This is a genomic window from Candidatus Acidianus copahuensis (assembly GCF_000632495.1).
Classification (GTDB): domain Archaea; phylum Thermoproteota; class Thermoprotei_A; order Sulfolobales; family Sulfolobaceae; genus Acidianus; species Acidianus copahuensis.
The window spans coordinates 1-47500 of record NZ_JFZT01000039.1 but is presented as its reverse complement, the minus strand read 5'-3'; the positions used below and the strand labels follow the sequence as shown (position 1 = coordinate 47500).

The window sequence follows — 47500 nt, the reverse complement described above, 5'->3', positions numbered from 1 at the left end:
TCGCGAGACAGGTCGGACTCTAAGGGTAGGAGGTGTAGGGTGCTTGAGGGAAAGGTACCCCAAGTACGAGAGGAACGGGGTATCGGGGCCTCTAGTCTACCGGTTGTCCGGTCGGGCACTGCCGGGCAGCCACGCCCTAAGGGATAATCGCTGAAAGCATCTAAGCGAGAATCCTCTCCCGAAACGAGGCACCCTTGCGGGGAAACCCGCGAGAGCCCTCCTCTATAACAGGGGGTTGATGGGGTGGGGATGTGCTCTCCGAGGGCGAAAGTCCGAGGAGTTTAGTCCGCCACTCCCAATAGGGCGAGCCTTAGCATGTAGTCCTTAGGTGGTTGGGTTAAATTAGCCACGATTAGCCTCATTTCTCTTCACTTTTGTTCTTTTTCATTTTGTATTTTTCATTCTTTTGAAGTGAGGGTTATGTGTCCTGTGTTGCAATTTACTTTATGGTCTAATTATGAGATGAGTCACATAAGGGAAGAAGTTAATAGTATTGGTTATTGCCTTTATTCTTAATTGGTTACGTATATCTGATATTTTCTTTTGGCATTTTTATTGAGAACTTTACAAAATCTCCATTTAACGGAACAAGTTCAGAGTTCCTTTATAGTACTTATATCTTCAATATCTAAACTCCATCCATATGCGCCAACTATCTCGTCTATATGTTCTCTTTTTGTCGCTTTAGGTATAGGAATAGAGTTTCTCATCAAATAATTTAAAGCTACTTGAACAGATGTCTTCCCGTACTTTCTACCTATCTCGGCTAAAACCTTATTTTGAATTGACCCTGAAAGAGGCTTATAGGCAATTATCGCTATATCGTTATCTCTATAAAAGTCTATATCCTTCTCTACATTCTTATTCATGACGTTATATTCGATCTCATTAGCTATGATTCTATGTCTAGAATAGGAAATTGCCTCCTCCGTTAACTTCCTTGAAAAGTTGCTTACTCCAATACACTTAACAATTCCCTGATCTACTAGGTAATCCATTGCCTCTATAGTCTCCTTAAGAGGTACTACGTTATTTGGCCAATGAATAAGGTAAAGATCAATATACGTTCCTAACCTAGCATAGCTGTTCTTGGCAGCCTCGATTACCTGTTCATATTTTAGGTGATTTGGCCATACCTTAGTGATAATTACGATCTTCTCTCTATCCTTAATTACCTTTCCAACAAGTTCCTCTGCATGGCCTGCACCATACATCTCTGCAGTATCTATAACGTTAATCCCTTTAGTAATTGCGTAAGTAAGTGAAGAAAGGTCATTCAAATCATTTGTATCATTTCTTTCCCAATAGCCTCCACCAATGCCCCAAGTTCCGAGACCAATAGGAAATATTTTCTTTCCACAAAGCGTTTCCATGTTTAACATTATAAATAGAGTATCCTTTTAACCTTTTACCTTAACTGCTTTATTTAACAAATTACATTCATTGTTTTTCCTTTTCTCTCTTGCAACCTCTAATGCATCGTCTTTCGTAATTGGCAAATATGTATGTTAAGAGAATTTTAGTAATTTCCCCAAACGTTCTTAAACTTCCTCTAGGAAATATTTGCATCAAGCTATTAAACGAAGAGAAGAAAGTCAACAGTTCACTTTTCCCTTTCGATCCTCAAGATCTTCCAAGTGATCCTTAACCACTTTCCTCCTGGAAGACTTCATAAAAAGGGCAGAGGAATTCCTCTTAACTCTTTAATACATGCTTAATAAGGAGTTCCCTTGGGTCGTGATGTGTGATGTTTGCAATGAAATGATACTCTAGAAATACTGTTAAGGAAAAAATGAGAACTGCGCCATATAAAAGAAGACCTTGGGATAGCCAAAAAGGAAAGTATAATTGAAACTCTCCAATTGAAAATTGAGGTGAATTCCAAGCGAGTATAGCAACTATAACAGCAGAGATTGGTTGTAAAGCGTAAAAGTTACCAACAATTGGATCTGTAACTTCTTTCTTGACAATTCCAGGATGAACTATGATCTTTCCTACAATAAATTAGTGAAAAAATAAAAAACAATAGGATTTCTATCCAAACTACTAGCTGTGTAATTTGAGGGAAAAAATTACCTAGAACTAAGGCATAACCTCCTAACCCAAGGGTTATCCCAAAACTCATTATTGAGAATTTTTCTAATGTCATACTGGCTTGTTTGTCTATATATTTAAAAAATTTACCAACTGGTCAAGCAATATGGTCAAATCGGATAGTCAGTAAAATTAATTACGCCTCAATGCGATCTTAACCTATGGAGAAAAGAATTGAAAAGAAAAAGCAAGTACATCAAAAAATAGTTAACGCTGCAAAGGAAATATTCTCTAAAAGAGGATTCAATGAAACTTCAATGCAAGAAATAGCTAGCGCGGCAGGAGTTTCTAAGGGACTACTATTTTGGTACTTTCATAACAAAGACGAACTAATCCTAGAGGTTGCTAGGTCTTCTCTACCTGATAAACTAATAAGGTCATGTCTTGATCAAAAGACAGAAGGAATAGAACTACTAAGGAATATAGGGATGAAGTTCTTGGAGAAATATTCTAATGACGCTGAAAGAAGTCTATTCTTAAACGTCCTATCGCTCCGCGGACAATACCCTGAAATAGCGTCTACAGTATTCAAAGTATGCTCTTCCTTAGTAGAGCAAGTAGCTGAAAGAGTTTTTGGCAATTCTACAATAGAGAACGTGATAAAGGTAAGGGCATTTATGGGAGGATTAATGTGTTATGTGATAAATCCATTAGAATTGAGTGAGGAAGAGTATGTTAATAACTTAATAAGAGGAATAAACGAACAGAAAATAGTAGATTAATTCTGTTAAAAATATGCTTATGATTGATAGAGATTCTCTATTAAAGATAAATAAAATATAATATTCTATTGAGATCTCTGCCTCATCTTATTTTTAGCATTACAGGGAAAGTGATCGTAATTGACTACGATAAGTGATATTGTAACTATAAAATAGAGAACTTAACTCTATAGACTCTAAGATACTCATAACCTTGACCGCATAGAATTTAAAACGGTCTCAAAAAGGTTTCCTTGTAATGATAGGGAGATCATCTAAAATGATTAACATTCAGCAGAAAGGTCTGGGAATTCCTTTTTAGTTACGCATAATCATCTAGATTAGGGCTTTAAAAAATCTAGTCAGTAATTTCTTATTCTCTCTTTCTTTAATAGCTATACAAAAAGACTTTATTCCTTATTAATGAATGTCAAGAGACAAAAACCTATAGACTTCTACATTTTGATTTTAAACAAAGCTTTACAAGAATAGGATTTAAACTACTGAGGAGAAACCGTTGATATTATTTTAGTAATTAAGAATGTTATAGCCAAGTAAGCTAATAGAATGATCTCATAAAATATCCAATTATACACGTTTTCGTTCATTATAGATCTTATAGCTCCTGCCGCATCTACTGTAAATATCGCTTTAGTTACACTACCATAAATTCCTAGTAGGGAAGGCGAATAAAACACAGGAGGAAATATAGAAACCAAATTAGAGAATATTTGAGAACTTACAGTTATGATGGAATACTGTTTGATAAGTAAAGTTATAATAGTTGCAATATTTCCAGAAATTATAGGTAAAGGTAGAACTGTTAGAATTAAAATTGGTAATTTATTTAGGCTAGTGTATAGAAGGAAAATTACTATACTACCAGGTAAGGCTAATAATAGTTGAGATAACGATATGGCTATTGCATAGTCCAAGATGGAAGGGCCTAGCATTTTGATCAATAGTAAGTAATCCCATGATTTGTCGAATGCTAGCCAACCTGCCGTTCCGTTTAGAGCAGAGGTGGTAAAAAAAGAGTTATAAGACCTGCGATGTAATATACTAACTGATCTCTAGGTATCAAGTGACCAATTCCAAAGTATAATCCAAGTGGATAAATTATGCTTGAGAAAAGAATCGAAGCTATGTTTCTTATTCTAGTTTGTCTCTTGAAGTATAATTCCATTAAATACGCTATTTCAGTTAACCTTTTTCTCATCTCCGAATACCTCGTAGTAGATCTCCTCAAGGTTCGGCATTCTTATTTCCACGTCTTCGTCCTTATACTTTCTGATTACTTCCTCTATCTTCTCTTTGGGTACTATTTCCTTCTTTCCCCCAATAGTAACTATGTAAATCTTCCTACCGAAAATTTCTCTATATACCTCTTCTTTATTTCCATAGAGCAAAACCTTTCTCTTCATAAGAAGGAAGTTATCAGCTAATTTTTCTGCCTCTTCCAAGTAGTGGGTAGTTAATATTATTCCTCTTTCTGCCTTCATTGACTTCAAGACGTTATGAATGTGGTTCCTAGACTCTAGATCTAGACCAACTGTCGGTTCGTCTAAAATAAGGTATTTAGACCTTAACGCTAAAACCGAGGCTAAAAGCACTTTTCTCCTTTCACCTCCAGACATTTCATTAGTTGATTTGTTTGGGTCGATTTCAAGAACTTTCAAGATTTCATTAATATCACGTTTGTTCAATTTTATACCTCTTAATTTAGCAAACATATTAACGTGATCTTTTGCGCTTAAGTTGCTTATTGGTATTGAGTTTTGAGGGATAACTCCTAATAGTTCCTTCGCCTTTCTTTCACCCGGTTTATAGTTGTCAATTAGGATCTCCCCTCTATCAGGAGTTAAGTTTCCTATGATTTGCATTATTAATGTGGTCTTTCCAGCTCCATTAGGGCCTATAATCGCAAGTAAACCTTTCTCTAGGTTGAAGGATATATCTTCGTTAGCTAACACTTTTCCATAACTCTTGTAAACATGGCTTACTTCTATCATTTCTGTTTCCTCAAGAACTTCCTTATTTCTGCGTAAGTCGATTCGTCATTTAAAATATCGTTACACATCTCGCATATGCTTACGTAGTCCTTTAACTTTATGCCTAGCTTTTTGTAAAAGAAACCAGGTCCTAGTAAAGTTAACGCCCTTAACGTAGACGTTCTAGACGTAGATAAGACATTTTCGACTCCATCCTTTACGTTTCCTAGTCTTCCGAGCGCTGTAGTTTCAGATCCATTACAGCATGGATACAAATCTCCATTTGGGGTCACAGTTAAGTTGAGAAAGTTAAAACAACTTCCCGTAGGAAAATCCTTAAAACCATTGATATTTCTACCTCTTCCTATTCTAAGGACAGGAGACGATATAACCTTTATTCCCCTTATTATCTCATGGAAATCATTAAACAACTCATCTAGAGAATGATCCATATCACTTAACCATCTTATGTAAAAGCTAAGTCCGGATTTCTTCATATTAGTTATAGCCTTAACTAATTTCTCTTTTTTCCAGAACTTAATGTGGTATGGCGTTATGCTAAACTCTATGTCATTAAAGCCAATGCGCTTAATCTCATCTATCTTGTTTTCATTTAATGCCCATACTCCATTAGTTGCGAAGCTTATTGAATATCCTAAATTTTTTGCGTACTTAGCAATTTCCAAAAAACTTTCCCAAATTAGACTAACCTCTCCACCTGTAAAATGAACTCTTTTCTCAATATATGGAAGATAAAGACATTGCTCCAGGACAGACTTAGCTATCTCCAATTTCATTACCTCTTTCCTTTTAGGTGAAGAATTAACGTAGCAATGTTCACACGTAAAATTGCACTTATAAGTAAGCTCTAGCACTATTCCTTCAAATTGCCAGATCAAAAAAGCCTTTAAAGGGTCATGTCTGACGTAGGTCCTTGATATGTTTAAGAACATGTGGGGTTTTAAAACGTCCTCAAGTTGGACTATTTTTTCAACTTTAAACGGATTCAGATAAACCTTATATTTATCGCCTATTTTTTCAACTAGTTTTAGATCGTTATAAAACCAAACGTCTTCGTCATCTAATAAATATACTTCAATCAAAGTTTTATTCACGATCTCGGAATCTAATAAATTCCTTGAAATCTCTTTATAAAATAAAAGGAAAAAATAAGTTGAGAAGCCTCTTAAATACGTAATTATTTTGATAATACTTTTGTCATCATTATTAGGGTATAAGAGAACTAGACCTAAGTCCTTGTTGCTTATGTGATTTAACAAACTGAGGAGTTTGTCTTTAAGCTCAGGAAGTTTAGATACGTCAAAACTATCAAATATAATGTAAAGCTTAAGGACGTGATTTGATTGAATTATATTACTTACTTCAGAGTATTTATCTAAAAATAAATTAGCATTTATTGCAAGTAACCTAAAATCTTTTGGCACGTCACAAATTTCGTTAAGTAAAAAAATCAAAATTCTATCCCCATGGGGATTTAGTATCAGTCGGATCAGTTGCAGTAGTGGGAGTTACAGGTAATAGACTCAAATTGACTATCTCCTCCACACTTTTAATTCCTGAAACTTTTAATATTTTCTTTATAAATGTTATATCCTTCTTAGAAAGGTCTACTTTGGCTAAAAAAATGGAAAATAAATCGTTATTATTCACGTTACGACACCATATTTAATTTTAGAAATATATTATATAAGGTTTGTGGCTATATGTAGAATAAACAATATTTTTTGACGAATGTATTAATCTTGGTCATTTATATTTTTAAAAAGGGGTTTTACGGGCATTTATTGTCTATGAAATACTTGGGATACACCACTTTGCGAACAAAGTCCATTATTACGTTCCATTAGCGAGCTAACCCTATCTACACCATCGAGGCAGGCGTAGGGAAATCCGCACATCCTTAGTTCCTCCCTATCCTTTTTCAGTCCCTTCTTCAGGTCTGCATTACTTAAGCGTGGGACAGATAATTGCTGTGTTTTTAAATATAGGTATCTTGGAAAGGGAAATATCGTAAAATGTGTAAAATCCCACAATTTAAGCGAGACTGCTTTAAACGGGAGTTTTCCTTCCTCTTAATCAAAAAATAATAGTGAATTAAAAACTTTTAATTTTCTCTTAATTTTTAACATAGTTTAATCCATTATCCGCAGGGTCTTCTGATTTCTTTCAGTAGGATATAGAGAGGGCTTACTCTTTAGTTACTATTATCTTAACTGTTCCCTCTTTATCGTTATAAACTACTTTAACTAAGTCCCCTTCCTTAATCTGAAATTTTTGTCTTATTTTTGCTGGTATTGTTACCTGATAGTTTCTACTCACTTTTACTATATCTTCTGCAACCATTTTTCTTTCCTAATATAATTAGAACACCAGATTATTAAATTTTAATATATAAAATGAATAGCTGAGTATTGTTTATGAGAACTTACACGATTTTGGTATTTTTAAAAGTAGTCTTGTAACCATTTGTAGACATTCCTCTTCATTATCTTTACACTCAAAAAGCTTAAACTTCCCTAACTGGGCAATTTTTAATGTTTCCTCTGTTATATTTCTCACTACTAGAATATTTTGATCGATTTCTTTAACGGTGATCTCTTTATTGTTCCACATAAACTTTACTATTCCCATAGTAGAAGCACTAAATTATTTGTTCTTTTCATATTTATCTTAAACTCTTTGGTAATAGTCGACCTCGTAACTGCTTTATTCAAGAGATGTGGCTATTATGTACCTTAAAACCAGTATCTAATACAAAGGAATTTCAATACGATGAGTTAGTGAGGAATTCTCGGCATTAAAGTGGAAAACATAGACGCATGATTCTAATGATCTAGAAGCAGCTTTTGCTCTCCTCTGAAAATTCCGTTGATATCTTTGTTGACAAACAACAATTAAGGTAAAGTATTCCCCTAATTCAGTTTTAATTCTATAAGAAATGGACTTATAGTCAAGATTCTAACCCAGTACCTCTACCTTAGCTAGACCGGTGATTCGGTTGATCTCAAAAATGGTAGATAGTGCTTATCCGTATGTTAGTGATAGGCTCTCTTTTAAAAATAAATGTAACGCTTTTCCCATAAGTGCTTATTTGATGCTGTTAATACATGTTAATCAATCATGAATAAGTAATTTTGAATACTAGTAATCACGCATAAAATTACAAAATTTTCTATCCCAAGTAATTTGAAATATCTTTCAGCTTAGGGAAGAGTGGTAAAGGTTTATGTTGGATAAACACCCAGATTAGAATTGGAAGGAAAATTATAGATAAACAATACTTCAAGGTATATGTAGACATATTACTTTCAGCTTCAGCAGGCCCTGGCGTAATACGTTCCACTAAGCTTACAAAGATTATCTAACGGCTTATCTGATTTTCTTTTCCTAAAAGATGTAGTCAGTCGTTTTAGGTTCTTTCAAAATAACAAGAAATAAGCCGCGGCCGGGATTTGAACCCGGGACCTCTGCCTTACCAGGGCAGCGCTCTACTAGGCTGAGCTACTGCGGCACATATTTTAGGTTTAATTCAAGGTTTAAAAGATTTAGCATGGCGAAAACCCTTAACTCTGAGTCCTAGCAGGGGCGTGGCGTCCTCGTCCTACTGAACCTTAGACTTAAAATCATAATAGTAAAAATATCTAAATATTAAGATTTAGTATTTACAAAGTTTATTTTCTAACTAAAAAGTTAAGAAAACTCAAAGGGTACGCTTAACATCTCATCTACTGGTGGTTAGGAACCAGTTAGATCCTCTAGAGTTTTATACTCATATACCTCAGCAAGGCAAGGGTTAATTAAGAAGCAGTAAGATCGACCAAAAGGTCAAATTAGTTCCCCTAATAGGCGAACTAATAATTTTGTATGTCTTAAGGTAAACCATGAATAAGTTTTACGCTATTCTAGTGATAGGTGGTATCTCCTTTGGTTTTGCTGCAATATTTATAAAGATCTCCGGAATGTCACCAGGTTCTATTACGTTCTTTAGATTTGCAATTGCTGGTCTAATTCTCTCTTTAGGTAAAATCAATCCTAGGAAAATATTGCAATACGCTCCTCTTGGTTTTCTCCTTTCCATTCATATGATTCTTTTTATCTTAGGAGTTTATAATACAACAATAATAGACGCAACAGTTCTGGTTTCCACTTCGCCTTTTTTCTCGATACTTTTTGCATCTCTAGGTAAGTTCAAAAGTGAGAAGTTAGACTATGAAATGGCTTCTCTTGGTTTTTTAGGTGTATTGATCATGAATTATCCGTTAAATAATGGAGATCTTTTAGGAAATATACTTTCCATTTTATCAGCACTAAGTATATCGATTTATACTCTACTGTTAAGTAAGAGGAGTGGGAACGTACTTGAGATAACTTCAAGTATTTACTTATCATCGGCGTTCTTTTCTTTCCCTTTATTTGCAATTGAAGGTTTAGGCAAAGTTAACTTAACTTCAATTTTAGCTTTAATCGGGCTAATATTAATACCAACATTAATTGGACACACATCAGTAATTTATACGTCAGGAAAGGTTAAACCACAACATATAGAGACAATAGGTCTTTTAGAACCCGTTGTAGCCACAATTATTTCAATACCGCTCTTTAATCAGATTCCGTCAGTTACTGAGGTAGTTGGTGGTTTCCTTGTTCTGCTTAGCGTATTAGTGATTATACGTTAATCACTCTGACTTTCCTAATTTGGATATATGGATTACTGTGTTGGAGGAGGCTATACATGAATAACTTGGTCAGTCTAGGTTTGGCTTTACGGACATTCATTGTCCATGAAATCCTTGGGCTACACCAAGTTCATTACTACGGCTCTCTCATTAGCACTGAGAAATTGTGTGAAATAAGCTTTGTATTTCTCAGAATAGTTTACACATCCTTTGGTGGGATCTCCACCTAACTCCAAGATAGATAAAGATGGAAACTGAATCATTTCCTTTAAGGTTAAACCGTAACATTTAAGTCGAATTTAGACTATTCTCTTTATTATATGAGTGAAAGAAAAGGAAAGCTATCCACGATAAAAATAAAGATTATAACTTTTCTTTGTGTGGGTGAAGCGTCTTTCAAGGAGATAAAGGATAATGTAAATCTTTCTACTGACTCTTTAAAGTTCCATTTAGCAGATCTTCAGGCCGACGGGATAGTAGAAATAACAAAGAAGCGTTATCATCTAACTAAAGAAGGTCTTCTTTTATGTAATGAATATAGTCGAACAAATGTTCGATAGACTTAAAAACATTTTAGATAAATTAAATCTATGTCAAAGTTTCTTAGAGAATCATCAGGATTAATGAAGGACGTTAGTTTGAGAGATTTGGTTATGTTGAACGTGGCTAATATGGGAGCGGGATTAGCGGTATTTCAAGGTATATCTCCCTATATAGTAAAGGGAGGAGTTCTATGGATTTCTTCGTTATTGACTTTTCTTCTTTCTCTTCCATTGGTTTTTGTTTATACTTGGCTTATGATGAGGATACCTAGAACTGGCGGGGATTACATATGGCTTTCAAGAAAGTTACATAGCGGTCTAGGTAGCATTATGGGGGTAGCTATAGCTTTCAATATGCCACCATATTTTGCACTTTCAGCCTTCTTCTCAGCTGTAGCTATAAATGCTGTACTCTCTGAAATAGGTGCATTAAATCACCTTGGTTTCCTTACTTATCTAGCTAATAATGTCTTTGTAAATCCTTATAATAATGTTGGTTTAATTCACGACATGATAATTTACGTCGTTGCTGCCGTAGCTTTCGCAATTATCATAGGCGTAAACATAGCCAAGCCTAGATGGGGTTATAGTTTAACTACAGTGCTAGGTCTAATCTCCTCAGCAGGTTTGATAATAGCTATGATTATACTTGCAATAAATATTCCAGACTTTCATGAAAGTATATCTAGATTTCTCTCAGTCTGTAATTTATCTTCAAAACCCTATACTGGACCTACGTTTAGTTTACCTGCAACTCTTTACATGATACCTTATTTTGCATCTTACGCTTATATTTGGCTTTACGCTGGTCCTGCAGTTGCCTCTGAGGCTAAGGAAGGATCATTGAAGTATAACCTTATCCTTGGGAGTATAATGACAGCTATAATGATAACTCTTCCATTCTTTCTTATGGACATTGCTGGAGGATATGCTTTTAATGCCTCGCTTTATCCTACCTTTACCTATAATTTTTGGCAAGTTTCTATCGCTTTATCTCCTCTACCTCTTCAAGTTCTTCTTGGGATAACTCTAATAGCGTGGAACTTCTTTATCATGGCTTTTGGAATAATAGTCTTTTCTAGGTATATATTTGCCTTCTCTTTTGATAGGCTTTTTCCATCAATATTTGCTAAGCTTAATAAGGCATCTTCTCCAATTTATGCTCATCTTCTTGATTTGCTGGTAACGCTCGGATTCTTAGCCATCCCTATAATTTCCGTAAGTGGGGCTGAGTCGCTTTACGCATATACTCCGTTGGCTGTAGCGTACCTTTTCCTAGTCTCTTTGACAGGTATTAAAGTAGGAAAGCATGATAAGGACACCAAGATTATAATTTCAGGGGTAATTTCCGCTATTTTTATGTTATTCCTAGGCTACGAATCCTTCACAAACCCTTACTTCGGAGTTATCTCTTCAACAGGTATTAATATGATAGGAACGGGTTACATAATTAGTTTAGTTGGACTAGGTGTAATAACTTACATTCTAGCTAAAATAGTTAGGAGAAAGCAAGGAATAGACATAGACGTTGTATATAAGGAAATTCCTCCGGATTAGATTTCTAAATCTCTTCATGATATTATAATATCTCAGTAACTTTTATGTTAGCATCATCTATATGTTGTGTGAACTTAGTTAAATGACTAGCAATTTGAGACGTTAGAATTGAAAGTCATGGCCTTTTGAAAGGTAGAAGTCAGTTTAGTAGGAAAAAGGCATGTATTACCTGAGCCTTCTTAAAATCAAGTCTTGAACTTTTAGAAATGTTTTACTTTGTAAAATGCCTCTAAGCGGAGAGTAATAAACTCTGAGCTTAATTAGGGAAAGGAACATTAAAATAATTACCTTAATCAACGACCTCGATATCTTACTATTACTCTCATCATGTACATATCCTACTTCTATTTCACGTACCTTATACTTTCTCCTCTTGAATGCATAAATCAAATTAATATCTATTAGGAGATCATTTATAATGATCTCATCTAGAACATTTTTAGCTTTATTTCCATTTAGTACTTTAGCTCCTCCCTGAAAATCAGATATATTTGCAAGTGATGGAAAAAAGAGTTTTACTAGAAAGATAAATGACCCATGTAAAAATCTTCTTTTCCAAGGCATTCCAATGATCTTCCTCTTAGGTATGACTAGATCAGCGTCAGTAGAGATCATCCTTAAAGCGTCATCTTTAGAGAGAGGTATATCGGCATCAATAACGAATATTCTTTCTCCTGTTGATCTTCTTATTCCCTCTTTTATTGCTCCGCCTTTTCCTAACCTTTCCTTACTTTCGTATATCTTTGCTTGAAATAATCTAGCTACTTCTGGTGTTTTATCTTTTCCATCAAATATAACTATAATTTCTGATGATGGTAACCATTTTTCTAGAGTGTTAATCGCGTTACCTATTCTTTTTTCCTCATTGTAAGCAGGTATAACTATTGATAACATTTTTTATATGAGAAGAAATTAAAAGTTATTAAAGATTTCTCTTATGTTCTAGGAAAAAATGAAGAGTTAAACCTTATATCCAGGTTCTAGAACACTACCATGTTTTATTTCTTTCCAAGGAGAAATTAGGGCTCCTAATTTATTTACCTTTCCTCTACTTGTCTTTGCTGGATAATTAGCAGTTATTACTGATGAACCAATATTTGCTTCCCTGCCTATGACCGAGTAAGTCAGATAACTCTTTGATCCTATTATGGCCTTAGGCTGAATTAGCGAATGCGATACTTCGCAGTAAGCTCCTACTTGAGCTCCTGTTTCTATAGAGGAGTAATCCCTTATTAGGGAGAACGAACCAATGTAAGCGTTTTTGCCAATATATGCAGGGCCCTTAATATCTGCAAAGTCATCGATTATAGCTCCATCCTCAATTATAGCTTTACCTATTACTGCTGTTCTTGATATTAACGAATCTCCTATAATTGTCTTCCTATTTCTGAGCATCATCTCTACTGCATTTATTAGGTCTTCAGGATAGCCTATATCTGCCCACTCTCCTGACCATATAAAGTACTTCGCTTTTTCTGATATCCTTGAAAGGTATTCGAGCAAATCATCGAAGTCCCCCCTTGGTAAAACGTAAGCTCCTCCTAAAGCTAGAGTTGATTCTCCATCTTTAACTATCTCTAACTTTTCATTTCTTATTCTAGCTAACCCATATGTTTGGATTCCCTCATTTACTGGAACTAAGGAAAACACTGCTTCGCCATTTACCGCATAAGCATTCATTAGATTTATGTAAAATTCTGGAGGAGAGACTATGTCCCCAAAAGTTAGGACAAAGTAATCGTCATCTATTTTCTCCATTCCATCTCTGACAGCCCCAGTGATTCCAGGAGTTTTTTGTCTAACTAGTTCTATGGGTAAATCTACATCAATCTGCACTCCTCTATCGTTAATTATTACAACTGCTTCTTTAATCCCTGCCTTCTTTAATCCCTCTAAAGAATAAGATATTATCGACTTTCCTAGAAGGCTAATTGATTCCTTTTGCTCTCCTTCAGTAAATGGGAGTAGACCCTCACCTCTTCCGGCAGCCAAAACTATTGCCTTCAACGCACTGTCACCGTCTTAGCCAAGTTTCTTGGTTTATCCGGATCCGTTCCCTTAATTACTGCAGATCTATACGCCAAGATTTGTATAAGCGGGGCTATAGCCAAAGGAAATAGCCTCTTATCATTAACCTTTATGAGTATTTCTCTATCAGTATTTAAACTTTTATTGATCGAAATTGAATAAGTTTTAGAACCCCTAGCCTTCATTTCTTGTACGTTATCTTGTAGACCAAGATCCTCTTCACCATTGATAAAAATCACTGGGAACCCTTGAGTTACTAGAGCTATTGGTCCATGCTTACTTTCCCCAGCTGGATAAGCCTCAGAGTGAATGTAAGCTATTTCCTTGACCTTAAGAGCTGCCTCCATCGCAAGTGGAAGAGAAAGCCCTCTGCCTAAAAAGTAAGCATTACTTTGTTTGGCTAGTTCCTCGCCAAAAGCTGAGGCTTTTCCGCTCAAACTTAATGAGTCTTCTACAACGATATGGGCATTCCTCAAGTATGAGAAGTCTTCGTCCTTAATCGCAGACCATAGTAAAAGCAAAGAGGCAACTTGTGAAGTAAAAGTCTTAGTAGCAGCTACTCCAATTTCTGGACCTGCACTAGTATATAAACTAACGTCACTTTGCCTAGAGATTTCACTGTAAATTACGTTTGTCAGTGAAATGATTTTCGAACCTTCTGCCTTAAACTTACCAATGGCCAATCTAACATCAAGCGTCTCACCACTTTGGCTTATTGCAAGGATTGAGTCATCTGTAGAAGTTCTATAGTTATAGTACTCTGAGGCAATTACAGGTATTGCGTTAATACCTTCTCTTTGAAGGAGGATTGAGAATAGTAGCCCTGCATGATAGCTTGTTCCAGCACCAACTATTAAGATTCTTCTAGAGTCTTTCAAAATCTTAACAGCTTTCATGACTTCATCAATATCCGCTAATAGTCCAGAAATTGTTTCCTTTACCGATCTAGGACTTTCCATTATCTCCTTTTCCATGAAGTGCCTATATCCCTCTTTAGATGCAGACTCAGCATCCCAGTTTATGATCTTTATTCTATCGTTTACTTCGATTTTTTCTCCCTTGTGTTCAATGTAAACTCCACCATTTAGAGGGCTATCCGCGGTAAGATATCCTACTTCGTCATCAGAAATAACAACAATTGTCTTAGTATACGGAAGAAAGCTCGGAATATCGCTGGAAATGTAATTTGTATCCTCTCCTATTCCTATAACTAATGGATTATACTTTTTTGCAAAATATATTCTATTATCCCCTCTGATTACTGCAAGGATAGCGTATGTTCCCTCAATTGCATTAACTGTTGCTTTGAACGCAGAAAAACTATCCATTCCTCGTCTCTTGAACTCCTCTATTAGATGAGGTATTATTTCAGTATCAGTTTGACTCTTAAACTTATGTCCAAGCATTTCAAGTTCAGCTTTTAGCTCCCTAAAGTTCTCAATAGTACCGTTATGAACAACTGCTATTGAATTACTACAGTCAGTATGTGGATGTGCGTTGTAGTCCGTTGGAGGACCATGAGTAGCCCATCTTGTATGACCTAGAATGACCTTCCCTCTTATTGAATTTACATCGAACTTATGAGAGAAGTCCTCTACTTTTCCCTTCATTTTTACTACTTCAAGATTATCCCCTAGTGTAGCTACACCAACACTATCATATCCCCTATAACTAAGCCTATCTAGACACTCCACTGCTATTTCTGCAGTCTGTCCTTCCCTTCTCTTCGTCACTATTCCTATGATTCCGCACACAAACTTTAACTTCAATTTACTGTCTTATTTCTTTTATCATTACTCCTTCGTTTGATTGTTTTGAATTTATCAGTTTTGCTCCAATGTAAGATAAAAGAATTTTAGATCTTTCATCTTCTGTACAGACTACTAATCCTCCACCTCCTCCTCCACTTATCTTACATCCTTGAATTCCAAGAGTTTTGGCTGAAGAAACCATTTCATCTATTGGTGGGATCGTTATTCCCAATGACATGAGAAGACCGTGATTTACGTACATAAGGTTACCTAACTCCTCCCTATCATCATTCTCTATTGCTTTCTTTGCTCTATCAACAGTTTTTCCTATTGTAATAATGATTTCCTTAAAAAGGTCTTCGTCCTTTTCCTTTAACGCTTTTACTCTCTTAAGGATCTCAGCTGTAGTAGACGTTCTCTTTATATAACCCGCTGAGATCTTTACCTCTTTATTTATCTTTTCATATCCTCCTTCCCTTTTAAAGTAGAGAAGACCCCCAATTGATATCGTGTTAGTATCCATTCTGCTGCCAATTCCCTGAACCTCTAATTCCACCTTATGGGATATCTTGGCGATTTCTTCTTTACAGAGTTGATAACCTAAGAACTTAGAATATGCGGAAACTATTCCAACTATTATACCAGCGCTAGTTCCGAGCCCAACTGAAGGTTCAACGGGTGACTCTACGTCTATTAGAGCCGGTTTTCTTTTACCGAAGTGATCTACCGCATGAATCACGTAAGATAAAATCCTACTCGCCTCTTCACTTTCTAACTTCATTCCATCAAGTTCGACCTTCACTCCTTTAATTGCTAAGGAGTTGGACTTGAATATCAACTTGTCGCTCTCCATGATTCTTATCACCATTTTTTCAGATATCGTCATTGCTATTGCTGGTTCTCCATATACAACGGCATGTTCTCCGAATAGAGTTGCCTTTAGTGGAACTTCCACGGTAATCATGAACTCACCGGCACGTTTTGAGGAATCAAAAGGGGATCTTCTTTTTTTATAATAGAGATCAGCTCATCTAATGTCATAGTTCTTTGGTCATTATTTCCTCTTATTCTAATAGTTAGAGTGCCTGTCTTTATTTCCCTTTCTCCTATTATGCCCATGTAGGGGATCCACTCTGTTCCCGCTCTCCTTATCCTATTACCTAGACTTTCTCTAGCATCTATTTGAACTCTAAGACCTGCATCTTTCAATTTGTTTGCAAACTCAATTGCGACTTGTAGCATGTTCTCCTTAACAGGAAGTAGTCTTACATGGATTGGAGAAATCCAAAGTGGAAGGATTGGAGTTGGCATATTCCTAGCCTTAAAAAGGATGTAGTAAATAAGACCACCAATATCTACTGACGTTTTACCATCATAAAAGTCCCAGACTTTTACTTCATTCTTTGAGTCATGAAAATTTTTTGGAAAATCTAATTTAGCTTCTCCATTAAAAACTATTATCATCCTAGGATCTTCGTTAATACAAGGAAGAGGTCTTCCCTGAGGTTGAAGGAACTTAACTGCCATTGAACCTTTAGGTATATCTTCAGTATTTCCTAGAATAACGCTTTCTGGTTTAAATATAGTCTTAAGATACTCTAGTGTAGCGTTCTTCATAAAGGATGCATTAGCAGAATATGGAAAGCCAAACTTATTGCATACATCTAGCTCCTCAGTTTTCACAAGTTCTGAACCTTTTGTAATCCTTCTTGATAACTCGCTTAATGGATGACCAATACAAGATATTGTAAAAGCCTTATACCAACCAAAAGGAGATCTGTATACCTCAACTTTTTCTTTAAGCCTTTTCTCAATCTCTTTAAGGATCGAGATCGCGGTTACTGGATCTGATAGATTTCTAGACAAATGAGCATATGGATAAATCACAACGGATGTTGCCTTTATCTTTGAGTAAACATCTAACACGTTTTCAACAGCTTTCTCTATTACTTCATTATCATCACCTTTTTCTACGGCGGTAAAAACAACTAAGACGTTTTCCTTTTTTAAAGAAGGGAGATAATCCTCTTCTGCTAAATCAACAGCTTTCTCTTTCGTCTCATAGGAGAAGTTTGATGCATGAATGAAAAGTTGTATCATAGCTTTATTTCTTGTCCGTTTTCCGGGACTATAACTTCTACTCCTAATTCTTGCTTAGCGTATTCAGCAAAGTATTGAGCGCTGTCTGGAGAAGAGTGAACCACTATAACTTTTTGCAGGTTATTTGATGCCTTTAATATTTCTAAGAGTTTATTCTTACCGGCATGGCTTGAAAAGTCAAAGAGTTGGAGTCTAGCCTTAAGTAAACTTGAGTCGTCATCGAACTTACCTAATTCAAGTAATTTTCTACCAGGAGTGTTTTCTGCTTGGTAGCTTACTAAAAATATAGCGTTCTTTGAATTTTCAGCCATTTTCTTGAAGTAATATACAGCTGGCCCTCCTTTTAGCATTCCAGCACTTGCGACTATTACCCCGTTACTTTTCCATGCCCTGTCCCTATCCTTCCATCCATCCACATATCTAAACTCATCAAATGCCTTTCTTAAAGCATCATAGTTATTTATATACTGTCTATTATCTATCATTAACTCCATGATCTTTCTTACCATTCCATCGTAGAAAACTGGATACTCTAAGTCTCTTTCAGCAAGAAGGGCTAATATCTCTTGACTTCTTGATAGGCTAAATGCTGGAATTAGCACAGTACCTCCTGTCTCAAGAACTTCTCTTATTGAACTGTAGAACTCATCCTCTACACTTTTCCTTTGAGGATGATTAAACCTTCCATACGTAGCTTCAGTTACTATAACCTCCGCGCTTTTCATTATCTCGAGGTCTGCTGGTGACATGAGTTTTGTATTTGCAACATTTATATCTCCAGTATACGCTACATCATGCTTTGATGTTTTGACTAGTGTTATTGCACTTCCAGGTATGTGACCAGCATTTGCCATTTTTACTTGAAAAGATCCTACCTCAAATTCTTGTCCGTAGTTAACGCTCTCAAAGTTTTCCATCGTTTTTCTTACCTCAACCCACTCATATGGAACTCTAGGACCTGAAATCTTTAGAAAGTCCTTAAGGATCAATTCAGATATTAGTTTAGTCAACCTAGTTCCATAAAGCGATTTACTTGTAGATATCTGGTATATTGGCAAAGCTCCCACGTGATCTAAGTGTGCGTGAGACACTAGGAATGCCTTAATTTTTGACGGCGAATCCTGCAATGGATAGTTAGGACTATCGTCAGGGTTAAAGTTAACCCCGTAGTCTAATACTACGCTTCCTTCAGAGTCGTTGACCTCAATAGCAGATCTACCGACCTCCTGTCCTCCACCTAAGATTTTTATACTACAACTCATTTGGTTAATGATTAGAAACCGTAAATATTAAGTTTGTGTAGTTTCATATTTAATTGATGAAGAAGATATCACAAAAAGATCTAAAAAATCTTCAAAGAATGGGAATAAAGGCAGAGAATATAGATGCTATTAGGGTTATAATTGAAACTAAAGATGAGAATATAATTATAGACTCTCCAACAGTTATAAGGACTAGCGCAATGGGGCAAGACGCTATAATGGTTTCTGGAGGACAAGAAAGAGTAGAGAAGAAAGTTGTACAGAGTAATGTCGAGATAAAGGACGAAGATATTAAGTTTGTTGCACAGCAAACTGGAAAAACTGAGGTTGAAGCTAAAGATGCATTAATAAAAGCGAAAGGAGATATAGCTCAAGCAATACTTATTCTGAGTGAACAGCAAGGTCCTTAAGCGATTTCAAGAGTTTTTCTTCACTTGCCTTAGTCGAAATTACTACACTTATTCCCTCTTTTTCGGCTAAGTCCATTGCTAAGGGATCCATTTTTAGAGGTCTATGAAACACTACTACCTTTGGTTTAACTGGAGAAATCTTTAGAGCTATCATAGGAGATCTTCCAGAAGACACTTTAGTGAATATTATTGTTCTATTAAAAACAAGTGACAAAAATTGATAGAACTCCATTCCGTTTAGGGTTGCAATAGCGTTTATACTATCTGTAACTACATAGCCGTATATTTTTTCAGCATTTATCATCGTTCCGATAGGTATTCCATCAATTGCTATAATTAAATCGTCAAGTCTTACTGGAGTCTCAAAGTCTCTTAGATCCTGGATAAATGAAAAGTTTAAGGTGAAAGCTTTCCCAAGTTCAGATATAACTTTAAGCCCTCTTTTTCTGTCTATCTCCATTAATCCCTCAACGAACTTTTTGACAAAAGCGCTACCTGGCTGTCTTCTGTTTCTTTCGTAATCTGCTATAACTGTTTGTTTTATACCTAAAGTTTTTGCAAGTTCTGATTGGGATACGTTAAACATCTCTCTCCATTTTCTCATGGCAACTCCTGAATTTGAGCTCCATACTATATCTCCGCTGATCCTCTTACCTATAGCTTCAATTACATAATCACTTTCCATAAAAAGATATTAAAGCTTTGACTATAAATTTCAACAAGGGCCCGTAGTCTAGCTTGGATTAGGATGCGACGTTCGGGTCGTCGTGATCCCGGGTTCAAATCCCGGCGGGCCCACTGACCCATTGTTACTTTACTTTTACTTTAATTGAGAGTTAGGTGGATAGTGTCGTCGATTGCTGATAAAATCCTAATAACCACGTTAATTACTATCTAACTGATAGATTTACCATATTTTGCGACACTGTGGTCAAGTGAATTAACATGCGATTATCTTTAACTATATTACGGAATATCGATATTGTGTAATTATCAGGATTCTACAGTGCTATAACCTAGCAACTTACGATAAATTTTTTTATTAAATCTTTTTGTTAAATATATGCTGATAGTTGATGAAATACCTATCAAGCTATATGGAAATGAAATAAAAATCTTTGCAGATCCCGAATTTCTTTTGCCAAATCTACTTGGGGGAGAGATGGTAAAAGTAGATGGGAAGGAATTTACAGCACAAATTCCTATGAGAGGGGGAGGAGCCATGATAGCCTTCGGAAGTATTATGGTATCGTCAAATTCTGTTACATATTTTATCGATATAGCTGGATATGGAAAAGGAAAAGGAGGGAAGATTAAACTGACGCTGAATTCCTCCATTATTCGCATCGAGATTGATATGAAGTTACCTATTGAAATCCTTAATGCTGGAGTAATTAAAGGAAAAGTGAAGGATTTTAAGACCAAAATCGAAGAGCTATTAAGACAGGAAAGAATAAGGAGAAAACTCTAAAAGAACCTAGTTGATTGAAAAATTTTGTAAAAGAAGAAATTAATTTGCCTACGGTTCCCAATTATATAAGATTAATATGTATATATAATGTAAAGATTTATCTCCATTAACACTTATTACACAAAGTTGGGAGAAAAATTTTAAGGTAAAATTAAAGACCATGACTTGTATTTATAGCGATGAAGGTTATCTGTGCTCGTTGCGGTAAGGAAAGGGAATCCATGGAAGTAAGATGCAAAAGATGTGGAGGACCTTTTAAGGTTGATCTTGAGGACCTCCCTCTATCAAAAAATATGAGGGAAAACTTCCCCTACCTAGAGAAATGGATATCTCTAGGTGAGTGGAATACCCCGTTGATCATGGAGGGAAAAATTATGTATAAACTTGATTTCTTGAATCCTACTGGTTCTTATAAGGATAGAGGGTCTGTTACTCTAATCTCCTACCTGAAACAGAAAGGTATAACAAGCATCTCTGAAGACTCATCAGGAAATGCTGGCGCGTCTATAGCTGCCTATGGTTCTGCAGCAGGAATGTCAGTAAAGATCTTTGTCCCCTCATCAGCTAGAGGAGCAAAATTAAGGCAAATAGAAGCTTACGGTTCAAAAGTTATCAAAGTTGATGGGAGTAGGGAAGACGTTTCTAGGGCTGCAGAGAGTTCAGGATCTTACTATGCTTCTCACGTTTTACAACCCTTCTTTAGAGATGGGATAAGAAGTCTTGCTTATGAGTTAGCCAGACAGGCACAGAAGATAGATGAAGTGTTTATACCAACTTCTGCTGGAACTCTTCTTCTAGGACTTTTTGAAGGATTTAGACACCTAACATCTCAGGGTATTATAAGAGATATACCTAAGTTAATTGCAGTTCAAACTGAACAAGTAATGCCAGTTTGTAGTAAACTTAATGGGGTTCAGTATTCCCCACCAGAAAAAGTAACATCTTTAGCCGATGCTTTGGTTTCTACAAATCCTTTTCTCTTAAAGGAAATGATAGATATACTAAAGAAATACGGAGAATGTGTAGTAGTAAATGAAGATGAGATTCTTTCGTCTTGGAGAGAACTTGCCCGAAAAGGATTATATGTAGAATACTCATCTGCAACAACGCTTGCCGCACTCAAGAAACAAGGAAGTGAAGGTTTTTCCGTACTTTTGCTAACGGGAAGTGGCTTAAAGATTGGCTAGGAAGTTCTGCTAATAAGGAGAAAGAAGTATTTAAATATCCTTTTTCGTATTTCTTCTTGTGGGCCGGTAGCTCAGCCTGGAAGAGTGCTCGGCTTGCACCCGAGAGGTCCCGGGTTCAAATCCCGGCCGGTCCATTGCTTGAACACCACCATCTTTTTCAATATTATGCATTCATTGATTATCTACAGGTTAAGCGTAAGTTTCTTTATGTAACTTCATTATACTATTACAGATGTAAATTCCATTTCTATTATGTCGTAGTCGATGTATATAGAAGTTGGAATCACTTCAACGAATTTACTAGTTATGGATGACAAGATCTAACTCGTATAGGTCTCACAATAAAATAACTTTTCAGTAAAATAACTTTTCAGTAATTTATCCTTCTATATTAACACATATAAAAACTCTCTATATAGCTTATGGCGTTTAGAGAATTTTGGGATGTCACAGTAGTTGCTACAAATCAATGAACTTAATAAACTAACTAGATATCAAAAAACCTTAATATCGACGTTTAGTTTTTTCTCTCATGGATGAGTACAGACAATTATGGCTTAAGGGCGCAATAATATATGCGATTAACCTGGTTTCAAAGGGATTCAAGGTAGTTGGTATAGGTTTAGGAGAAAGAGATTTTTACGTGGACATTGAGTCCGATTCTATCCTAAACTTAGAGGAAGCTAAAGAATTTGCAAAACCATCAAATAATGAGTACAAGATTAATGACAATAAACTATTGTATGGTAATCAAGAAATAGCTTTGAACGAAAAAATTACTCCTTCTGGAGATCCACAATACTTTGAGATCCTAAATATTTCAGTTCACCATCCCTCTCCAGATAAACAATATGTAAGGATAAGAGGTGTTTCTTTTGAAACTGAGGAACAGTTGAAGGATTACTTGTCTTGGTTAGAGAAAGCGTCAGAGACTGATCATAGGATAATAGGTGAAAAGTTAGATCTATTTAGTTTTCATGATGAAGTAGGTTCAGGTCTTCCACTTTTTCATCCAAAAGGACAAATAATTAGAAATGAGTTAATGGATTACATGAGAGAGATAAATGCTTCTATGGGATATCAAGAGGTATACACTAGTCACGTGTATAGGTCCATGCTTTGGAAAATAAGTGGGCATTACTTCATGTATAAAGATAAGATGCTAATATTTAATCAAGAGGACGATGAACTTGGAATTAAGCCTATGAATTGTCCAGCTCACATCATGATATTCAAGAGCAGGAGTAGAAGTTATAGAGATCTTCCAGTAAGATTTTCAGAGTTTGGTACAGTCTATCGTTGGGAAAAGAAGGGAGAACTTTATGGCCTTCTGAGAGTGAGGGGATTTACTCAGGATGATGGTCATGTGTTTCTAACTGAGGATCAAATAAAGGATGAAGTTAAGATACTAATTAGCAAAACTCTTGAAGTTTTAGGTAAATTTGGTTTCTCTTCCAACGATGTTAGATTGAATCTTAGCACTAGACCTGATGAAAGTATAGGATCAGATCAATTGTGGGAAAAGGCAACTTCTGCATTAGAGTCTGCACTTAAGGAACTTAAGTTAAATTACGTTGTGAAGGATAAGGAGGGAGCCTTTTACGGTCCGAAAATAGATTTTGATATAAGGGATAGTTTAGGCAGATGGTGGCAACTATCAACTATTCAGGTGGACTTCAACTTACCAGAGAGGTTTAAGCTAGAGTATACAGATAAGGACGGGAGTAAAAAAAGACCAGTTATGATACATAGAGCAATTTACGGTACTCTAGATAGATTTATGGCAATCTTATTAGAACATTTTAGGGGTAAACTTCCAACTTGGTTATCTCCAGTTCAAGTTAGAGTTCTTCCAGTAAATCAAAGCGTTCAAGAGTATGCAAAGACATTACTATCCGAAATGTTAAAGGAAAAAATAAGGGCAGAGCTCGATGATGGAGATACTCTGGCGAAGAGAATTAAGAGAGCATATGATGAGGCAGTACCTTATATAGTTGTAGTTGGGAGAAAAGAAATGGAGAACGGTACTTTAACAGTGAGATCTAGGGGTAATGTAGAGAGAGTAATTGATGCTAAGCAATTTATTTCTCTACTAAAGAGGGAAATAGTGGACAGAGATTTAAGCAATACTGCCGTAAGTAATTCATAATGATAATTTACGGACTATATAAGAGCCCTCTTGGATATATAACAGTCGCAAAGAGTGAAAAAGGCTTCGTAATGTTAGACTTTTGCGATTGTGCAGAAAAAGGTTCAACAAATAATGAAATGTTTACAGAGTTCTTTGATAAACTCGATCGTTATTTCTCCGGTGAAAGAGTAGATTTAAGGGAAAGAATTGACGTGTTTACAAATCCATTTAGACTATCAGTCTTTAAGGAAGTAATGAAAATACCTTGGGGAGAAGTAAAAACCTATGGAGAAATAGCTGAAAGGTTAAGTACTTCTTCTAGAGCTATAGGCGTTTCTTTATCAAAGAACCCACTACTGCTAATAGTTCCATGTCATAGAGTAATTTCAAAGGATGGATTAGGTGGATACTCAAGAGGATTAGAGATAAAAAGAAAATTACTAGAAATAGAAGGAATAAACGTTGATGAAATTATAGGGAAAATTAAGAGAGATCCTCAGAAGAAATGAATACTTTAACAGTAAATTTTTCCTGAACAAGCCTTCTTATCTCCTTAGCTAGAGGTAACCTGCTTTTTTGTCTTATAAGCAATATCTCGCCAGAATCTATATCATAAGACTTTATATACTCTATAATCTTTCCCTTACTTAAGAAAAGGTAAACGTCTGTCTCGTCATTAAGTATTCTTAAAGCTTTTCTCTTTTCATGAGGGGGAACATTTTGACAATTTATCAGCTTTACCATGTGATGAAGCTCGCCCTAAGCTTTATATATTTTTTTAGTCCAAAAAGAATCGTACTCTCTTTTAATCATCTTTGGTATTAAATGTTGTCTTTGAGGAAGCTTACTACCTTTCTGAGAGAAATTTTTTGCTTTGTTCTTGTATTTTGTTCAATTATTTGTTAAATTACTTGTTTAGTTTAAGGCATGGAGGAGATCTACCTTCACATAGAAAGAGCTAAGTTTGTCTTTTCTGTTAATCATTATTTAAACATTATCCCACTACATGCTTGCATAGATTTTAACAGTATCTTAGATATCTATTTGAGCTATGACGATTAAGATTTACGTTGTTGGGGCAAAAGGAGGTTGTGGGAAATCTACGATATCCTATCATCTTGCTTTGGAATTAAGTAAGAAGTATAACGTGTTATTGGTAGATCTTTCTGCATCAAGGACTATTTCGTTATTGTTTGGATTAACTGGAAGTCTGATCGAAGGTAATGATTACTATACTGAAAGCGAGAATCTTGGAATACTCTCTTTTTCTTCATACTTGAATTCTAAGGTAGATAAAGACATAATAAAGACAAGATATTATGAGGTCATTGATGAAAAGGATATAGTAATAGTTGATAGTCCAATCCACGTAGAACCTTTTTTGTATCTAGAGCAATCGATCTCCTTAATGAGATCGATAGTATTACCAATAGCTATACCAAATGAAATGATTATCTTAGCAACCCTTAACTATGTATCTAACTACTTTTCAGGATCTGTACAAGGTCCTCTAGTAGTTAATATGGCTAAAAATCCCCTTAGTGGATACTTTACAATTCCATTCTATAAGGATTTATTATTTAAGGGCTTTTGGTTAGTAAAAACTCCGAAAGAGATTGAAAAATTAGCTGAAATCGTTATACATATTAAGGAAAGTTTAGGATAACGAAGAATTTTAGGAGAGGTTCAAAAGATCTAAGGAATTCGTGAACAACTCTCATATACATAAAACGATCTACGAAGAAAGCCTAGTTGATGACTTTTGAAAGGTTCTCGAGCGACAAAAGTAGGTCAAAAGTTGATATCTTATTATCCTGAGGTTAGGGAGTGGAAGACTCCCTCCACAATGGAGGAACTTTTTTGACCTTAATTATAATAATAAAGTTAAAAATCAAGTTCTATTTGACGTTGAACAACTGGTTATGTTCCTAGATAACCAAGAGTATTGAGGTGCTGGAGATTGTGTCTAATAACCGTTTGTCCCTAAATTGTATCATTAGGTTGTTTACTGTATTTTTCCTCCTCTAGGGACTTTCTCCTAACCCACACCTTTCTTGATAGTACAATTACCTCCAGGTCATGGTCACAGGGCATCGGGATCAACCGCACGGATCCCTCTAGGTATCATCCCTCACCTTTGTGCACTGCACATCATTGATGTGGGATTCATCACAAAAATTTCCTAAAACATATCTAAAAACCTTTAGCTATCCTAGAGTAGAAACAGTTTCACGAACTCATCCCTTATAAGTCCATTCACTTTAGTGGAAGGAGGAACGTAACATCGAACTAAAAATTCTTTCTCTTATGTTTATTCCTAGAAATTATAAATTAGATAACTAAATACTTTCTATCCTCATCTGACGTCCTCACCGCCCTAAAGGGCGATGGTTCTCTTCAGAGGCGGTTCATCGGTTTCACCACTCTGGGGTCTCACAGACCCCTCATTGTGGTGGCTGTTGGGGTCGCCAGAACTCCCCCCACGTAATAAGTTTAAAACAGCTAACGAATCCCTATCAGCTTGAAAACCACACTTCTTACCTAGGTTCCCTTCCCTTGTTTGGGTTGTTCATCCAACTTTTCGCTATTGCTTGTCTTAAACACGCTATTGCTTGGTAAGAGGTAAAACTAAACTTCTCCCTTAACTCCTTGTACCACACTTGTTGTACTTTGTTTAATGAGATTGTGTACTCCCCATTTCTTTTAGTCCAAACTGCTTTATGTAGAAACCACTTTAAAACTAGGTTTGTCGCGGTCTTCCATTTTGAGAAGTTGATGTCCTCCTCTGGGCTAACCTTTAGGATTATTGCCCTGGTTAGTACCCATTCATCGGAGGACATACAAGATACCACATAGATCAAAGCTTTTAAAAAATAACCCCGCCTTAAAAGGCGAGGCTTGAGTAGTTGTCAAATTAAGAATTTTTTAAAATGATGAAGTTGGTTAATATCTATCTTACAAAGTATTACCAGTTCAATTTTAAGAATGGCTTTTTTAAGGATTTTGGCTAATTATGCCTATGAGGATTGCGATTAACACTCAGACTCCACCTGTTAGACTTAAGTTAACGTATAAGGATATATTGGAGAAGTATGGATATATTTCTTTACCATTAGATCTTAACGAACTCAGTCAAGATGATTATTATATATCAGTTGGAGGAGTTTCAAAAATGATGTTAAGTCTTCTAAGTAACTTCAAGGAAAGATCGAGGTGGGTAGCATTAGGACCAGGATATCCTCCTGAAATAGTAATGAATAATATGAACGTCAGTTTCATTGATTTATCCCCGGAAGTACTTTCACTTTATACAAAATTCAAGGAAGGAATTTATAACGAGGCGCATGGTGTATCTAGGTATGAGATAAATGGTCGAGAGTATATAGCATATGCAACATATAATTGGCTTTCAGCCCAGAAACTACTTGAATATTACTCAGATACCGACGTATTCTTTATAAACGACTTTCAGCAACTTCTAATTGGAGGAATAATAGGCCCTTCTGCTCCAGCAGTTCTATGGTATCATATTCCATTTGTACCAGAAAATATGGGAGAAAGATTAAGGGAGTTCGTAGCAAGATCATTTGAAGGTTTCGATTTAGTTATATTAAGTACTAAGCGAGATATGGAAGGTCTTCTTAGAACAGGGGCAAAAGTTAAGGCTAAGCAGATTTACCCCTTTATCGATCCTTCATCCTATAAAAAAGTAAGCGATTCGGACGTAAGATCAATAGAATCTAAATATGGCATAAAGGAAGATGACAAAGTTATTCTAGTAGTTGCGAGGATGGATCCCATAAAGAGTCAAGACGTTGCGATAAAAGCTATAAAGAATCTTAACGTCAAGCTAGTCCTTGCAGGCGATGGCAGTTTTACTAGTAAGACTTTAGGTCATGATAAGGCTAGCAATTGGGTAAGAAAATTGAAGGATATAGCAAAGCAATTTAACGTAGAGGATAAGGTAATCTTTACAGGTTACGTTACAGATGACGACTTGTTTTCCCTATATCAAAGATCGAATGTGGTGGTTCTACCATCAAACGTTGAGGGTTTCGGCTTAACAGTATGTGAAGGATGGAATTATGGGAAACCAGTTGTAGTAAGCAAAGGAGCTGGGGCTAGTGAACTCATAATAGAAGGAATTAATGGATATACGTTTAATCCTGGAGATTACAACGGATTAGCCTCTGCGATAAGAGATTCCTTAAAGGATGAAGAAAGGATTGGCCAAAGGGGATTGGAGACTTTAAGAAAATGTAGTGTTGATTATGCTTACGACCAGATAAAGGATGTACTTGAGGAAGCAATGGGAAGCTATGGGAAGAGTTGAGAGGATTGATGGTTAAGAAGTTAATAGAGGAAGCAGTAGAGGAAGCTGAAAAGTTTGGATCCTTATCGTCAATGTATTTTCTAGTTAAGAAAATATGGGCAGAATACGGGAAACTCTCTAGAGAGCCAATTAGGGATTATGATTTTACAGTGGATGATATAATTTTATTCTCTTTACACAGATCTAAACTAGAGAGAATACCGTTCTTTGTTTCATCGTTTTTAACTTGGTATTACCTGTCCAATCATTTTTTTGCTCAAGATCCACTCTTTTACTTTAGATGGGATAAGAGGATTTTTGTTTATAGTCCTAGAGTAGACGCTCACTTACTTTATTTAGCGAGGACAGGATACGTTAAAATTTCCAAGACTTATTGTCTTACTGAAAAGGGAAAAGAGGAGTCGTCTGTTAAGTTATCCTCGTTAGGTGAAAGACACTATAAGGAAATAGATTCGGTTCTTAATAACGTTTACAACTCAAAAAAGCTAAGGGATTTAAGGAAGATTGTAAAGGATACTATCTTCTTTAGATAGGAAAATAATTTATACTCTCATCATTCATGTGAATACAATGTTTGACGTAATTCTCGTAGCTTATGACGGAAGTGAAAACTCTAAAAGAGCTCTAGATTTAGGAATTGATTTAGCTAAGAAGTATTCTGCTAAGCTTTATGTTATTGAAGCGGTAGATGTGACAGTTTTCGAAAACGTTGGTATACTTCCACCTCTTTCTGCTGTTGAAGATATGGAAAAGAAAGCTAAGAAGGATATAGATCAAGCAATTCAATTAGCATCAAATAACGGTGTTCAGGCTAAAGGAGAAGTTCTAGAGGGTGAGCCATCTGAATCTATATTAGGCTACTCTAAAGAAGTTAATGCTTCAATTATTGTGATTGGAAGTAGAGGTTTATCTCGATTTAGAAAAGCCTTATTAGGTAGTGTCTCCACTAGAGTCTTGAATGAGTCTAGAGTTCCTGTTATGATAGTTAAGTAATGATTTTACAACCTAAAGCCTGTCTTTTAGGGTTATGGAAGTTAGCTAAGTATTTTTAAGGTAAGAAATGGAAGATTAAATAATGTTTACAGAATTAATGAAGGCAGTAGATTACTTAAATGAGGGGAAAGTTATAGAGGCTGGAAGATATCTTCTCGAACTTAGAAAAGGAGAAGAAGATGAGGACTTGCTTAAGGTTATGTCAGAAATTGAAAAGGAAATAAGGGAAATAGAGAACGAGAAAACGTATATGTCGTTAGAAACTAGATTTAAAGACGAAGTAATCCATTCATTAGATCAGTGTTTGCGATGTAGACAAGAGAAAATCAGGGTATTGTCGATATATCTTCTAGAAAGGCTGAGCAATGGAAACGAGATTCTTCTATCCATGATAAGATTGAAAGGAGAGGCTAAACCGAATACTTTTATCTAATTGAAGACTAACGTCGTTATAGAGAAGTTAGTTATGAATCTATTATTTTGAATTTCAATATAGAGATTTTCTCTTTCTGCACACCAGTTAGAATAGAAGTTGTTCGTTTCGAGATCTAGTAGTAATACATTAAATAAGGACTTTTACATTGTTAAGGTAAGTTCAGTCATATCTTCGTCAAATATTTGATTAACTGATATTCTATAATACTCTCGTTTCTTATGTTACAGTATTTTAACGTGCTATGATAAGCAAGCCTTAATGTTAAGACGTTTATACTACAAGATAGGGAAATTCTTCGCTGAGAACTATGACACGTTAATTATGGAGGATATAAAAAACAAGTAACTTGTTTCACTTTCAACTAGACTACTCTGACTTCATTTACACGACGTTGGTTTCTATGAGATGGGGAAGATATTCACTTAGCAGATAGAGAAATATCAAAAGGAATTCAAGCTAGTCAACCCAGCCTACACCTCAAGGACTTGTCCTCGTTGTGGTTACATCAAGAAGAAATGCCCCTTTCACAGAGGACTTTCTTCTATGAAAGTTGTGGATACATCGCAGACCGCGATTTAGTCGGTTCCCTTAACGTTTTCCCCGCTTCGGGGCGGGATCCACTGATCCTGTGAAGCTGACCCCTCTACTTAGTTAAATCCAACGCGAGGGTAAACGGTGAAGCAGGAAGCTCCACACTTTAGTGCAGGGTAGATCACATACTATACTCATATTACACATTTAACGTAGCAGTATTACTATAAACCTTAAATTTTTTAGAATTGGTAGACTATTATGAAAGCTCTAATATTAGCAGGCGGATTCGGTAAGAGATTAAGGCCTCTTACTGATGATAAACCTAAGCCTCTTATAGAGATAAGCGGAAAACCTATCTTGGAATGGCAAATTATTTGGCTTAGAAATTATGGTATTTCATCGTTTATAATTCTTGGTGGGTATAAAAAGGAGGTGTTAATGGAATGGATTTCCAAAAACTGTGGAAAATTAAAGGTTAGTTGTTTACTCAGTATGGAAGAGGAACCTTTAGGTACTGCTGGAGCGATCTATAACGTAAAGCAATTTTTGAACGATGAGTTTATCGTGATAAATGGTGATATATTAACCAACTTAAACTTGGATTACTTAAAAGAACCTGAAGGAGTAGCATCCATAGCCTTAGTTCCGCTTAGAAGTCCTTATGGTGTTGTCCAAACCTCAGGAAAACACGTTGTAAGTTTCGTTGAAAAACCTATCTTAAATGATTACTGGATTAATGCTGGGGTTTACCTATTAAAGTCCAAAGCCCTTGAATATCTTCCAGAAAAAGGGGATATTGAGAAGTTGACTTTTCCTATACTTGCTGAGAAAAAGCTCTTAGTAGGGAAAAAATTTGATAACGTTTACTGGAGATCTATAGACTCGGTAAAGGATGTTGAGGAAGCGAGCGAAGAAATTGGCAAAGCTTTCAAGGACTTAGTATAACTTCCTCATCCTCATCTAACCATTCCCTAAATACTTCTTCGATTCCTCTGTCTTTTATTTGCTTTAAGAGAATGTTAAACTTTTTTTCCATAAGTTCTCCACAATCATCTGGCATCATTTCCTTTAGAATTTCTACTGCAAAACGTATAGCTTTTATCTCGTCCATATTTTTTATAAGGATTAAAAATATGGGAGACTCCTCTAACACTGTTTACTAATGAAAGTCTGATCTTTACCTTAGATTCAAATTAGAGATAGTAAAAATAACTATATATAAAATCAAGTTTACTTGGACTTATTTATGCTAGGAAATTTATTCTAAGAGAAGTAGTAAGAAGTTTAATCAAGACTCATTTCTTAGATAGAAGATACAAGACTTCCATTAACTCCTTTCATCCATTTCTATTTTTGAAAGAGATTGGATGGTGTATGTTCAGTTTTTTCTGATTTTGTTCAATGTTTTTGGAAGTATTTGGCTTATCTACTTCCTCGTTTCTCCAGAAGTTTACTTGAATTTTAAACTTTTTTCATTTTTGTTTAAGGTTTCGTGGGATGTATATGTCTGATTATAGCACGTTTCAATTAAAGGTGTCGATTCCCAAAATCTTTTATGTTATTCCCCCTATATAATAGCTATGTCTAGGGAACATTCGCTAATACTTATTGAAGTCGGTGAGGTTAATTGTTACGGGTAAAATCTGAGTGGGATGACCTCAAAGCCGTTTTGGTTCATGAACCTGGAATAGAGATGTTCTATGGCGTGCTTGATCCTAACTCATTCCTCTACATGAGGAGGTTTAACATTTCTAAAGCTGTAGATCAACATAGGTCTTTACAGGAGTCATTTAAGGAAATGGGAGTAGAGGTTTTGAAACTTAAAGAATTGATTATTAATTCGTCAAGGACAAATCCATCATTTAGAAAGTTTTTAGAGACTACTGCCTTGAATTACATTAAATTTGAAGGAGATGGAGAAGTTGAGAAGAAGGCAAAGGGTTTTATAAAAGATATAGAAGATTTAGATGATGAAACCTTATTTAACGTAATCTTGTTGAGTCCAACCGTTCTCTCTCATGAGGCTTTGGGGACATCGGATTATTTCACTAGAATACTAAATGAGGAACCTTTGGCCAACCTTTACTTTACTAGAGATCAGAGCATAATAACAGATAAGGGTCTAATCATAGGTAGGATGAGTAAGAGGGCAAGATCTAGGGAAACTGTGATGATTAAACTTGGATTCCTTGCTCTTGGAGAGAAACCAATTAAAGAAATTTCAGAACCCGCTTTCCTTGAAGGAGGTGACTACTTGGCTTTAGACGATTTTGTAATTTTCGGTACTGGAGATAGGACAAGTATAGGCGGAATAGTTCAAGCTATGGAGGCTGTAGATTTTGACGAGGTAATAGTTGCATATAATCCTGTCTTAGAACACTATAATGATTATGCGTTAACTATGCATTTGGATATGTATATTAATTCTCCAAAGCAGGGCGTTATTGTAGGAAATCCGGATATTCTATCTAACACTACTGTAGATGTATACGAAAAGAAGGAGAAGGGATATACGAGGAAGAAGAAGTGCTCTCTTCTCTCTTACTTAAAGAGCAAGGGACTTAGAATCATTTCTGTCTCTCTAGGAGAGCAGCTGCTATATGCTACCAACTTTCTTACTTTAAAGGATGGAAAGTTTATCTCTCCCGATGTAAAAAGGAATCTTAATGGAGTTAAAGAATATCTAGCAAGGAGAAATTATGAAGATCTCCTAAATAAACTTAAATTGAAGGATGAAGTATTCCCTGAGACTAGAGAAGTAAGAGAGGAAGGTCTGGATTTTATTGTGGTAGATGTCTCAGAGTTAACTGGAGGTTTTGGTGGAATACATTGCATGACAACAGGGATAAGAAAGAATTAAGCGTAAGAATAAACAGGCTAATTATAAAAACAACTTCAGTTCTGGTCGAGGCTCTTCTAGTTATAGGATTAGCTTTCTCGTTAGTTAGCGCAATTATTGAGTCAATACAATCCTTCTCTCTTGGTTTTATAGGGGTAGCAGAAGTTATTCTGGAAAATGTTCTACTCATCATTGTTTTCCTTGAGGTTTATCTAAGCGTATATGACTTTTTCCAAGGTAGAGGGAGGAGTATAGTTTACGTTATAGATGCTACAATATCTTTTCTTTTAAGAGAAATTATAATTGACGTAATAAGTGGTGCAATAACGCTTGAGTTTATGTTAGCTATTGGTGTTATTATAGGAGTTGCATCAGTAAGTAGGTATTTGGTTACGAGAACAATTAGAAGAAATGTTAGAAGGATCCAGAAAAAATAATTACTCGATTAAGGAGATTAATTTATGGGCCGGTAGCTCAGCCTGGAAGAGTGCTCGGTTCGCACCCGAGAGGTCCCGGGTTCAAATCCCGGCCGGTCCACTAATGATGAGCGATGGGCGGCTTGAATTGTGATGATTACCACTGCAGCTCTGATTTATTTTTATGTTCATTTTCTGTAAATTATGTTAATTTGACTCTAGATATATGACTACTAGTTTATATTTAGATTATTTTTAATTATAATTGGTCTAACATGTCCCCTCATCAATTAGCTATTTTAGTTTACATCATAGGAATGATGGCTATAGATTTAGTAATATTCTATTTTTCAGTTAAAATAGAAATGACTAGTAAAAGGGGTATATTTTTCCTTTCCTCGATTCTACTGTATATGGGGGTTGAGGCTGTAGATATTTCCTTAATTCTATTTAAAAATATGTCAGTTTATGTGGAACCAATTAGTTTACTTTTAGCCTCAGTTCCTATAATTTTATCGACAACTGTAAAAGATACTAGGATTGAATGGAGAAGAAATGCTCAACTTTCTCTACTGTACGCTTTAACAGTTGTTGTTGATGAATTAGCAATGGGATATGCTTTTTCCTTGGCATTTGGCCCACATCTAGGTAATCCAATTATAGATTCCGTAAGTAATATAGCGTTTGGGTTTATGATGATGGTCGACGCTATATTTTTCCTAATTTTCTCAGTTAGGGATATAAAGGAATGGGCTCTCTTTACCTTCGCTTTTTCTATGGCTTTTTTGCCTAACATTTATATTGATCTGTCTAAATTTGCCGAATTTTATGCATCAATTATCTCTAACATAATCATGGTCATAAATATAATAATGCTATACCTCATGGAGATTAGAAGTAACATAAGCTCAAGAATTCAGATAATTTCCTTAACGTTAGCGTTCTTTAACTTATTTATGATGGTTGGCCTAACAGGATTTTCAGCATTTATGAACTTTTACTTGATCTCTTTGTCAATGCTTTTGTCAATGGTAGCGTACTTTTTACTTACATTTTATAAGATAGGCGAAAGAAGAATAACGAAAACGTGGAAATATCTTTTCTCCTTTTTAGTCCTGATCAATGCTACAGAAATAATTATGGCATTTGGAGAGACAGTCCTTGCGCTAATTCTAGGTATGAGTGGAGGAATAATGAAGGGAATGAGTACTCATATAATAACACATAACGATATGCCTTCAATAAATCACATGGCTAACTCAATGCAAGGCATCCCCCATCCTTTTACTGGCCTTTGGTGGCTATTTCCAATTAACCCACTTTCAATGACACTTTCGGCTTATCATTCAGCCTTGATTTCAGGAGAGCTTTTCGCCTTCTTCTGGAGTTCTTTCATTGCTATAATGATGGCTACTATGACTCCTTACTACGTGATAATGATGGGTGCGGAGATGGCTTTCTTGGTCTATGAGAGGTTTAGGACAGTTAAGACAGGTAAAGTCAAGACTTGGACTTTAATCATCATCTTAGGAATTCCTCTTTTTGTGGTCTACGTTCCATATTACACTTCATATTATATATTTGGAATGAGTGGGATGATATTTCCAGTTACTTTGCTTTCTTTTTCGATTTCCATACTTATCATAGTATTTGCTTCCTCTCTATTTGGAAGAAGGGTTTACTGTAATTTAACGTGCATGGCAGCTCATATGTGGACAAACGCATTTTATGATCAATTTAAGGCAAAAAGGAGTAGTAAAATATGGGATTACTTAAGATGGTTATTTCTAATACCAATGATAGTAGCGTTTACGCTTTACGTTCTGTCCGATTTCCACGTATGGGCTCAACCAGTAATTGCTGGTAAGCCGTTAAATCCCTTAGATTTTTACGGAATGTTTACTCTTAATTATGTGTGGTGGTTCTTTTACTTTACTACCCCAGTATTCGGTATTTACTCTTGTGCAAGGCAAGGCTGGTGTGGTTTTGGAACTTTTTCTGGAATATTTAACAAGGTTTTATTTAAGATTAGGGCTAGGGATCCTAGTCTCTGTAGAAATTGTAAGGCTCATTCTTGTGATGACGCATGTCCAATAAAGATTCCAATAAGTTCAGACGTAACTAAAAAAGGTTTTAGCAATAGGATAACTTGTGTTGGTTGTGGAGATTGTATTGAGGGATGCGATAATCTAGAGATTATTGATATAAGTTCTTATCTTCATAGAAATAAGGGGAGTTAGAATTTTTTGAAAAATAATCTAATTATTTTTACTTATCCAAACTGCATGTTTAGCTATCTCTTTTACGCTTAACATTCGAAACTCATTACCTCTATCAACTGGTAGATGTCTAACGTTATGTTCTATCATAAACGCTACAGCTCTAGCTATTTCCTCATTGCCTGAAATAGGAGGGATTAATCTAGGTTCAATTCTCTCGTTAAACGATTTACCAGAGGCTAACGCTGAGGTAAGATCTCTAATTGAAAGTATACCAACATTCTGATTTTCCATAACTAGACAAGCTTTGAGATTATTTTCAGTTAAAGTCATATAAACATTAGAAATTGTTGTATCTTTTATGACTGGTACTTTCACTGTATAATTAACTACTTTGTCCTTAGGATTTATTGGGAATATTCTTTCTTTTATGGGGAACGTTAGTGATGATGCTCTGAGTATATCCCTTATCGATAACATTCCGCTTAGAGACCCATTCTCTAACACAGGAAGATGTCCTATTTCAGCATTTAGCATTATATTAAGAGCCTCATCCACTAACGTTTTCCCTTCTACCGTTATAGCGCTATTAGAGAAATGTAAAACTCGATCTTTTTCTCTCTTCATCGCCCATGCACGTAACACATCACTCTCTGTAATTATTTTGATCTCATTTTCCTCTTGTATAATGAGTGAACCTATGTTCAGCTTACTCATTAAATATGCAGCTTCTTCGATCCTAGATGTGGGATTCACCGTTATAACCTTTCTATTCATATATTTTCTTACTCTTGAAAGTGTCAGTTTTGCCCTTATCGGAACTTGCTCTTCTTCGCTTAGCACTACTATGCAATTGTATGGGCAAGCCCTCATACAAGCTTTGCAACCAGTACAATCTTCAGGTCTCACTAGCTCTACAATCCTACTCGTCTCACTAACTTCTAAACATTGAGCTAAGGCACAAGCCTTTGTACACATGTAGCAGCCGACACAACGATCTACATCTATTATTATAACAGGTTCCACTCTAATCACCTTAAAATGGAGGAGTAGCTTGGAGAGGATTGTAGATCAAGTTACCTAGATATGGATTGTAAAAGGGAAGCGCAGGATTATTGGGTGACGACATCCAATACGTAATTAACATAAAGGTAAGTCCAAAACCTATAATTACAGTATAATAACTTGACTTTCTTAAACCGTCACTTTCCGCCATTATATCTGAGGCTCTTATTCCTAAATACATTCCAAACGCAATAACTCCTTCCATTACCAGCATAACCCACCATGCTGCCGTTGCATTCAAGGGGTGATTTCCAAGAGAGTGCAGGATTGTTAATATTCCGCTATCTGTGGGCAGTATGCCAGTTGATTTACCTAGCGGGTTTAAGATTTCTCCCAATATTAATGGCGAACCTCCAAGGAACTTCGGAAGATTTCTTGCAAGTATTGTTGATGCAAATATTGGTATTAAGGCATAAGACAACGAAGTAAATCCCCATTTTAATGATATTCCCCTCCTCTGTTCCATTTTTGAAACTAGCAGTAGAACAACAACTGGTATACTATTTATTGCAAAATAATCTAAAGGATTTGGATATCCATATGTACTATATCCAAATTGGCTTAGACTCGGCACTAGTAGTCTAGCTATATTTTCCCACCCAGTTATCGCGCTAAGGTACATATCTATCATAGTATAGAACGGTAGCGCGTTTACGAATTGAAACAGGACAACTCCAGTGAGTATCGCAACTGATAGAGCAACGTCAAACCTTTTCTTTCCCCCAGTTAGATCGCTTAACCATGGGAATTTCTTTATATTCCAATCAATATTTTCATGTGGACACGCTTTGTAACAATCTGATGCGAGTCCGCACATTGGTGAATTTTCTTTGCTTCCAGGTGACGCAAACCATGGGCATCCAAAGGATTTGTCGTTTCCTTTCATACAATCTTTCGTGTTGCAGGATTTACACACTTCTGAATTCTTTGCCCTAAATGTTCCAAGGGGAGAGATAACCGTAGTAGCAGCTAACGGAGCGCTGAGTGGACATATAGTTCTGCAGAAAGTTCTATCTTGGAATAAAAGACTTATGAATAGCTCTAGCCCTCCAATGTAAATTAGCACTACTGATGTAAGCATAGGAATTCCTGGTCCACCTATGTTGTAAAACTCTTCCATCCAAGTTAAGACAGAAAATCCAACAGCTGAGTAAAGGATTGTGCTATACTTAATTGGCCATCTTAAGTTTAGTCCCAAGTTTTTTATTTCTCTTTTTCCAGGGATGAAGTCTATGGATCCATTCAGCTTGTCCACTAAATGGACATGTCTGACACCAAGCCCTACCATTTGCTATCCAAGTCAGTAACCAAAGTAAAGGAAACCAAAAAAGCCAGCTTATATCAGACGCAAAGTTTACTAAAGATATTCCAGAGGATCCTAAATATTGATATCCAAGAAGTCCAGTTATCATTACTATATAAAATATCACAAAACTAGGAAATATTATGGCGAAGTGTGCCCAACTCTTTTTAAATAGCCATGAAACAAATCTCGTTACAGGGTTGTTTCCTTCTAATAAAGAAGGTCTATGTTCGCATAATTCATCAACCTTACTTCTTACTTTTGTTGGAGGCGAGACAAAAATCCAAGAGTTAGAATGAGACTTTACTTTGGAGTCTATTATGAGATTTACTGAAAGCACTGTGAGGGCTGTAGTAAACAGTAATATTCCACTCTCTATAAGAAGAACTTCTCTTAACTGTATTGAAATCCATGTAAATATCCCAGTTATTACTGTGGCAATAGCTGCAAAAAAATTAAAATTTCTCTCATAATTTTTAATTCTTTTAGTTATTTTATACTCTACTTCTTGCATATTTTCACCATTTTTATCTATATTTATACATGATTAAACCTATTTGCATATATTTATCAATTTTCTTTATTCATGCTTCTCTTAAAAAGATAACTTTTATTCTATTAAGTTGATTATGTCCTATAAATAAAAGGTGTTTAAATTTCTTAAACAATTAAAGGAAGGTGTTCTATGTTAAAGCAAATTAAATTAATTAGTTTTATTTCTAGATAAAATATATTTATTTCCTAAAGAAGAATTAATCATGATCTATAAATCTACTAGCACAAGGAATTAAGCTATTTGCGAAGTAGTCCTTAAATTCCTTTAAGGGCTGATGTTCAGCTTAGAGTCCATTATATTCTAGTGGACTCGGTAAAGACTATAAAAAGAAAATAGTGAGTGAATAAGAACTGGACTTATTTTTGACGTATATTTAAGATAAAGTTAAAAACATAATTTTAATTAAAATTCTAGAGTAGCGTTTTAAGATCATACCCTTCGTCAGAAATCTTATCCTTTTTATTTGATACTGTAATTTTCTTTAGTATAATGTCGTTAAGAGTGGTTAATTCTTCTGGAGGTCTATTAAAAGCTACATAACCATTTACGACTCCCCCTTTTATGTAAATGACGTTAAATGAGTTGGTCTCAATTTTTCCTCTTACTATTGAATCATCATAGTCCCTTGTTTCTCCTCCTGATTCTATATGTATATCAAATATATCAGACCATACCGTTGATAGAAAGTTATATTGAACCTCCTTCCCCATCATATTTTTTGCAGCTAATTCACCCATGTATTGTGCATTGTTCCAGTGTTCTATTCTTTTTCTCTTCCCTGATAAAGGGTCAATAAAGTTAGCTACATCACCAGCCGCATAGATATCCTTTACGTTTGTCTCTAGATATTCATTAACCAGGATTCCGTTATTAGTAGATATTTCGCTGTTTTCAGCTATTTCAACGTTGGGTTGTACACCTATTGAGATTAAGATCATATCTGTTTCTATCTTCTTTCCGCTCTGCGTGATAACGGCTTTTACTTTATCTGTACCTTCGAAGTCCTTTACTTTTTCATCTGTGAGAATAGTTACTCCTTTACTTTCTAAGTACTCCTTCACGTATTTAGATACATTCTCGCTAACAAAACTAGACCAAATGTAAGGTAAAGCCTCTATTACTGTTGGTTTTTTACCTAACTTCGCCATACTTGCGGCTGCTTCAACTCCTATAAATCCTCCTCCTATAATTACAGGATTCTTAGAGTAGGAAAGAGCCTCCTTTATTGCATTACAATCCCTAAGGGTTCTTAAGTAAAACACGTTATTATACTCCCTTTCTAAGCTAAGATGTCTTGGTCTTGCCCCAGTAGCAATTAACGCTTTCTCAAACTCTATTGTTTTCCCATTTTTTAATATAGCCTCTTTTTTCTTAATTTTCTCAACCTCTGAGTTAAGATATAATTTGACAGGGATAGAGGCATAGTAGTCTGGAGAATTAAAGTAGGGTTTATCAATTTCTCCTCTTAAGTACTCCTTAGAGAGAGGAGGCCTATCATATGGATAGTCCTGATCTGAGCTGACCATAGTCACTTTTGCATTGTTTTTTAGAAGGTCTAACATAGCAAAGTAACCGGCAATACCGCTTCCTATTATTAAATAGTCTGTCTTTTCAGACATATATGAAATAGGGTAAAAATTATTATTAAATATTTACCTTGAGAGCCGTTAAAGATGGGAGACCAACAAGTTTAAGTATTTTTCAAAAAACTTTTTTCTAAATTCTTAAAGCTATTTCAGTTAATTACGAAATTTAAATGTTCAAATCCTTTCTAGCTAGCAGTCCTACTTAGGCCGTGAAAATTCTACGTGAGTCATGACTTTTAGACTAGTTTCAGAGAACACGTCAAGGATTCTTCCCAAAGGAGGGAGAATTTATGCATTTAAAAACCTTTTAGATCACATAAGTGATAACCTAAAGAGCCTTGGAATAAAGCTAGGGCATGTCTCACCGTCTATTAAGTTAAGACCTACTCAAACATGAAATGGAGTTCGAGTTTATGGACGAGTATTGCTATATCCATAAGGCCTTGGACATCACCACGTTCTACGCTAACGAACATCATAATGTCCTATTAGCGGAATAACCTACACCTTGAAAGTCTTATCGAAGACCTCAGAGATGTGAGGAAACCTGTCCATCTAGGATATTTACACTCTCAATATTTGCAAATGTAATGCCTAATGAGACTGCTTTTACGTCTTAAATGTTTTTTATGATATTTTAGATTTTCCTTCTTTATGTGCATATAGAATATGTTTTGAGAGTTATAGTGAAGAGAGTAAAGGACTCATGGATCGAGGAACTGTTTCCAATTTTAGGATTAATTAATTTTTATAACTTTTCAATTGATAAAGTAGTACATAATCCATAGATCAACGAGTCTAACGTAATTTCTAAAGATCACGACCTCTATACAAGATTTAAAATCAAGAAAGGAGACCCTTTTAATTAGGGAGATCGACTTTAGATATTGAGAGGAATATCGACCAGAGGATTAGGGTAGTTAACTCAAGAAAGCCGTGTTATTTCTCTTAAGTTTTCGACGTCATTTGCGAAAATATAAACGCAGAATCACATAAAAAGTATGGAAAGGAAAATATACTTTTATGATAAGGAAAAGTATTTTCCCCTAATAAAGCAGTTCTTAAGGGAAAGAGGTATAAATGTAATAGACGTTAGATTATGTAAATATATGGAAGTTGATGCAGAAGGCAATGTTGAGGACATTTTAGGAAAGGCAAATTTTATTGTAGACACTAAAAACCTTGAGGAGGGGAACTTTTTTTATCTCTTCTCCGAAGGAAGGTTTTGGGAGGCTCACGAAAGCTTAGAAAAAATTTGGAGAACTAAGGACGGGAAAGAGAAGGACTTTCAACAGTCATTAATCCTGATAGCTACCGCTATGCTTAAGTACTGTAAGGGAGAAAAAGATATTGCCTTTAAGTTAATAATGAATGCTAGGGAGATATTAGGTAAAACAACTAATAATGAGCTATTAGAGTTTCTCAAGAATATAATAGTTCAAAAATAATATCAACTATTTTTTGTTCAATTAGATAAATATTTATCACGGTAATAACTACCTTGCCTTTTGCTAATCAATTATTGAGAAATGGTCTATCTAATTGTTACTCTTTTCCTATAGAGTGTCTTAGTGTATCTATCAGTAAACTAAACAAGATAAAATCTAAAAATCCCAGTGAAGAAGAGATATTATGTCTTCCCAAACCATTAAGCCTCTAGTTAAAAGGCCTAGATATAAGTTCATTCCACTGAATAAGCAGAGAAAAATTAAGCTAGGAAGAGGTTTTAGTTTGGGGGAATTAAAAAAGGCTGGAATCACCTTGTCAAGTGCGAAGGAGATGAAAATAAGAGTTGATAGAAGGAGGAAAACAATCAATCCAGAGAACGTTGAATTACTAAAAAAGGTAAAGAGTAAATGAAGCTACTATCACAGCGTGATCCATTCTAGGGAAATTTAAAAGCAAAGGGCTTTTCAAACATATATTGATTTCGAAAGAGATTTTTAATTCTGCATAAAGTAATGATAGATCTAGTCTTAAGATCGCAATGAAAATGAAATTAAAGTATTCAAACTAAGTGAAAAGGGATCAACTTATTTTAATAAGAGTTGAGATAAAGAAGATCCTCAGGAGGGTATAATACATATTATATTGAATGGGTTTGGGTTTTACGGACATTTATTTCCCTAGAACCCTTGGGCTTCACTACGTTCTGAGCCCATCATCACGATCCATTAGACGGCTAACCCACCAACACTACCGAAGCGTGTGTGCGGTCTCCGCACACTTTAGTTTCTAATCCTTCACTCTTTTGTAGTCCCTTCTTCGGTCTATAATATTCTTCTCTAAGACAAATTAATTTTATGTTGAAAAAATATTTTGGTGGAAAAACCATGAAATGCGTAAAAATGTCCTATTTAAGTGAAGCTACTTTTAACGGCATATGACAGTTTTTCTTTTAGTGTCCTTGTATCTTATGGGATTATCTTAATGAACACGTAGGAAGTGAAGTAGTGTCGATGAAACAATTAAACTAAAGCTTACGTATTCCTGGATCCATAACTTTTACACCATAGCGGATTTACAAGATGTTCTTAACAAAGGAAATCCGCATTATAACTATTAGAAAATCTGTCTGAAGACTAATCAGGAGATTGAAAGAAAGTTCAACATAGTCCACTTGATCTATTAGCTACTGAGTAATGAATCTGTTAGGGTTAATTTTATAACCGATATATAATAAAAAAAGGAGGGTTTGTTCTTGAGGATATCAGTGTTAAGTACCAAAGGTGGTGTGGGGAAATCAACGATTTCGCTTCTCCTCTCTAACGCTTTAGCTGAAAAAGGATTTAAAGTTCTTTTGATAGATAGAGATCCGTTAGGATGGTCATCAAGTATAGCAGGTATAAAAGACATAGGATTGGTTCAAACAATAATCAGTAAAGATAACAAAAAGATTAGAGAAAGATACTATATTGATCGTAAGGTGAATAATGGAAAGTTGGGTATACTTAAACTGTTTGGACAAGGTCCACATTATATATCGGATTTAAAGTCTTATACAGAGAAGGACGTGAGGGAATTTGAGGAAAAATACGTTGAAATTTTGAATCAAGGATTTAACTACTATGTTGTAGATAATCCATCAATGGTTACATGGAATAGTGAGGAGGTCATGCTGGAGTTGCCTATCTTTGAGAAATATGTTAATGCCAAAATAGGAAGAATCTATGTTACAGATTACAGTGAAGTTACACTTTCTTCAATAAGAAAATATATAAACATTTTAGAAGGAGATAAAGCGAAAAGAGGGGAGTACTTAGGGATTGTCATGAATATGGTTCCTCCTTTTCCTGTAGATATTGAAAGAGCTCGACAGATGTTAAAGGATTTTAATGGGATGAAAATTATTATACCATTTGTTGAAAAGCTTTTCTCATTAAGGAGTATAGCAGATTTAAAAGTTCCTGCCGAGATCCGTGAAATCATTGATTATATAAGCACAAAACCCTACCCCCCCCCCCCCATTATCTAAAAGCTAAAAATAAAGTAAATTTTTATTGAATTAATAAGAAAAGATCAGAGATTACCTCATTGAAGGATAAGATTACATGAATTTCTTTGTTCAATAGTTGAAGAGACCAACATTAAAACTTTAAACTCATACAGGTTGAGAATTAAACTCTTTAATGTAGATCCAAATTGGAATAAAACCTTAAATTTCTATTGGAAAAATTATGGGGTATTTATTTTTGTAGCCTTTCTCATTAGTAGCGTAAGCTCTTCTAAAGGAGTTGGATGGGGCTGACTTAATCTAGCTATATCATAGGTAGTTAATCTTTCACCTACAGCCAAAGCCAGTTCACCTATTAACATATCTGCATCTTCTCCTATAACTTGAGCTCCTAATATTCTTTGGCTTCCCCTTTCAATAACGATCTCTATCCACCCCTCATCGAATCCCTCTATTTGATCTCTCGCGTCTTGGGCTAAATTAAACCTTCTAGTCTCTACATCATATCCCTTCTTAATTGCGTCTTCTTTCCACATTCCAGTCCAGGCAACTTGAGGTGTACTATATACCGCAAATGGAACAGCGTTATAGTCCATTTGTACAACTTCCCTATTTCCTTCTAGGATATTTTGAGCTGTTATCCATCCCTCTAAAACCGCAACGTGAAATAACATGTATTTTCCATTTACGTCTCCTGGTGCATAGACATTGTCTATCATAGTTTTCATGCCATGTGTAGTCTCTATCTCGCCCTTTTTCCCTAGCGAGATACCGTGGATTAGTGCAGTGTTCGGTCGTCTTCCTGTGGCTATCAAAGCTTCATCAAACTCTCCTCTCTTTCCATTTGTAGTGAAAACGGATTTCTTCTCATTTTCGAGCTTTAGTCCAGCACATCTCTCCTTGACTATCTCAACTCCTAGTGAATTTAACGTTTTTTCTAAGAGATCTTGTACCTCCTTTGACGTCTCTGGAAGAATTCTAGCCCCGAATAAAGTAACTTTTGATCCAAGTTTAGCAAAAATTGAGGCCATTTCTACTCCAATGTAACCTCCTCCTATGATTGCTAATTTTTCGGGTAACTCTCTAACTTTTGTTCCTGGCATTAATAGTTCATGTGTAGTTATCCCCCCTTCAAATCCTTCTGGTATATATGGATAAGCTCCAGTAGCTATCACGATATACTTAGTTGAATAGGTCTTATCTTCTATTTTAACGTGGTTTTTATCTATAACTTCTCCTTCCTTTGGGATAAAGGTAACGTTGTTATACGTTCTCAATTCTTCGCTGTGTTGCTTAAACCTTCTCTCTTGGACTTGATCCTTCCAATCCACTAGCTTAGAAAAGGAAACCTCGGTTTTTAGGAATGACAACCTTTTGGACGAATCCAAAAAGTGAGATCCGTGCCAATATGTCTTAGAAGGAATACATCCCTCATAAAGACAATTTCCTCCAAGTACTCCCTTTGGTTCAGTGAGAAGCACTTTCATACCCCCTCTTGAAAGCTCAAAGGCAGATGTATATCCTGCTCCTCCGCCTCCTAGAACTATTACGTCAAAGTCAGTCATATAATGATCGTGCTTTTAGAAGTTAAAAGCTTTGGAATTAGTGATATCCTTTTCAATGAAGTGGAGTGTACCCCATTCGGGGTTAAGTTACAAGGTAGTGATGAGCTATCTCGCCAAATCCACGAGGTAGATAAGAGATGAGTACGGATAGAACTAGATTTGAAAGTGAGATTATGAAAATGAACAATAATACCAGATGAATAACAGATGGAAGCTTCGTTCTTCACCAGATCCAAAATCGTAATAGTAAAAACTTGAATATAACAATTTCTATGTGATTTTGGATCTAGGGTTCAGAAGAGTAGGAGATTCTTGACACATCCTCCTAATATTTTGGGAGATTTAGGGCTGCCTCCTAAGTCTGTGGACTGGAAACCTCTATTATGCATAAACTCTTCTGATGTTGTGTATAGTGTCCCCCGAGGAAGCAGGAAATCCCTATCGTGAGGTATTGATGCTCTGTCTGAAAGGTCGTGGTAGTTAGCCAGGTCCGTTTTCAGCTTAGGAGTTCTCTACTTCATGTTCCATTAAATTAAGGTCTATAAAACTGACCTCCTCCCCGCTCTAAAGAGCGAGGGTTCCCCTCAGAGCGGTTCATAGGTTTTGATCCATACGTTTCACCCTCATAGAATCATAGCTATCTGGTACTACCAGCCCCGATCCTCTCGTCCACGTATAGACCAGTGGGGTGGTCTTACCCCAGCTTATCCCTATCCCTCTGGTGATCCCACCATCATTAGGACTCAGGATTATGGATATGTTAAACGCACCGACCAAGTCCGCGCTATACACCTTTTATAAACTTTTTTTGATATCATCCCCGCTCTGAAGAGCGAGGCTTTCAGTTGTAAAATTCTGAGTAAATGAAGGATCAGATTTGTTCATAAGGTGATATAAACTCAAGCTTTAAATATAGTTGTTTGGCATCTATTTTATGATAAGAAATTACGTAATCGGCATAATAATAGTGCTCTTGATAGTAGGCGCTTTAGCATACTTATACTTTAGTGGTTACTTCTATACCGTGAAAGTAGATGGGATAAGAGTTAGTTATCAAAACGATCTTCTTGTAAAATATATAAGGACAACGTATAGTAATTCAACGTTTTCACTTCATGGTGGGCGGGTAATGGAACTGACTCTCAACATGTCCTCTTCAATACTCCCTACTCAAATTAGTGGTATATCTATCTCTCCTCCTTTTAGGATATACTCAATAAGTCCGTCTATCCCATTTACTATAAAGAGTGGATCATACGAGCTAATCAATATAACTATTGTAGCTCCAATGGGAAACTACAACGGTCCAATAAGCATAATAATAAACGGTCAACCCACTCTATGACTAATATGTATATTCTTCATCTTAATACTGCTATGGAGATCAAGGGATGAGAGATCTTTTCAGGGCATAATATCCCACAAACTACATAAGCCGCTTTCTTTTACCCTCTTTGTATCAGAAAGGAAAGCCATAGTTGACTTGATGAAGTAATACGTTAATCCGTGGAATAGTGAATCTAATATGATCTCTAAGACTCGTAACCTCTATGGAGGTTTAGGTAAATAATCTCGAAATGAGAACCTCCCTGTAGCTGTAAGGAAATAGCGTCTTAAATTTTATGCAGAAAGATCAGCTAAAAGATCTGTATAGTTCACTTTATATCTCTATATTAATAATATCCTTCAAAGAATAGTTATTCCTTCAGTTATTTTCAAAGTAAGAAACTTGAGTCCTTTACCTATGTTATTTCCGGATTCTCCTCCTTAAAATGGAAAGGAGAGTAATACTTTCAATTTATTTAGGGATTTATGATTCCTAGATTTCCTGTGGAAATAAGGTCTTTTCACTTTTCTAGTAATATGTTGTCAAGTTAACTTGTGGTTAACTCGACAAATGAAGGCGAGTTAAAGTCAGGAAAGTTAAATCCCTTAATCTCTCTGGTCTAAGGGAGTGTGGATAAAATTATATCCAACCTTCTCTTCTTGTCTACTAAGTATTATAGTAAAATTAGAGGAGTAAAAACTGCTATTTATCTGATAGAATAGAATATAAACATATAATCTACAATGTTCTAGCTTTAATCTGCTATTTCTACCGAAAAGCGAGATTTAGAAGATTTATATTATACAAAGCAATACTAACCTCCTTGTTTTCTGGTCTCTAGAGTGAAGAGGACAGTTAATTTTCAATTTGTGTACGAAACATGTTTATTATATATCTCTAAATTATTCAGCTATTTTAAATTATATAATCGAGATATTTATGTCTGCTTTGT

The 47500-nt window shown here is 35.6% G+C and carries 48 protein-coding genes, 4 tRNA genes and 1 rRNA gene (1 of these 53 cut by a window edge); 27 read left to right on the top strand and 26 right to left on the bottom strand.

Annotated features, from left to right (window positions below; genetic code table 11):
• Nucleotides 1–317 (top strand): 23S ribosomal RNA (locus CM19_RS04750); it begins 2711 nt to the left of the window's first position.
• A gap of 276 nt (nt 318–593) precedes the next feature.
• On the opposite strand, the gene CM19_RS04745 is transcribed toward CM19_RS04750, so the two are convergent.
• A complete protein-coding gene (locus CM19_RS04745; RefSeq protein ID WP_048099615.1) occupies nt 594–1373 on the bottom strand; it encodes an aldo/keto reductase in 780 nt (259 codons plus the stop codon).
• A gap of 882 nt (nt 1374–2255) precedes the next feature.
• Between CM19_RS04745 and CM19_RS04735 the strand changes: the two genes are divergently transcribed.
• The gene (locus tag CM19_RS04735; RefSeq protein WP_048099304.1) at nt 2256–2816 is read left to right on the top strand and encodes a TetR/AcrR family transcriptional regulator; all 561 of its coding nucleotides are present in this window, start codon (nt 2256–2258) and stop codon (nt 2814–2816) included.
• Between the two features lie 479 nt (nt 2817–3295).
• On the opposite strand, the gene CM19_RS04730 is transcribed toward CM19_RS04735, so the two are convergent.
• The 8 genes from CM19_RS04730 to CM19_RS04695 form a co-directional block, all read right to left on the bottom strand.
• The gene (locus CM19_RS04730) at nt 3296–3757 is read right to left on the bottom strand and encodes a hypothetical protein (RefSeq protein WP_160164868.1); all 462 of its coding nucleotides are present in this window, start codon (nt 3755–3757) and stop codon (nt 3296–3298) included.
• Between the two features lie 50 nt (nt 3758–3807).
• Nucleotides 3808–4014, bottom strand: a complete 207-nt coding sequence (locus CM19_RS04725; RefSeq protein WP_048099302.1) for a hypothetical protein — start codon at nt 4012–4014, stop codon at nt 3808–3810.
• Nucleotides 3995–4807 carry an ABC transporter ATP-binding protein gene (locus tag CM19_RS04720; protein ID WP_048099301.1) on the bottom strand — a complete coding sequence of 271 codons (813 nt, stop codon included), beginning with the start codon at nt 4805–4807 and terminating at the stop codon, nt 3995–3997. The genes CM19_RS04725 and CM19_RS04720 overlap by 20 nt, the downstream gene beginning before the upstream one ends.
• Nucleotides 4804–6231: a radical SAM/SPASM domain-containing protein gene (locus tag CM19_RS04715; protein ID WP_048099300.1), complete on the bottom strand. Its 1428-nt coding sequence runs from the start codon at nt 6229–6231 to the stop codon at nt 4804–4806. Before CM19_RS04715 ends, CM19_RS04720 begins: the two co-directional genes overlap by 4 nt.
• A gap of 34 nt (nt 6232–6265) precedes the next feature.
• Complete coding sequence (locus CM19_RS04710; RefSeq protein WP_048099299.1) at nt 6266–6457, bottom strand: hypothetical protein; 192 nt, start codon at nt 6455–6457, stop codon at nt 6266–6268.
• A gap of 537 nt (nt 6458–6994) precedes the next feature.
• Complete coding sequence (locus tag CM19_RS04705) at nt 6995–7150, bottom strand: AbrB/MazE/SpoVT family DNA-binding domain-containing protein (protein WP_048099298.1); 156 nt, start codon at nt 7148–7150, stop codon at nt 6995–6997.
• Between the two features lie 72 nt (nt 7151–7222).
• Nucleotides 7223–7438 carry a hypothetical protein gene (locus tag CM19_RS04700; RefSeq protein ID WP_048099297.1) on the bottom strand — a complete coding sequence of 72 codons (216 nt, stop codon included), beginning with the start codon at nt 7436–7438 and terminating at the stop codon, nt 7223–7225.
• Nucleotides 7439–8244: 806 nt separating this feature from the next.
• Nucleotides 8245–8318: transfer RNA gene (locus CM19_RS04695), tRNA-Thr, on the bottom strand.
• A gap of 370 nt (nt 8319–8688) precedes the next feature.
• Between CM19_RS04695 and CM19_RS04690 the strand changes: the two genes are divergently transcribed.
• The gene (locus tag CM19_RS04690) at nt 8689–9483 is read left to right on the top strand and encodes a DMT family transporter (protein WP_048099296.1); all 795 of its coding nucleotides are present in this window, start codon (nt 8689–8691) and stop codon (nt 9481–9483) included.
• A gap of 119 nt (nt 9484–9602) precedes the next feature.
• On the opposite strand, the gene CM19_RS13075 is transcribed toward CM19_RS04690, so the two are convergent.
• Nucleotides 9603–9746, bottom strand: a complete 144-nt coding sequence (locus tag CM19_RS13075) for a hypothetical protein (RefSeq protein ID WP_160164867.1) — start codon at nt 9744–9746, stop codon at nt 9603–9605.
• Between the two features lie 57 nt (nt 9747–9803).
• On the opposite strand from CM19_RS13075, the gene CM19_RS04685 reads away from it, so the two are divergent.
• A complete protein-coding gene (locus CM19_RS04685; RefSeq protein ID WP_048099295.1) occupies nt 9804–10043 on the top strand; it encodes a winged helix-turn-helix domain-containing protein in 240 nt (79 codons plus the stop codon).
• A 30-nt stretch (nt 10044–10073) separates the two neighbouring features.
• Entirely contained in the window at nt 10074–11582 is a 1509-nt protein-coding gene (locus tag CM19_RS04680) for an amino acid permease (RefSeq protein ID WP_048099294.1), read from the top strand.
• A gap of 165 nt (nt 11583–11747) precedes the next feature.
• On the opposite strand, the gene CM19_RS04675 is transcribed toward CM19_RS04680, so the two are convergent.
• The 6 genes from CM19_RS04675 to CM19_RS04650 form a co-directional block, all read right to left on the bottom strand.
• The gene (locus CM19_RS04675; protein WP_048099293.1) at nt 11748–12476 is read right to left on the bottom strand and encodes a glycosyltransferase; all 729 of its coding nucleotides are present in this window, start codon (nt 12474–12476) and stop codon (nt 11748–11750) included.
• Nucleotides 12477–12542: 66 nt separating this feature from the next.
• Nucleotides 12543–13589: a nucleotidyltransferase family protein gene (locus CM19_RS04670; protein WP_048099292.1), complete on the bottom strand. Its 1047-nt coding sequence runs from the start codon at nt 13587–13589 to the stop codon at nt 12543–12545.
• Nucleotides 13586–15364, bottom strand: a complete 1779-nt coding sequence (glmS, locus tag CM19_RS04665; protein WP_048099291.1) for a glutamine--fructose-6-phosphate transaminase (isomerizing) — start codon at nt 15362–15364, stop codon at nt 13586–13588. The genes CM19_RS04670 and glmS overlap by 4 nt, the downstream gene beginning before the upstream one ends.
• A gap of 16 nt (nt 15365–15380) precedes the next feature.
• Nucleotides 15381–16325: a mevalonate kinase gene (mvk, locus tag CM19_RS04660; protein ID WP_048099290.1), complete on the bottom strand. Its 945-nt coding sequence runs from the start codon at nt 16323–16325 to the stop codon at nt 15381–15383.
• Nucleotides 16322–17461, bottom strand: a complete 1140-nt coding sequence (locus CM19_RS04655; protein ID WP_048099289.1) for a threonyl-tRNA synthetase editing domain-containing protein — start codon at nt 17459–17461, stop codon at nt 16322–16324. Before CM19_RS04655 ends, mvk begins: the two co-directional genes overlap by 4 nt.
• Nucleotides 17458–18723 (bottom strand): MBL fold metallo-hydrolase, encoded by a 1266-nt coding sequence (locus tag CM19_RS04650; protein WP_048099288.1) that lies wholly within the window; start codon nt 18721–18723, stop codon nt 17458–17460. Before CM19_RS04650 ends, CM19_RS04655 begins: the two co-directional genes overlap by 4 nt.
• Before the next feature lie 56 nt (nt 18724–18779).
• Between CM19_RS04650 and CM19_RS04645 the strand changes: the two genes are divergently transcribed.
• A complete protein-coding gene (locus CM19_RS04645; protein ID WP_048099287.1) occupies nt 18780–19133 on the top strand; it encodes a nascent polypeptide-associated complex protein in 354 nt (117 codons plus the stop codon).
• Here CM19_RS04645 and CM19_RS04640 read toward each other — a convergent pair.
• Nucleotides 19105–19818 carry a helix-turn-helix domain-containing protein gene (locus CM19_RS04640; protein WP_048099286.1) on the bottom strand — a complete coding sequence of 238 codons (714 nt, stop codon included), beginning with the start codon at nt 19816–19818 and terminating at the stop codon, nt 19105–19107. The genes CM19_RS04645 and CM19_RS04640 overlap by 29 nt on opposite strands.
• Nucleotides 19819–19855: 37 nt before the next feature.
• Here CM19_RS04640 and CM19_RS04635 point away from each other — a divergent pair.
• The 6 genes from CM19_RS04635 (at nt 19856) to CM19_RS04610 (ending at nt 24431) form a co-directional block, all read left to right on the top strand.
• Nucleotides 19856–19931: transfer RNA gene (locus tag CM19_RS04635), tRNA-Pro, on the top strand.
• A gap of 265 nt (nt 19932–20196) precedes the next feature.
• A complete protein-coding gene (locus CM19_RS12730; protein WP_048099285.1) occupies nt 20197–20604 on the top strand; it encodes an STK_08120 family protein in 408 nt (135 codons plus the stop codon).
• A gap of 179 nt (nt 20605–20783) precedes the next feature.
• Nucleotides 20784–21791, top strand: coding sequence for a pyridoxal-phosphate dependent enzyme (locus CM19_RS04625; protein WP_048099284.1), 1008 nt, complete (start codon nt 20784–20786; stop codon nt 21789–21791).
• A 60-nt stretch (nt 21792–21851) separates the two neighbouring features.
• Nucleotides 21852–21925 (top strand) — tRNA-Ala (locus CM19_RS04620).
• 398 nt (nt 21926–22323) lie between these two features.
• A complete protein-coding gene (gene thrS, locus CM19_RS04615) occupies nt 22324–23940 on the top strand; it encodes a threonine--tRNA ligase (protein WP_048099283.1) in 1617 nt (538 codons plus the stop codon).
• Complete coding sequence (locus tag CM19_RS04610; RefSeq protein ID WP_048099282.1) at nt 23940–24431, top strand: methylated-DNA--[protein]-cysteine S-methyltransferase; 492 nt, start codon at nt 23940–23942, stop codon at nt 24429–24431. Before thrS ends, CM19_RS04610 begins: the two co-directional genes overlap by 1 nt.
• Here CM19_RS04610 and CM19_RS04605 read toward each other — a convergent pair.
• Nucleotides 24406–24666, bottom strand: a complete 261-nt coding sequence (locus CM19_RS04605; protein ID WP_048099281.1) for a hypothetical protein — start codon at nt 24664–24666, stop codon at nt 24406–24408. The genes CM19_RS04610 and CM19_RS04605 overlap by 26 nt on opposite strands.
• 307 nt (nt 24667–24973) lie before the next feature.
• Here CM19_RS04605 and CM19_RS04600 point away from each other — a divergent pair, with 307 nt between their 5' ends.
• Nucleotides 24974–25588 (top strand): ParA family protein, encoded by a 615-nt coding sequence (locus tag CM19_RS04600; RefSeq protein WP_048099280.1) that lies wholly within the window; start codon nt 24974–24976, stop codon nt 25586–25588.
• Nucleotides 25589–26459: 871 nt separating this feature from the next.
• On the opposite strand, the gene CM19_RS04595 is transcribed toward CM19_RS04600, so the two are convergent.
• Nucleotides 26460–26762 carry a hypothetical protein gene (locus CM19_RS04595; protein WP_048099279.1) on the bottom strand — a complete coding sequence of 101 codons (303 nt, stop codon included), beginning with the start codon at nt 26760–26762 and terminating at the stop codon, nt 26460–26462.
• A gap of 179 nt (nt 26763–26941) precedes the next feature.
• Here CM19_RS04595 and CM19_RS04590 point away from each other — a divergent pair, with 179 nt between their 5' ends.
• From CM19_RS04590 to CM19_RS04570, 6 genes are all read left to right on the top strand, one after another.
• The gene (locus CM19_RS04590; RefSeq protein ID WP_048099614.1) at nt 26942–28255 is read left to right on the top strand and encodes a glycosyltransferase family 4 protein; all 1314 of its coding nucleotides are present in this window, start codon (nt 26942–26944) and stop codon (nt 28253–28255) included.
• 8 nt (nt 28256–28263) lie between these two features.
• Nucleotides 28264–28788, top strand: coding sequence for a hypothetical protein (locus tag CM19_RS04585; protein WP_048099613.1), 525 nt, complete (start codon nt 28264–28266; stop codon nt 28786–28788).
• A gap of 37 nt (nt 28789–28825) precedes the next feature.
• Nucleotides 28826–29248 (top strand): universal stress protein, encoded by a 423-nt coding sequence (locus CM19_RS04580; RefSeq protein WP_048099278.1) that lies wholly within the window; start codon nt 28826–28828, stop codon nt 29246–29248.
• Between the two features lie 82 nt (nt 29249–29330).
• Nucleotides 29331–29681 (top strand): hypothetical protein, encoded by a 351-nt coding sequence (locus CM19_RS04575; protein ID WP_048099277.1) that lies wholly within the window; start codon nt 29331–29333, stop codon nt 29679–29681.
• Nucleotides 29682–30113: 432 nt separating this feature from the next.
• Complete coding sequence (locus tag CM19_RS13530; RefSeq protein ID WP_081801227.1) at nt 30114–30263, top strand: zinc ribbon domain-containing protein; 150 nt, start codon at nt 30114–30116, stop codon at nt 30261–30263.
• 213 nt (nt 30264–30476) lie between these two features.
• Nucleotides 30477–31163, top strand: coding sequence for a nucleotidyltransferase family protein (locus CM19_RS04570; protein WP_048099276.1), 687 nt, complete (start codon nt 30477–30479; stop codon nt 31161–31163).
• On the opposite strand, the gene CM19_RS04565 is transcribed toward CM19_RS04570, so the two are convergent.
• On the bottom strand, nt 31147–31329 hold the full coding sequence (locus CM19_RS04565; RefSeq protein WP_048099612.1) for a hypothetical protein: 183 nt from the start codon (nt 31327–31329) through the stop codon (nt 31147–31149). The genes CM19_RS04570 and CM19_RS04565 overlap by 17 nt on opposite strands.
• A gap of 516 nt (nt 31330–31845) precedes the next feature.
• On the opposite strand from CM19_RS04565, the gene CM19_RS04560 reads away from it, so the two are divergent.
• From CM19_RS04560 to CM19_RS04545, 4 genes are all read left to right on the top strand, one after another.
• Nucleotides 31846–33078 (top strand): arginine deiminase family protein, encoded by a 1233-nt coding sequence (locus tag CM19_RS04560; protein WP_150111382.1) that lies wholly within the window; start codon nt 31846–31848, stop codon nt 33076–33078.
• On the top strand, nt 33048–33494 hold the full coding sequence (locus CM19_RS04555; protein WP_216604253.1) for a phosphate-starvation-inducible PsiE family protein: 447 nt from the start codon (nt 33048–33050) through the stop codon (nt 33492–33494). Before CM19_RS04560 ends, CM19_RS04555 begins: the two co-directional genes overlap by 31 nt.
• A 26-nt stretch (nt 33495–33520) precedes the next feature.
• A tRNA-Ala gene (locus CM19_RS04550) sits at nt 33521–33594 on the top strand.
• Nucleotides 33595–33748: 154 nt separating this feature from the next.
• Complete coding sequence (locus CM19_RS04545) at nt 33749–35713, top strand: 4Fe-4S binding protein (RefSeq protein WP_048099274.1); 1965 nt, start codon at nt 33749–33751, stop codon at nt 35711–35713.
• Between the two features lie 18 nt (nt 35714–35731).
• Here CM19_RS04545 and CM19_RS04540 read toward each other — a convergent pair whose 3' ends face one another.
• The 4 genes from CM19_RS04540 to CM19_RS04530 form a co-directional block, all read right to left on the bottom strand.
• The gene (locus CM19_RS04540; RefSeq protein ID WP_048099273.1) at nt 35732–36718 is read right to left on the bottom strand and encodes a CBS domain-containing protein; all 987 of its coding nucleotides are present in this window, start codon (nt 36716–36718) and stop codon (nt 35732–35734) included.
• A gap of 10 nt (nt 36719–36728) precedes the next feature.
• Nucleotides 36729–38012 (bottom strand): hypothetical protein, encoded by a 1284-nt coding sequence (locus CM19_RS04535; protein ID WP_235185622.1) that lies wholly within the window; start codon nt 38010–38012, stop codon nt 36729–36731.
• A complete protein-coding gene (locus CM19_RS13295; protein WP_235185621.1) occupies nt 37927–38574 on the bottom strand; it encodes a 4Fe-4S binding protein in 648 nt (215 codons plus the stop codon). The genes CM19_RS04535 and CM19_RS13295 overlap by 86 nt, the downstream gene beginning before the upstream one ends.
• 452 nt (nt 38575–39026) lie before the next feature.
• A complete protein-coding gene (locus CM19_RS04530; protein WP_048099272.1) occupies nt 39027–40235 on the bottom strand; it encodes an NAD(P)/FAD-dependent oxidoreductase in 1209 nt (402 codons plus the stop codon).
• Between the two features lie 968 nt (nt 40236–41203).
• On the opposite strand from CM19_RS04530, the gene CM19_RS04525 reads away from it, so the two are divergent.
• From CM19_RS04525 to CM19_RS04515, 3 genes are all read left to right on the top strand, one after another.
• Entirely contained in the window at nt 41204–41650 is a 447-nt protein-coding gene (locus CM19_RS04525; RefSeq protein ID WP_052349456.1) for a DUF309 domain-containing protein, read from the top strand.
• A 184-nt stretch (nt 41651–41834) separates the two neighbouring features.
• Nucleotides 41835–42062: a ribosomal protein L13e gene (locus CM19_RS04520; protein WP_048099271.1), complete on the top strand. Its 228-nt coding sequence runs from the start codon at nt 41835–41837 to the stop codon at nt 42060–42062.
• An 853-nt stretch (nt 42063–42915) separates the two neighbouring features.
• On the top strand, nt 42916–43677 hold the full coding sequence (locus CM19_RS04515) for a tyrosine-protein kinase family protein (protein ID WP_048099270.1): 762 nt from the start codon (nt 42916–42918) through the stop codon (nt 43675–43677).
• A gap of 200 nt (nt 43678–43877) precedes the next feature.
• Here CM19_RS04515 and CM19_RS04510 read toward each other — a convergent pair whose 3' ends face one another.
• Together CM19_RS04510 and CM19_RS04505 are read right to left on the bottom strand one after the other, a co-directional pair.
• The gene (locus CM19_RS04510) at nt 43878–45221 is read right to left on the bottom strand and encodes a dihydrolipoyl dehydrogenase (RefSeq protein WP_048099269.1); all 1344 of its coding nucleotides are present in this window, start codon (nt 45219–45221) and stop codon (nt 43878–43880) included.
• A 594-nt stretch (nt 45222–45815) separates the two neighbouring features.
• Entirely contained in the window at nt 45816–46013 is a 198-nt protein-coding gene (locus tag CM19_RS04505) for a hypothetical protein (protein WP_081801209.1), read from the bottom strand.
• Nucleotides 46014–46155: 142 nt separating this feature from the next.
• Between CM19_RS04505 and CM19_RS04500 the strand changes: the two genes are divergently transcribed.
• Nucleotides 46156–46566, top strand: a complete 411-nt coding sequence (locus tag CM19_RS04500; protein WP_235185620.1) for a hypothetical protein — start codon at nt 46156–46158, stop codon at nt 46564–46566.
• Nucleotides 46567–47500 lie beyond the last annotated feature (934 nt).

Excerpts from the sequence above, each read along its gene's own strand:
- CM19_RS04745 (WP_048099615.1), bottom strand. The coding sequence starts at position 1,373 with ATGGAAACGCTTTGTGGAAAGAAAATATTTCCTATTGGTCTCGGAACT.
- CM19_RS04735 (WP_048099304.1), top strand. The coding sequence starts at position 2,256 with ATGGAGAAAAGAATTGAAAAGAAAAAGCAAGTACATCAAAAAATAGTT.
- CM19_RS04725 (WP_048099302.1), bottom strand. The coding sequence starts at position 4,014 with ATGAGAAAAAGGTTAACTGAAATAGCGTATTTAATGGAATTATACTTC.
- CM19_RS04720 (WP_048099301.1), bottom strand. The coding sequence starts at position 4,807 with ATGATAGAAGTAAGCCATGTTTACAAGAGTTATGGAAAAGTGTTAGCT.
- CM19_RS04705 (WP_048099298.1), bottom strand. The coding sequence starts at position 7,150 with ATGGTTGCAGAAGATATAGTAAAAGTGAGTAGAAACTATCAGGTAACA.
- CM19_RS04700 (WP_048099297.1), bottom strand. The coding sequence starts at position 7,438 with ATGGGAATAGTAAAGTTTATGTGGAACAATAAAGAGATCACCGTTAAA.
- CM19_RS04690 (WP_048099296.1), top strand. The coding sequence starts at position 8,689 with ATGAATAAGTTTTACGCTATTCTAGTGATAGGTGGTATCTCCTTTGGT.
- CM19_RS13075 (WP_160164867.1), bottom strand. The coding sequence starts at position 9,746 with ATGATTCAGTTTCCATCTTTATCTATCTTGGAGTTAGGTGGAGATCCC.
- CM19_RS04685 (WP_048099295.1), top strand. The coding sequence starts at position 9,804 with ATGAGTGAAAGAAAAGGAAAGCTATCCACGATAAAAATAAAGATTATA.
- CM19_RS04680 (WP_048099294.1), top strand. The coding sequence starts at position 10,074 with ATGTCAAAGTTTCTTAGAGAATCATCAGGATTAATGAAGGACGTTAGT.
- CM19_RS04675 (WP_048099293.1), bottom strand. The coding sequence starts at position 12,476 with ATGTTATCAATAGTTATACCTGCTTACAATGAGGAAAAAAGAATAGGT.
- mvk (WP_048099290.1), bottom strand. The coding sequence starts at position 16,325 with ATGATTACCGTGGAAGTTCCACTAAAGGCAACTCTATTCGGAGAACAT.
- CM19_RS04655 (WP_048099289.1), bottom strand. The coding sequence starts at position 17,461 with ATGATACAACTTTTCATTCATGCATCAAACTTCTCCTATGAGACGAAA.
- CM19_RS04650 (WP_048099288.1), bottom strand. The coding sequence starts at position 18,723 with ATGAGTTGTAGTATAAAAATCTTAGGTGGAGGACAGGAGGTCGGTAGA.
- CM19_RS04645 (WP_048099287.1), top strand. The coding sequence starts at position 18,780 with ATGAAGAAGATATCACAAAAAGATCTAAAAAATCTTCAAAGAATGGGA.
- CM19_RS04640 (WP_048099286.1), bottom strand. The coding sequence starts at position 19,818 with ATGGAAAGTGATTATGTAATTGAAGCTATAGGTAAGAGGATCAGCGGA.
- CM19_RS12730 (WP_048099285.1), top strand. The coding sequence starts at position 20,197 with ATGCTGATAGTTGATGAAATACCTATCAAGCTATATGGAAATGAAATA.
- CM19_RS04625 (WP_048099284.1), top strand. The coding sequence starts at position 20,784 with ATGAAGGTTATCTGTGCTCGTTGCGGTAAGGAAAGGGAATCCATGGAA.
- thrS (WP_048099283.1), top strand. The coding sequence starts at position 22,324 with ATGGATGAGTACAGACAATTATGGCTTAAGGGCGCAATAATATATGCG.
- CM19_RS04610 (WP_048099282.1), top strand. The coding sequence starts at position 23,940 with ATGATAATTTACGGACTATATAAGAGCCCTCTTGGATATATAACAGTC.
- CM19_RS04605 (WP_048099281.1), bottom strand. The coding sequence starts at position 24,666 with ATGGTAAAGCTGATAAATTGTCAAAATGTTCCCCCTCATGAAAAGAGA.
- CM19_RS04600 (WP_048099280.1), top strand. The coding sequence starts at position 24,974 with ATGACGATTAAGATTTACGTTGTTGGGGCAAAAGGAGGTTGTGGGAAA.
- CM19_RS04595 (WP_048099279.1), bottom strand. The coding sequence starts at position 26,762 with ATGTCCTCCGATGAATGGGTACTAACCAGGGCAATAATCCTAAAGGTT.
- CM19_RS04590 (WP_048099614.1), top strand. The coding sequence starts at position 26,942 with ATGAGGATTGCGATTAACACTCAGACTCCACCTGTTAGACTTAAGTTA.
- CM19_RS04585 (WP_048099613.1), top strand. The coding sequence starts at position 28,264 with ATGGTTAAGAAGTTAATAGAGGAAGCAGTAGAGGAAGCTGAAAAGTTT.
- CM19_RS04580 (WP_048099278.1), top strand. The coding sequence starts at position 28,826 with ATGTTTGACGTAATTCTCGTAGCTTATGACGGAAGTGAAAACTCTAAA.
- CM19_RS04575 (WP_048099277.1), top strand. The coding sequence starts at position 29,331 with ATGTTTACAGAATTAATGAAGGCAGTAGATTACTTAAATGAGGGGAAA.
- CM19_RS04570 (WP_048099276.1), top strand. The coding sequence starts at position 30,477 with ATGAAAGCTCTAATATTAGCAGGCGGATTCGGTAAGAGATTAAGGCCT.
- CM19_RS04565 (WP_048099612.1), bottom strand. The coding sequence starts at position 31,329 with ATGGACGAGATAAAAGCTATACGTTTTGCAGTAGAAATTCTAAAGGAA.
- CM19_RS04545 (WP_048099274.1), top strand. The coding sequence starts at position 33,749 with ATGTCCCCTCATCAATTAGCTATTTTAGTTTACATCATAGGAATGATG.
- CM19_RS13295 (WP_235185621.1), bottom strand. The coding sequence starts at position 38,574 with ATGCAAGAAGTAGAGTATAAAATAACTAAAAGAATTAAAAATTATGAG.
- CM19_RS04530 (WP_048099272.1), bottom strand. The coding sequence starts at position 40,235 with ATGTCTGAAAAGACAGACTATTTAATAATAGGAAGCGGTATTGCCGGT.
- CM19_RS04525 (WP_052349456.1), top strand. The coding sequence starts at position 41,204 with ATGGAAAGGAAAATATACTTTTATGATAAGGAAAAGTATTTTCCCCTA.
- CM19_RS04520 (WP_048099271.1), top strand. The coding sequence starts at position 41,835 with ATGTCTTCCCAAACCATTAAGCCTCTAGTTAAAAGGCCTAGATATAAG.
- CM19_RS04510 (WP_048099269.1), bottom strand. The coding sequence starts at position 45,221 with ATGACTGACTTTGACGTAATAGTTCTAGGAGGCGGAGGAGCAGGATAT.
- CM19_RS04500 (WP_235185620.1), top strand. The coding sequence starts at position 46,156 with ATGATAAGAAATTACGTAATCGGCATAATAATAGTGCTCTTGATAGTA.